52 protein-coding genes and 2 pseudogenes (2 of these 54 running past the window's edge) are annotated in these 56,591 nt (G+C 71.4%); 39 read left to right on the top strand and 15 right to left on the bottom strand.

The window, feature by feature from the left end; genetic code table 11:
• From FHX82_RS18620 to FHX82_RS18645, 7 genes and pseudogenes are all read left to right on the top strand, one after another.
• A pseudogene (locus FHX82_RS18620) lies at positions 1 to 689 on the top strand (manganese catalase) (its annotated part extends 118 nt beyond the left edge of the window); the annotation flags it as partial.
• Positions 690 to 701: 12 nt separating this feature from the next.
• Positions 702 to 908, top strand: a complete 207-nt coding sequence (locus FHX82_RS37040; protein WP_229880704.1) for a DUF2188 domain-containing protein — start codon at positions 702 to 704, stop codon at positions 906 to 908.
• Positions 909 to 1,458: 550 nt separating this feature from the next.
• Positions 1,459 to 2,901, top strand: coding sequence for an amidohydrolase family protein (locus FHX82_RS18625; RefSeq protein WP_145939105.1), 1,443 nt, complete (start codon positions 1,459 to 1,461; stop codon positions 2,899 to 2,901).
• The gene (locus FHX82_RS18630; RefSeq protein WP_145939104.1) at positions 2,894 to 4,036 is read left to right on the top strand and encodes a CaiB/BaiF CoA transferase family protein; all 1,143 of its coding nucleotides are present in this window, start codon (positions 2,894 to 2,896) and stop codon (positions 4,034 to 4,036) included. The genes FHX82_RS18625 and FHX82_RS18630 overlap by 8 nt, the downstream gene beginning before the upstream one ends.
• On the top strand, positions 4,029 to 4,811 hold the full coding sequence (locus FHX82_RS18635; RefSeq protein WP_145939103.1) for a citryl-CoA lyase: 783 nt from the start codon (positions 4,029 to 4,031) through the stop codon (positions 4,809 to 4,811). The genes FHX82_RS18630 and FHX82_RS18635 overlap by 8 nt, the downstream gene beginning before the upstream one ends.
• A complete protein-coding gene (locus FHX82_RS18640) occupies positions 4,804 to 5,664 on the top strand; it encodes a DODA-type extradiol aromatic ring-opening family dioxygenase (RefSeq protein WP_145939102.1) in 861 nt (286 codons plus the stop codon). Before FHX82_RS18635 ends, FHX82_RS18640 begins: the two co-directional genes overlap by 8 nt.
• On the top strand, positions 5,661 to 6,020 hold the full coding sequence (locus FHX82_RS18645) for a hypothetical protein (RefSeq protein ID WP_145939101.1): 360 nt from the start codon (positions 5,661 to 5,663) through the stop codon (positions 6,018 to 6,020). The genes FHX82_RS18640 and FHX82_RS18645 overlap by 4 nt, the downstream gene beginning before the upstream one ends.
• A gap of 39 nt (positions 6,021 to 6,059) precedes the next feature.
• On the opposite strand, the gene FHX82_RS18650 is transcribed toward FHX82_RS18645, so the two are convergent.
• Positions 6,060 to 6,308 (bottom strand): dihydrofolate reductase family protein, encoded by a 249-nt coding sequence (locus tag FHX82_RS18650; RefSeq protein ID WP_229880584.1) that lies wholly within the window; start codon positions 6,306 to 6,308, stop codon positions 6,060 to 6,062.
• A 29-nt stretch (positions 6,309 to 6,337) separates the two neighbouring features.
• Positions 6,338 to 6,871, bottom strand: coding sequence for a CGNR zinc finger domain-containing protein (locus FHX82_RS18655; RefSeq protein WP_145939100.1), 534 nt, complete (start codon positions 6,869 to 6,871; stop codon positions 6,338 to 6,340).
• Between the two features lie 60 nt (positions 6,872 to 6,931).
• On the opposite strand from FHX82_RS18655, the gene FHX82_RS18660 reads away from it, so the two are divergent.
• Entirely contained in the window at positions 6,932 to 7,111 is a 180-nt protein-coding gene (locus tag FHX82_RS18660) for a hypothetical protein (RefSeq protein WP_145939099.1), read from the top strand.
• Here FHX82_RS18660 and FHX82_RS36570 read toward each other — a convergent pair.
• The 5 genes from FHX82_RS36570 to FHX82_RS18685 form a co-directional block, all read right to left on the bottom strand.
• Positions 7,066 to 7,839: a helix-turn-helix domain-containing protein gene (locus tag FHX82_RS36570; RefSeq protein ID WP_145939098.1), complete on the bottom strand. Its 774-nt coding sequence runs from the start codon at positions 7,837 to 7,839 to the stop codon at positions 7,066 to 7,068. The genes FHX82_RS18660 and FHX82_RS36570 overlap by 46 nt on opposite strands.
• A gap of 101 nt (positions 7,840 to 7,940) precedes the next feature.
• Positions 7,941 to 8,744: an IclR family transcriptional regulator domain-containing protein gene (locus FHX82_RS18670; RefSeq protein WP_145939097.1), complete on the bottom strand. Its 804-nt coding sequence runs from the start codon at positions 8,742 to 8,744 to the stop codon at positions 7,941 to 7,943.
• A gap of 24 nt (positions 8,745 to 8,768) precedes the next feature.
• Positions 8,769 to 9,941 carry a cytochrome P450 gene (locus FHX82_RS18675; RefSeq protein ID WP_145939109.1) on the bottom strand — a complete coding sequence of 391 codons (1,173 nt, stop codon included), beginning with the start codon at positions 9,939 to 9,941 and terminating at the stop codon, positions 8,769 to 8,771.
• Between the two features lie 155 nt (positions 9,942 to 10,096).
• Complete coding sequence (locus FHX82_RS18680) at positions 10,097 to 10,708, bottom strand: TetR/AcrR family transcriptional regulator (RefSeq protein WP_229880590.1); 612 nt, start codon at positions 10,706 to 10,708, stop codon at positions 10,097 to 10,099.
• A 10-nt stretch (positions 10,709 to 10,718) separates the two neighbouring features.
• Positions 10,719 to 11,306, bottom strand: coding sequence for a TetR family transcriptional regulator (locus FHX82_RS18685; RefSeq protein WP_145939096.1), 588 nt, complete (start codon positions 11,304 to 11,306; stop codon positions 10,719 to 10,721).
• Positions 11,307 to 11,423: 117 nt separating this feature from the next.
• Here FHX82_RS18685 and FHX82_RS18690 point away from each other — a divergent pair, with 117 nt between their 5' ends.
• Entirely contained in the window at positions 11,424 to 12,374 is a 951-nt protein-coding gene (locus FHX82_RS18690; protein ID WP_145939095.1) for an SDR family oxidoreductase, read from the top strand.
• A 7-nt stretch (positions 12,375 to 12,381) separates the two neighbouring features.
• On the opposite strand, the gene FHX82_RS18695 is transcribed toward FHX82_RS18690, so the two are convergent.
• Positions 12,382 to 13,038 carry a GntR family transcriptional regulator gene (locus FHX82_RS18695; protein WP_145939094.1) on the bottom strand — a complete coding sequence of 219 codons (657 nt, stop codon included), beginning with the start codon at positions 13,036 to 13,038 and terminating at the stop codon, positions 12,382 to 12,384.
• A gap of 208 nt (positions 13,039 to 13,246) precedes the next feature.
• Here FHX82_RS18695 and FHX82_RS18700 point away from each other — a divergent pair, with 208 nt between their 5' ends.
• The 13 genes and pseudogenes from FHX82_RS18700 (at position 13,247) to FHX82_RS18760 (ending at position 26,656) form a co-directional block, all read left to right on the top strand.
• Positions 13,247 to 14,482 (top strand): GAF domain-containing sensor histidine kinase, encoded by a 1,236-nt coding sequence (locus FHX82_RS18700; RefSeq protein WP_229880593.1) that lies wholly within the window; start codon positions 13,247 to 13,249, stop codon positions 14,480 to 14,482.
• A complete protein-coding gene (locus FHX82_RS18705; protein ID WP_145939106.1) occupies positions 14,482 to 15,159 on the top strand; it encodes a response regulator in 678 nt (225 codons plus the stop codon). The genes FHX82_RS18700 and FHX82_RS18705 overlap by 1 nt, the downstream gene beginning before the upstream one ends.
• Positions 15,160 to 15,777: 618 nt before the next feature.
• Complete coding sequence (locus tag FHX82_RS18710; protein WP_145934247.1) at positions 15,778 to 16,884, top strand: NDMA-dependent alcohol dehydrogenase; 1,107 nt, start codon at positions 15,778 to 15,780, stop codon at positions 16,882 to 16,884.
• 16 nt (positions 16,885 to 16,900) lie between these two features.
• Positions 16,901 to 18,019, top strand: coding sequence for an NDMA-dependent alcohol dehydrogenase (locus tag FHX82_RS18715; protein WP_145934246.1), 1,119 nt, complete (start codon positions 16,901 to 16,903; stop codon positions 18,017 to 18,019).
• Between the two features lie 4 nt (positions 18,020 to 18,023).
• Complete coding sequence (locus FHX82_RS18720) at positions 18,024 to 19,025, top strand: ABC transporter permease (RefSeq protein WP_145934245.1); 1,002 nt, start codon at positions 18,024 to 18,026, stop codon at positions 19,023 to 19,025.
• Positions 19,012 to 19,884, top strand: coding sequence for an ABC transporter permease (locus tag FHX82_RS18725; protein WP_145934244.1), 873 nt, complete (start codon positions 19,012 to 19,014; stop codon positions 19,882 to 19,884). Before FHX82_RS18720 ends, FHX82_RS18725 begins: the two co-directional genes overlap by 14 nt.
• Positions 19,881 to 20,906, top strand: a complete 1,026-nt coding sequence (locus FHX82_RS18730; RefSeq protein ID WP_145934243.1) for an ABC transporter ATP-binding protein — start codon at positions 19,881 to 19,883, stop codon at positions 20,904 to 20,906. Before FHX82_RS18725 ends, FHX82_RS18730 begins: the two co-directional genes overlap by 4 nt.
• A pseudogene (locus FHX82_RS18735) lies at positions 20,903 to 21,319 on the top strand (ATP-binding cassette domain-containing protein); the annotation flags it as partial. The gene FHX82_RS18730 and the pseudogene FHX82_RS18735, both read left to right, overlap by 4 nt.
• Positions 21,226 to 22,296 (top strand): aldehyde dehydrogenase family protein, encoded by a 1,071-nt coding sequence (locus FHX82_RS18740; protein WP_229880595.1) that lies wholly within the window; start codon positions 21,226 to 21,228, stop codon positions 22,294 to 22,296. The pseudogene FHX82_RS18735 and the gene FHX82_RS18740, both read left to right, overlap by 94 nt.
• Positions 22,283 to 23,227 carry an LLM class F420-dependent oxidoreductase gene (locus tag FHX82_RS18745; RefSeq protein ID WP_145934242.1) on the top strand — a complete coding sequence of 315 codons (945 nt, stop codon included), beginning with the start codon at positions 22,283 to 22,285 and terminating at the stop codon, positions 23,225 to 23,227. The genes FHX82_RS18740 and FHX82_RS18745 overlap by 14 nt, the downstream gene beginning before the upstream one ends.
• Before the next feature lie 11 nt (positions 23,228 to 23,238).
• A complete protein-coding gene (locus FHX82_RS18750) occupies positions 23,239 to 24,528 on the top strand; it encodes a phenylacetate--CoA ligase family protein (RefSeq protein WP_145934241.1) in 1,290 nt (429 codons plus the stop codon).
• A gap of 14 nt (positions 24,529 to 24,542) precedes the next feature.
• Positions 24,543 to 25,640, top strand: a complete 1,098-nt coding sequence (locus tag FHX82_RS18755) for a zinc-dependent alcohol dehydrogenase (RefSeq protein ID WP_145934240.1) — start codon at positions 24,543 to 24,545, stop codon at positions 25,638 to 25,640.
• Positions 25,641 to 25,648: 8 nt separating this feature from the next.
• On the top strand, positions 25,649 to 26,656 hold the full coding sequence (locus tag FHX82_RS18760) for an amidohydrolase family protein (RefSeq protein WP_145934239.1): 1,008 nt from the start codon (positions 25,649 to 25,651) through the stop codon (positions 26,654 to 26,656).
• Between the two features lie 17 nt (positions 26,657 to 26,673).
• Here the strand turns inward: FHX82_RS18760 and ligM are convergent, their stop codons facing one another.
• A complete protein-coding gene (ligM, locus tag FHX82_RS18765; protein WP_145934238.1) occupies positions 26,674 to 28,077 on the bottom strand; it encodes a vanillate/3-O-methylgallate O-demethylase in 1,404 nt (467 codons plus the stop codon).
• Between the two features lie 212 nt (positions 28,078 to 28,289).
• Between ligM and pabB the strand changes: the two genes are divergently transcribed.
• The 4 genes from pabB to purU are packed head-to-tail and all read left to right on the top strand — an operon-like array spanning position 28,290 to position 32,610.
• A complete protein-coding gene (pabB, locus tag FHX82_RS18770; RefSeq protein ID WP_221216160.1) occupies positions 28,290 to 29,477 on the top strand; it encodes an aminodeoxychorismate synthase component I in 1,188 nt (395 codons plus the stop codon).
• A gap of 30 nt (positions 29,478 to 29,507) precedes the next feature.
• The gene (locus tag FHX82_RS18775) at positions 29,508 to 30,878 is read left to right on the top strand and encodes an aminomethyl transferase family protein (RefSeq protein ID WP_145934236.1); all 1,371 of its coding nucleotides are present in this window, start codon (positions 29,508 to 29,510) and stop codon (positions 30,876 to 30,878) included.
• Entirely contained in the window at positions 30,875 to 31,750 is an 876-nt protein-coding gene (locus FHX82_RS18780; protein WP_145934235.1) for a methylenetetrahydrofolate reductase, read from the top strand. Before FHX82_RS18775 ends, FHX82_RS18780 begins: the two co-directional genes overlap by 4 nt.
• Entirely contained in the window at positions 31,747 to 32,610 is an 864-nt protein-coding gene (gene purU, locus FHX82_RS18785) for a formyltetrahydrofolate deformylase (protein WP_145934234.1), read from the top strand. Before FHX82_RS18780 ends, purU begins: the two co-directional genes overlap by 4 nt.
• 115 nt (positions 32,611 to 32,725) lie before the next feature.
• Here the strand turns inward: purU and FHX82_RS18790 are convergent, their stop codons facing one another.
• Positions 32,726 to 33,631, bottom strand: a complete 906-nt coding sequence (locus FHX82_RS18790) for a LysR family transcriptional regulator (RefSeq protein ID WP_145934233.1) — start codon at positions 33,629 to 33,631, stop codon at positions 32,726 to 32,728.
• Between the two features lie 96 nt (positions 33,632 to 33,727).
• On the opposite strand from FHX82_RS18790, the gene mdlC reads away from it, so the two are divergent.
• Together mdlC and FHX82_RS18800 are read left to right on the top strand one after the other, a co-directional pair.
• Positions 33,728 to 35,305, top strand: coding sequence for a benzoylformate decarboxylase (mdlC, locus tag FHX82_RS18795; RefSeq protein WP_145934232.1), 1,578 nt, complete (start codon positions 33,728 to 33,730; stop codon positions 35,303 to 35,305).
• Positions 35,306 to 35,327: 22 nt separating this feature from the next.
• Entirely contained in the window at positions 35,328 to 36,557 is a 1,230-nt protein-coding gene (locus tag FHX82_RS18800; RefSeq protein ID WP_145934231.1) for an MFS transporter, read from the top strand.
• An 18-nt stretch (positions 36,558 to 36,575) separates the two neighbouring features.
• On the opposite strand, the gene FHX82_RS18805 is transcribed toward FHX82_RS18800, so the two are convergent.
• Positions 36,576 to 36,779: a hypothetical protein gene (locus tag FHX82_RS18805; RefSeq protein ID WP_145934230.1), complete on the bottom strand. Its 204-nt coding sequence runs from the start codon at positions 36,777 to 36,779 to the stop codon at positions 36,576 to 36,578.
• Between the two features lie 59 nt (positions 36,780 to 36,838).
• Positions 36,839 to 37,792: a LysR family transcriptional regulator gene (locus FHX82_RS18810; protein WP_145934229.1), complete on the bottom strand. Its 954-nt coding sequence runs from the start codon at positions 37,790 to 37,792 to the stop codon at positions 36,839 to 36,841.
• A 78-nt stretch (positions 37,793 to 37,870) separates the two neighbouring features.
• On the opposite strand from FHX82_RS18810, the gene FHX82_RS18815 reads away from it, so the two are divergent.
• From FHX82_RS18815 to FHX82_RS18825, 3 genes are read left to right on the top strand one after another with little or no spacing between them, the layout of a single operon-like run.
• The gene (locus tag FHX82_RS18815; RefSeq protein ID WP_145934228.1) at positions 37,871 to 38,941 is read left to right on the top strand and encodes a PrpF domain-containing protein; all 1,071 of its coding nucleotides are present in this window, start codon (positions 37,871 to 37,873) and stop codon (positions 38,939 to 38,941) included.
• A gap of 11 nt (positions 38,942 to 38,952) precedes the next feature.
• A complete protein-coding gene (gene tcuA, locus FHX82_RS18820; protein WP_145934227.1) occupies positions 38,953 to 40,407 on the top strand; it encodes an FAD-dependent tricarballylate dehydrogenase TcuA in 1,455 nt (484 codons plus the stop codon).
• Between the two features lie 31 nt (positions 40,408 to 40,438).
• Positions 40,439 to 41,812 (top strand): MFS transporter, encoded by a 1,374-nt coding sequence (locus FHX82_RS18825; protein ID WP_145934226.1) that lies wholly within the window; start codon positions 40,439 to 40,441, stop codon positions 41,810 to 41,812.
• 14 nt (positions 41,813 to 41,826) lie between these two features.
• Here FHX82_RS18825 and FHX82_RS18830 read toward each other — a convergent pair whose 3' ends face one another.
• Genes FHX82_RS18830 through FHX82_RS18840 form a run of 3 tightly spaced genes read right to left on the bottom strand, consistent with a single transcriptional unit; the run spans position 41,827 to position 43,890 of the window.
• A complete protein-coding gene (locus FHX82_RS18830) occupies positions 41,827 to 42,222 on the bottom strand; it encodes a hypothetical protein (protein WP_145934225.1) in 396 nt (131 codons plus the stop codon).
• Positions 42,223 to 42,278: 56 nt separating this feature from the next.
• Entirely contained in the window at positions 42,279 to 42,884 is a 606-nt protein-coding gene (locus tag FHX82_RS18835; RefSeq protein ID WP_145934224.1) for a TMEM175 family protein, read from the bottom strand.
• Between the two features lie 49 nt (positions 42,885 to 42,933).
• Positions 42,934 to 43,890 carry an SEFIR domain-containing protein gene (locus tag FHX82_RS18840; RefSeq protein ID WP_145934223.1) on the bottom strand — a complete coding sequence of 319 codons (957 nt, stop codon included), beginning with the start codon at positions 43,888 to 43,890 and terminating at the stop codon, positions 42,934 to 42,936.
• Between the two features lie 9 nt (positions 43,891 to 43,899).
• On the opposite strand from FHX82_RS18840, the gene FHX82_RS18845 reads away from it, so the two are divergent.
• The 8 genes from FHX82_RS18845 to FHX82_RS18880 all read left to right on the top strand — a co-directional run.
• Positions 43,900 to 44,589: a TIR domain-containing protein gene (locus FHX82_RS18845; RefSeq protein ID WP_229880602.1), complete on the top strand. Its 690-nt coding sequence runs from the start codon at positions 43,900 to 43,902 to the stop codon at positions 44,587 to 44,589.
• Complete coding sequence (locus FHX82_RS18850; protein ID WP_145934222.1) at positions 44,589 to 46,211, top strand: CATRA system-associated protein; 1,623 nt, start codon at positions 44,589 to 44,591, stop codon at positions 46,209 to 46,211. Before FHX82_RS18845 ends, FHX82_RS18850 begins: the two co-directional genes overlap by 1 nt.
• Complete coding sequence (locus FHX82_RS18855; RefSeq protein WP_145934221.1) at positions 46,208 to 46,837, top strand: hypothetical protein; 630 nt, start codon at positions 46,208 to 46,210, stop codon at positions 46,835 to 46,837. Before FHX82_RS18850 ends, FHX82_RS18855 begins: the two co-directional genes overlap by 4 nt.
• The gene (locus FHX82_RS18860) at positions 46,837 to 49,890 is read left to right on the top strand and encodes an ATP-binding protein (RefSeq protein ID WP_145934220.1); all 3,054 of its coding nucleotides are present in this window, start codon (positions 46,837 to 46,839) and stop codon (positions 49,888 to 49,890) included. Before FHX82_RS18855 ends, FHX82_RS18860 begins: the two co-directional genes overlap by 1 nt.
• 135 nt (positions 49,891 to 50,025) lie before the next feature.
• Positions 50,026 to 51,405, top strand: coding sequence for an MFS transporter (locus FHX82_RS18865; protein WP_221216161.1), 1,380 nt, complete (start codon positions 50,026 to 50,028; stop codon positions 51,403 to 51,405).
• The gene (locus FHX82_RS18870; protein WP_145934219.1) at positions 51,402 to 52,661 is read left to right on the top strand and encodes an alpha-hydroxy acid oxidase; all 1,260 of its coding nucleotides are present in this window, start codon (positions 51,402 to 51,404) and stop codon (positions 52,659 to 52,661) included. Before FHX82_RS18865 ends, FHX82_RS18870 begins: the two co-directional genes overlap by 4 nt.
• A gap of 29 nt (positions 52,662 to 52,690) precedes the next feature.
• Positions 52,691 to 53,200 (top strand): nitroreductase family protein, encoded by a 510-nt coding sequence (locus FHX82_RS18875; protein ID WP_145934218.1) that lies wholly within the window; start codon positions 52,691 to 52,693, stop codon positions 53,198 to 53,200.
• A gap of 103 nt (positions 53,201 to 53,303) precedes the next feature.
• On the top strand, positions 53,304 to 56,591 hold the 5' portion of the coding sequence (locus FHX82_RS18880) for a discoidin domain-containing protein (protein WP_145934217.1). It continues 291 nt past the right edge of the window; the window shows 3,288 of its 3,579 coding nt (coding positions 1-3,288); it begins with the start codon at positions 53,304 to 53,306; its stop codon lies beyond the right edge, outside the window.

Consider the following 56,591-nt stretch of genomic DNA (forward strand, 5'->3'; position numbering starts at 1 on the left):
GGCAGTACCTGTTCCAGGGCTGGAACTGCCGGATCGAGGGCAAGTACAAGGACCTGATCCTGGACACCGCCGCCGAGGAGATCGGGCACGTCGAGATGCTCGCGACGATGGTGGCGCGGTTGCTGGAGGGAGCCCCGGCCACCGAGGTCGCGGAGGCGGTCAAGGACCCGGTGACGGCGGCGGTGCTGGGCGGAATGGATCCGCAGCAGGCCATCGTCGGCGGTGGGGGCGCGCTGCCCGCGGACTCCAACGGCGACCCCTGGAACGGGAAGTACATCGTGGCGAGCGGGAACCTGCTGGCGGACTTCCGGGCGAACGCGGCGGCGGAGGCGCAGGGGCGGCTGCAGACCGCGCGGTTGTACAACATGACCGACGACCCGGGTGTGAAGGAGATGCTGAAGTTCATCCTCGCCCGTGACACCGTGCACCAGAAGCAGTGGCTGCGGGCGATCGAGGAGCTGCGGGCCGACGGACTGGAGGACGAGGTGGCCCCGAGCGCGCTGTTCGACGAGGAGAACCAGGAACACAACTCCACGATCTGGCACCTGTCGGACGGCGCGGACGGCCCGAAGGGCGGCTGGACGCGCGACCTGGAGTACCTCATGGAGCCCCAGGCACTGGGCGGTCCCGCCACGGCGCCTCCGCCGGATCCGGCGCTGTTCTCGACGTTCGCCCCGGCGGCTTCGGCTGCGGAGCCGGAGCTGGCGGAGGGTGATGTCCAGACCTTCTACAGCGAGCGCGACGGCAAGTGGAAGAACCAGGTCGAGGGCCGGAAGCGGGCGTCGAGCACGAGTGACACCAAGGCCGAGGCCCAGCAGGCCGGGCGTGAGCTGGCGAAGAACCGCGGAGTGACGCACGTGGTGCGGAAGAAGGACGGCGAAATCGCCGAAACGCACGACTATTCGTGAGTGAGGGCCGTAAGGCCCGAAGGAAACTCCAGAGTTGGGTGGTCATCCCGTCGCCTGAAACCGGTTCGATCACTTTGGCTCAGGGCCGCAACATGCGCCGGAACCGGCGGGTGTCATGCCAAGCTTGCGGGCCTGAGCCAAAGTGATATTCACAACCGCAGGCGGCGGGATGACGCGCTTTCGCGCTTGGCGCGTCCGAAAGCCGCGCTTCGCGCGAAAAACCGTGGTTGCGTTGGGCGCCCCGATTTTTGATTGTTTAACGGTTGGCTCACCGCGTCAAGGGCGCCTTCGGCGTCGCTGCGCGATCGCTGCGCGACCCTTGACACGGTGAGCCAACCGCTAATGACGGCTTTGTATCGGGGATGGGGGAGGACCGGGCGGGAGGGGGGTGTGCTCGCGTTCGCGTCGCGGGGTGCACGTGTGTGTGATGGGGTGCGGACGGGTGTCCGCTGTGCGGACTTGGGCCTTGACTTTCCCTGTGGGTGGGGCCAATGTGGGCGCCAGGCTCCTGTCCAGTGTCGGACGGGTGTACGGACATGGGAGTGGCGTGATGAGCCAATTCGAGCAGGGGCGGCCCGTGGTCCTCCGGGGCGGGACGGTGCTGACGCTCGACGACACGCGCCGGGTGTGGGACCGGGCTGACGTGCTCGTCGAGGGGGACCGGATTTCCGCTGTGGGGCCGGACATCGAGGTGCCCGCCGACGCGGTGGTGATCGACGCCAGTGGGGGCATCGTGATGCCCGGCATGATCGACACCCACCGGCACATGTGGCAGACCGCCATGCGCGGATACGGCGCCGACTGGACGCTCACCCAGTATTTTGTCTGGTACTACCTGGAAAGCGGCAAGCTCTTCCGGCCCCAGGACATCCACGCGGGCAACGTGCTTGCCGCCGTCGAGGCGCTGGAGTCCGGGGTGACCACGGTGGTCGACTGGTCGCACGGGTTGCGAACCGTGGAGCACGCGGACGCCGCTGTGGACGCGTTGCAGTCCGTGCCCGGGCGGTTCGTGCTCGCCTACGGCAACATCCAGGCCCCGCCGGCCGAGTGGACCGGCGCGCCCGAGTTCCGCGACTTCGTGCGGCGGCGGATCACCGGCGACGACCTGCTCGGGTTCCAGATCGCGTTCGACGTCACCGGGGATCCCTCGTTCCCCGAGAAGCCCGCGTTCGAGGTGGCCCGCGAGCTCGGGGTGCCCGTCACCACACATGCCGGGGTGTGGGGCGCCACCAACGACGACGGCGTGAAACTCATGCACGACAACGGGTTCATGACACCCGAGACGATTTACGTGCACGCCGCCTCGTTGTCCGCCGACTCCTACCACCGGATCGCGGCCACCGGCGGGTCGATCTCCGTTTCGACCGAGAGCGAGCAGAGCGCGGGCCAAGGATACCCGCCCACCTGGGCCATCCGGGCCCACGGTATTCCCGTCTCGCTGTCCATGGACACCTCGGTCTGGTGGAGCGGCGACCTGTTCTCGGCCATGCGGACCACACTCGGCGCGGACCGGTCCCGCGAGCACCTCGAAGCGCACGCGCAGGGCGACACCGTCACGCACGCCAGTCTGCGCGCCGAGCACGTCGTCGAGTGGGCCACGCGGGGCGGTGCGCACGCACTGGGCCGCGACGATCTCGGCAGCCTCGAACCGGGCAAGAAGGCCGACGTCGTGCTGATCAAGAACGACAACTCGTCCGTCTCGTTCCCGCTGCTCAACCCGTACGGGCACGTCGCGTTCCAGGTGCAGCGCGGCGACGTCCACACCGTGCTCGTCAACGGCCGGGTGGTCAAGCACGAGCACCGGCTGGTGGGCATCGACCTGGACGCCGTGCGCCGCGAGGTCGACGAGACGGTGACGTACCTGCGTTCGCAGCTGGGCGAAGAGGCGTGGCAGAAGGGGATGAACCCCGACATCCCGCCGACGAAGATCCTCGACAACCCGTACACGTACACGGACTACGCCAGTTCCTCGACCCACACCCGCCGTGCCTGAGCAGACCGGCCCGCTCGCCGGGCTGCTCGTCGCGGACTTCTCCCGGATCCTCGCCGGCCCGTACGCCACGATGCTGCTCGCGGACATGGGCGCTGACGTGATCAAAGTGGAGGGTCCGCGCGGGGACGACACGCGCACGTGGATGCCACCGGTGCGCGACGGCGTCGCGACGTACTACCTGGGCGTGAACCGCGGAAAGCGCTCCATCGCGCTGGACCTGCGCGATCCCGCCGACGCCGAGGTGGCGCGGGAGCTCGCGCGACGAGCCGACGTGCTGATCGAGAACTTCAAGCCCGGCGGGCTCGCCAAGTACGGCCTGGACTTCGACACCGTGCGCGAGGCCAACCCCGGCGTCATCTACTCGTCGATCAGCGGGTTCGGTTCGGGCGCGGGTCGGCACGTGCCCGGCTACGACCTCATGGTGCAGGCCATTTCCGGGCTGATGAGCCTGACCGGCGACCCCGACGGGCCGCCGTACCGGGCTGGCATCTCGGTGTTCGACGTGATGGCGGGAAACCATGCCGCGATCGGCATCCTCGCCGCGCTGCGCCACCGCGACGCCACCGGACAGGGCCAGCACGTGGAGGTCAACCTGTTGTCCTCGGCGCTGACCGGGCTGGTCAACCACAGCTCGGCGTATGTGGCAGGCGGCACCGTGCCCTACCGCATGGGCAACGCGCACCCGAGCGTGTTCCCCTACGAGCCGCTGCCCACCGCGGACAACGACCTGATCATCACTGCCGCGAACGACGGCCAGTTCCGCAAGCTGTGCGAGGTGCTCGGCATTCCGGAGATCGCCGACGACCCGCGGTTCGCCCGCAACGCCGACCGCACGGAGCGGCGCGAGGAGCTGCGCCCGATTCTCGCCGAGCAGCTGCGCAAACGGGGCGCGCTGGAGTGGTTCGACCTGCTCGTCGAGGCCGGGGTGCCCAGCGGCCCGATCAACACGATCGACCAGGGTTTCGCGATGGCGGAACGGTTCGAGCTGGATCCGGTGGTGGAGGTCGGGGGCGTGCCGACCACGCGCCACCCGATCCGGTTCTCCGAGACGCCGGTGAGCTACCGGCTGCCGCCGCCCGAGCTGGACGAGCACGGGGCGGAACTGCGCAAGTGGCTGGAGGACAAGGGTGACTGAGTATCCCACGGCGCTCGGCGCGTCGTCGCTGGAGAAGATCACGCTCCTCGGCCAGGACCTCGCGCAGGACGTGATGGGCAAGGTTTCCTTCGGGGAACTGGCTTTCTGGCTCGCGACCCAGCGTCGTCCGGCGCCGGGGGAGACACGGGTGTTCGAGGCCGTGCTGGCCGCGCTGGCCGATCACGGGTTCACGCCCACCGCGATCGTCACGCGGCTGACGTACCTGTCCGCGCCGGACTCGGTGCAGGGCGCGCTCGCCGCCGGACTGCTCGGCGGCGGCTCACGGTTCCTCGGCGTCACCGAGGACTGCGGCCGGTTCCTGCACGAAGCGGTGTCCACTGTGGAGGAACCAGCGAACTGGGACGAGGTGGCGCTGGAAACCGTGCAGGCCCGGCGCGCGGCCGGGAAGTTCGTCCCCGGCCTGGGACACCACGTGCACAAGAACGGCGATCCCCGCACCGCGCGGCTGTTCGAGATCGCCCGCGAGGAGCAGCAGTTCGGCCCGCACCTGGCGTTGTTCGAGGCCATCGGCCGCGTGCACCCGCAGGTGCTGGGTAAAACCCTGCCGCTCAACGGCGCGGGGGCCTGCGGCGCGGCACTGGCCGATCTCGGGCTCCCGCTGGAGTTGCTGCGCGGCTTCGCGTTGCTCGCCCGCACGGCGGGGCTCATCGGGCAGCTCGCCGAAGAACTGCGCAACCCCGTCGCGAACGACATCTTCCTGTCCGTAGACCTCAACAACCGGCCCGTTCCCCCGGCAGGAGGCAGCCATGGCTGAACTGGTCGCGGTGATCGCGTCCACCCACCACCCGTTCTACTACCGCGCCAGCACCGCCACCGGCGAGGACCGCCCGGACTTCGCCGACGAGTGGGTGCGCAAGGTGGCGGCGTTCCGCGAGACGCTGACCAGGGCCCGCCCGGACGTGCTGGTGATGGTCGGCTCGGACCACTTCCACCAGCTGTGGCTGGACAACATGCCGCAGTTCCTCGTCGGCAAGGCACCGGTCTACGACGCCAACTGGTACAACGAGGAACGCGAGTTCGGGCTGCCACGGATGGTCCTCAAAGGACAGGAGGACCTGTCGGCGCACGTGCTGCGCGAGGGCCTGGACGCGGGTTTCGACCTGGCGTTCTCCAACGAGCTGCGGATCGACCACTCCATCACGTGCCCGATCATCACCCTGCGCTCGCAGAACGACCTGCCGATCGTGCCGGTCTACACCAACATCTTCGCGCCACCGCTCCCGCAGCCGAAGCGCTTCGTCCAGCTGGGACGGACCATCCGGCAGCTGGTCGAGTCCTGGCCGTCGGACCAGCGGGTGGCGGTGATCGGCACCGGGCACCTGTCGCTGGAGCTGGGCGGCCCGCGGCAGTTCGGGCCGCACGGGCCGGATCCGGAGTTCGACCGCAAGGCCGTGGACTGGATCAGATGCGGGGACATCGAGAAGTGCCTCGGCGAGGTGACACTGGAAAGCCTGCACCTGCCGGGAAACGCCACGCACGGGTTCATGGACTTCATGCTCATGATGGGCGTGGCGGGGGAGGGGCAGCGGGTGGACTACGTCGACACCTACGACCTGTTCCACACCATGGAGGCGTACTTCACGTGGTATCCGGGAGGTGCCCGGTGAGCAGGTACCTGCTGAACAAGTTCCTCTACACCGTCGACCGCGACCCGGAGCTCGTCGAGCGCTACCGCGAGGACCCGGCGGGCACGGTCGCGTGGTGGGAGGCCGAGCGCGCGAACGCGATTCTCAACTGCCACAGCGGGGAACGCTCGTCGTGGCTGGAATTCGAGGACGCCGAACGCCAGGCACTGTCCACTCACGACTACCCGAAGCTGTTCGAGCTGGGCGCGCACCCGTTCCTGACGCTGACGTTGTTCATCGCGCTGTTCGAACGGGACCACGAACCACTGGGCTTCCAGCGCGAGTACGCCCGGCGCCTGGCGCACTTCTCGTTGCCGTATCCGGACATCGCGACCTAGCGGGCCGGCCGGTAGCGCAGGTCCACCGCCTCCGCGGGGTCACCGTCGTGGACGCGGGCCCACCGGACCGGCTCGATGCCGGGGCAGTCGAACAACCGCACGTGCGTCCTCGGGGTGGTGCGTCAGCACGAACACCGGGCCGCGCCAGGCACCGCCGTACGGCTGCTCGCCCGCCTTCCCGGGGTGGCGCTCGGCGACCGCGTCGTAGCCGCGGCGGCCGCCCAGCACGGCCCCCAGACCGGCGATCGACTCCTGGTGGCTGTCCGGGTTCACCTCGACCCCCGACATCCAGTCCATCGAATGGCCGGCACCGGAACTTATCGGGGGACGCCGCTCTTCCGGCGCTGCCGGTGCGCCGCGACGTGGGAGCGGTTCGCGCACTCCGGGGAGCAGAACCGGCGGCGGCCGTTGCGTGAGGTGTCCACGTACACCGTGTCGCAGCCCGGGCGCCGGCAGCAGCCGATCCGCTTCGGGTCCTCGCACAGGACGTGCGCCAGGCCCATGATCGTGTAGGCCGTGAGGCGCCGCACGGTCGGCTCGTCCGCGTGGGCGTAGTGGAAGTGCGGCGGGCGGCCGTGGTGCTGGGAGATGTGTGGCGGCGCGGCGACCACGGCGAGCAGCTCGTTGGCCAGGTCGACGCGCGGTTGCAGCCCGGGCTCCTGGAACAGCGGCCGCAGGCGCCGCGCCCACGCGGTCAGCTCCGCCGCCTCCCGGGCGGACACCGGGGCGGTGCCGCGGTAGTCGTAGGTCTCGATGACCTGCTCGTAGGTCTCCGCGGTGGCGCCGGGCGCCACGTTGACGAGCGTGGCGGCCAGCTGCGCTGCGATCCCGCCGTAAGGGGTGAACTGCACGGGACCATCAGATCAGGTAAGCATTGAACTGCACAATGGCCTTACCGGATGCTGGGGCCCATGCTCAGCGAGAACGACTTCTGCCCCGTGGGCGCCCGCGTGCGGGTGCTCTCCCGCCACCGGACCTCCGAGGGAGAGGTCCGGTACCTGCGGTGCGACTGCGGGGTGATCCGGCTCGTCGTGGTCCCGCCCGGTCACCAGAACTCGGTGCACACGTTGCGCGTGGTGCCGGGGCGGTAGTGGACCACGTCGGCGCACGCGCGGAACTCCAGCCGCGGGTCGAGGGCGTGCGCGCGGGTGACCGCGGACGGGCCGGTGACGAGGAAGGGCCCGCACTGGTTCCACGTCGCGCCGTCGTCGGCGGTGACGTCCAGCCACACGCGGTCGCCGTACGCGGCGCCGGTCAGGTGCGCGAACACCATCCACACTCCGCCGACCATCGCCTGCTCCAGCGCCACCACCGGCTGGTGGTCCACGGCGTTGGGCCGGGCCGGTGCCTCGACCTCCTGGCCGGGACCGTCCGGCCAGGGCCAGTCCGCGCACACCTTGTCCTGCGTGGCCGCGGGGGCGACGACGACCCGCGGGAACAGCTCCGCCCCGGCCACCAGCCCGGCGGCGGCGAACACCACCGCCGTCGCGGCGACCACCGCGGCCAGGAACCACGCGGGATGCCGGGCGCGCCAGGGCTTCCGCTCCGGCGCGTCCGGGGTGGGCTCGGGAGCCTCACCCGCCGCCTGCTCCCACAGCGGGCGTAGCGCCGCGGTGTCCTCGTCCGCCTCCCGGCACAGCTGTTCGACGACCGGCCAAGGCGGCACCGTGGCGCCGGAAAGGTAACGCGACAGCGAGGAATCGCTGGCGTGCACGGTCTTTTCGAGCTGTTTGAGGCTTTTGCCGGAGCGGGTGCGGAGCCTGCGCAGCTGTTCCCCCAGCTGCTCGCGTGCCGGGACGACGGACCGTTCGCGAGTCACCTCGAACCCCCTTTCGAGCCGATCCCACTGTCGACCCGGGCGGCCCGGCGCGAAACCGCCATCCGGGCGCCCCGGGACGCGCGCCAGGGGGTGCCGGAGGCTCAGCCCTCCGCGACCGTCTCCAATGGACGGTCGTGCCACGCCGCCCAGTCCGAGCCGATGGCGCTCGCCGCGCGCAGCAGCAGCGGGAGGTGGTGGTCGACGAGCGTGTCCAGCGACGTCTCGGCCGCGTGGGCGTTGACGTTCACCGCCGCCACCGTGCGGCCCTCGCCGTCGCGGATGGGGGCGGCCACGGAGCGGATGCCGAGCGCCAGCTGCTCGTCCGTGACGGCCCAGCCGCGGGCACGTACCTCCCGCAGCGCCGCGTCGATCTCGTCGCGCTCCGGCTGCCAGCGCGCCGTCACCCCGGCCCGGCTCGGTTCGGCGAGCACGCGGTCCAGCTCTTCCGGTTCGAGCGCGGCGAGCAGCACCTTGCCCAGCGACGTGGCCACCGCCGGGAACCGGGTGCCGATGGTGACCGCGAGCGTGACCAGCTTCGGCACGGCGACGCGCGCCACGTACACGATGTCCGGCCCGTCGAGCTGCGCGATCGAGCAGGACTCACCGGTCTGCCGCACCAGCTCCCGCAGGTGCGGCCGGGCCAGCTCCCACAGCCCGGCCGACCCGATGTAGGCCATGCCCAGCTCCAGCACCCGCGGGGTGAGCGAGAACGCGCCGCCGTCGTTGCGGACGTAACCCAGCTGCTCCAACGTGATCAGGATCCGGCGGGCGGTGGGTCGCGCCAGCTCGGTGGCGGCCGCGACCTCGCTCAGCGACATCGCGGCCCGGCCCGGCTCGAAGCAGCGCAGCACATCGAGCCCTCGGGCCAGCGCCTCGATGAACTCCGGGTTCCCGTCTCGCCGCATACGAGCAGGTTAGCTGCCCGGTCGTCACCAGGTGACGGGCAGTTCGTGCAGCCCGTAGACGACCATGTCGTGCTTGAACGGCAGCTGTTCGACGGGCACGGCGAGCGCGAGCGTGGGAATCCGGCGGTACAGCGTGCCGTAGACGACCTGCAGCTCCAGCCGCGCGAGCGACTGGCCGAGGCACTGGTGCACCCCGAACCCGAACGCGACGTGGTTGCGGCCCTTGCGGTGCAGGTCGAGCCGGTCCGGGTCGGCGAACACGCGCTCGTCGCGGTTGGCGGCGTCGCTCGCGAGGATCAGCCCTTCGCCCTCGCGGACCAGCTGCCCGCCCACCTCCAGGTCCTCGGTCGCCACCCGGCGCCGTCCGAAGTGGACGATCGTGAGGTAGCGCAGCAGCTCCTCGACCGCGGTCGACACGAGCCCCGGGTCGCCGTCGCGCAGCTCCGCGAGCTGGTCGGGGTGTTCGAGCAGCGCGACGGTGCCGAGCGCGATCATGTTGGCCGTGGTCTCGTGCCCGGCGACGAGCAGCAGCTGCCCCATCGACGCGATCTCCCGCCGCGTCATCTTCCCGGTGCGGTAGTGCTCGACGGCCAGCCTGCTGAAGACGTCGTCGCCGGGGTCGGCGGCCTTCTTGTCGACGAGGTCGCCCAGGTAGGCCAGCAGTTCCTCCAGCGCCTCGACCGATTGCTCCGGGGTGGCGTCACGGGAGACGAGCGTCTTGCTGACGCGGTGGAAGAACGTGCGGTCGGCGTACGGGACACCGAGCAGTTCGCAGATCACCAGCGACGGCACCGGGAGCGCGAGCGTCTCGACGAGGTCGGCCGGTTTCGGCCCGGCGAGCAGGTCGTCGACCAGCTCGTCGACGATGCGCTGCACGCGCGGGCGCAGGGTCTCGATCCGCCGGATGGTGAACTCGCCCGTGAGCAGCCGCCTGCCCGCGGCGTGCTCGGGATCGTCCTGGCTGATGAACGCCTTGGCGCGGCTGCGGCGCGCGGCGATGCCGGGAGTGGTGTGGGGATAGCCGGGCCGGTCGCTGTCGGCGCTGACGCGGGGGTCGCGCAGCATCGCGCGGACGTCCTCGTAGCGGGTCACCAGCCAGGGCGTGCTGCCGTCCCACAGGCGGACCCGCGTGACCGGCGCGTCGGCGCGGAGCCGGGCGAGCTCGGGTGGCGGATCCAGCGGGCAGCGGCGGGTCATGGGGAAGGCCGGGGCTTCGGTCACGGGAAGTTCCCAAACGTTCGTTCGGATACTTGCTGAACAGATGTTAGGCAGCCTGGTGGGGAATTGTCGAAGGATCGGGAAGGCGATCACCCGGGTGGCTCAATCGGGCTGGGGCACAACGGAACTTTCGCTCAGGCGAAGACCAGGCCCACCAGTTCGTCGACGAAGTCGGGCACGCCCTGCGCGCTCCGTTCGCTGGGGTTGCTGTGCAGGAGGGCGACCCGGCCGTGGGCGCCGACGAAGACGATGACCGCCGCACGGTCGGCGGGCAGGCGCAGGGCGTGCCCGGCGTCGGCGCAGCGTTCGAACGCCTCGGTGAGCATCGCGATGACGTCCATCAGCGGACCGCGGGGCGCGGCGGGGTCGCGGTGGGCCAGCATGAGCCGGTAGTGGCCGGGGTTGCCCACGGCGAAGGTGCAGTAGGCGTGCAGCTGCTCCCGAACGCGGGCGACGACATCGTGCTCGGGTGGGCGGGCGTCGGCGTCACACATGAGCGTCCGCAGCCGGGCGAACTCGTGCTCGCGCAGCCCGCGGACGAGGGCCGCCCGGTCGGCGAAGTGCTGGTAGATGCTGGCGGGAGCGATGCCGGCGGCCCGCGCGACCCCGCGGATGGTGAGCCCGTCCTCCCCGCCGAGCCCCGACAGCAGCGTGCTCGCGGCGGCGAGGATCTCCCCGCGCAGCCGCTCACCCTCACCCCAGCGGTTCCGGGTGCGGGCGGGTGCGGTGCTCACCTCGTCGGTCACCAGGCCATTCTCACCCGCCGGGCGGGCGGCGGCGGGTTGGGGCCGTGGCGAGGGCGCGCAGCTCGTCGAACGCCCGCTGCAGGTGTGCCTCCGGGCTCTGCGCGGGATCGTCGACCCACGCTTGGACCGCGTGCTGGTAGGCGGCCCAGCCGGTGCGGGCGGCCAGGCGCGCCACGCCGTCGGGGATCCCGCGCTGCCGCAGCGCCTCCGCCACGGCGTCGATGAGCAGCGCGTGCTTGGCCAGTTCGCGTTCGCGCAGCGCCGGGGTCGCCGCGATGACCCGCCACCGGGGCTGGGAGTACGGGCGGTTGTGCTCCAGGTTCCGCGCGGACGTGCGGAACGCGGACAGCAGCACCTCGAACGGTTCCAGCCCCTCGGGTGCTTCGGCCACCGCTCGCATGAGCGCGGCACGCAGGTCCGCCTCACCGTCGAAGAGCACCTCCCGCTTGTCGGGGAAGTGCCGGAAGAACGTGCGCTCGTTGACGCCGGCCCTGGCGGCGATCTCCGCCGCCGTGGTCCGGTCGAACCCTCGTTCCAGGTACAGCTCCAGCGCCGCCTCCCGGAGGCGGCGGCGAGCCTCTGCTCCACTCCGCGGCACTCGTCGAGGTTAGGCCAGTGACTGGCCTCACGTTGCGCCAGTCCCTGGCACTACGCGTAAGGTCAGCGACTGGCGTTACTTAGTGCCAGTCGCTGGCGTAAAAACTGGGAGAGTTCCATGCATGTCTTCGTCACCGGCGGAACCGGCCAGACCGGCCCCGCCGTCGTCGCCGAGCTCGTCGCGGCCGGGCACACCGTCACCGGCCTGGCCCGGTCGGACACCGCCGCCGCCCGGCTGGAGTCGCTGGGCGCCACGCCACACCGCGGTTCCCTCGACGACCTCGACAGCCTCCGTCGCGGCGCCGAAGCCGCCGACGGCGTCCTGCACATGGCTTACGGCGGCGACTACGCGGATCCCGAGGACCTCGTCCGCCGCGACCGCGCGGCGATCGAAGCGCTGGGGCAGCCGCTGGCCGGGACCGGCAAGCCGCTCGTCAGCACGTCGGGCACTTTGGTGATGAAGCCGGGCCGGGTCAGCACCGAGCGGGACGAGCCGGACCCCGGCTCCGTCGCCGCCTTCCGCATCGCGGGGGAGCGGGCCTGTCTGGGCTTCGCCGGGCGAGGAGTCCGGGCCTGCGTCGTGCGGCTCGCTCCGACCGTGCACGGCCCGGCGGACCACGGGTTCATCCCCGCGCTGGTCGCGGCCGCACGCAGGGCGGGCGTCTCGGCCCATGTCGGCGACGGCACGAACCGGTGGCCCGCCGTCCACCGCGCCGACGCCGCCCGCCTTTTCCGGCTGGCGCTGGAAAAGGCTCCCGCCGGCAGCGTGCTGCACGGTGTCGGCGAGAGCGCCGTCACGATCAGGAGCATCGCGGAGCGGATCGCGCGGCAGCTGGGCGTCGCCAGCACCTCGCTGACCCTCGAACAGGCCGCCGAGCACCTCGGGAACCCGTTCCTGGCGCGGTTCTTCTCCCTCGACGTGCCCGTCTCCAGCGAGCACACGCAGGCACTGCTGGGCTGGTCGCCGCGGCACCCGACCTTGCTGGAGGACCTGGAGACCGGCGACTACTTCACTTCGGAGGCCACCGAACGCGCCGAGCGGATCTGGTCACCGCGTCACCGGAGCTGAGGCACGCTCAGGAGGACCGGCCGGTCGCCAGCCGGCGCAGGGTTCCGGCGACACCGTCCCAGTGTTCGCGGGTCGCCTGCTCCGCCTGCCGCCGGTCGTGGGTGCACACGGCGTCGATGATCCGCAGGTGGTTCCGCGTGCCCTGGGCCGCCTGGCCGGGCAGCAGCGCGACCTGGAGCTCGTACCGCACGCTCTGGTACCGCAACCGCTCCAGGATCTCCGCGGCGGTGGTCTGCCGCGAAAACTCCCGCAGCCGCACGTGCAACTGCTGGCTCAGCCTGGTGTACACCACCGCGTCTCCCGCTGCCTCACGCAGTTTCCGCTCGACGAGCCGCAGTTGCCTGCGCTCCGGTGCGGTCGCGGCGTGCGCGGCCTTGGCCGCGCACAAGGCTTCCAGCACCGCGCGGACCTCCGTGATCTCGACGGCTTCCGGCAGCTGGACCGGGCGGACGCGGGCGCCCCTGTTCCGCTCGCGCGCCACGAGTCCTTCGTTGCTCAGCAACACGATCGCCTCGCGGACGGCGCCGCGCGACGTGCCGTGCCGCCTCGCCAGCTCCGCCTCCACCAGCCGCTGCCCGGGGGACAACTCGCCGTGGTAGATCGCCGTCCGGAGGTGCTCCAGCAGGGTGGTCGCCGCCGGCGGGCGGGGCTCGGGCGGCGGCATGGCGTCGATTCTGGGACACCGGCGTGAGGGCGGGAACCCCGTGCCACGCAATGCCCCGGCCGTTCCGCGACATTCGTCGTACGTGGTCCGCGACGGGGTGCGCGGTGATCGGCAGAAACACCCGCGCGCCCCCTTGCGGGGGGCCGGACCACCTGCACAGACTGGGGCCGCGCAACTCGCGTGACGACGCTGCACGAAGGGGTCCGGCGTGACGGAAGTGGTGCCCGACGCGGCCGTGGTCTGTCCGGGCTGCGGCCGGCCACCGGGTGACGTGGGCGGGTTCGACGACGCTCGCCGCCGCCAGCGCAGGCTCGCGGCCATCGCGCGGGCGGCCTCCAGCGTCGCCGATGCCGCGTCGCTGAGCGTGACCCTCGACGTCGTCGCGCGGGAGGTCCTGCAGGCGAGCCACCTCGCGGCCGTGCAGATCCTGCGTGTCGAACACGGCGCGATGCGCGTGGTCGGCAAGGCCGGGTTCACCGACGCCGACGACTTCGCCGAACGGCTGGAGGAGTGCCGCAAGCTGGGCGCGCGCCTGAGGTTCGTCGAGGCCTTCGAGTCGCGGGAACGTGTCGTCGTGCCGCACCGCAAGGCCGGGGTGCTCGCCGACCCGCACTGGGCGCCCCTGCACGCGATCATGGGCGCGCCGGACTGGGACACGTTCGTCGCCGTCCCGCTCGTCGTGCGCGGGCGCGCGGTCGGGGTGCTCAACGCGTTCTACTCCGCGGGCGAGGACCCGAACCAGGAGACGCTGGAGTTCCTCGACGCGATGGCCGACCAGGCCGCGATGGCCGTCGACTCCGCCGAGCTGCTCGCGCGCTCCCGGCACGAGGCGCGGCTGGCCGAACGCGCCCGGCTCGCCCGGGAGCTGCACGATTCCGTGGTGCAGCAGGTGTTCTCCATGCGGATGCACGCGAAAGCCCTGCGCGCGCAGGTCGGCAGCGCCACGCCGGACCAGGTGCGCGGCGTCGCCGACGAGCTGCTCGGCCTCGCCCAGAACGCGCTCGCCGACCTGCGTGGGCTCGTCCTGCAGCTGCACCCGCTGGAGCTGGCCGGGCGCGGGCTCGCCGCCGCCGTGCGCACGCACGCCGAGTCGCTGCAGGCCGCGTCCGGGGTGCGGATCCGGATCGTTGCCGACGAGCTGCCGGACCTGCCGACCGGGTTGCAGGACGACGCGTACCGGATCGTCCAGGAGGCGCTGCACAACGTGGTCAAGCACGCGCAGGCCACGTCCGCCGTCGTGTCCATCGGCGTGGCGGGCGGGACGTTGACGCTGGAGGTGCGCGACGACGGCGTGGGGCTGGCCGGCGAGCCGCGGCCGCACGCGCTCGGGCTGGTGTCGATGCGGGAGCGGGCACAACAGTGGGGTGGGAGCATGGAGATCGGGAACACCGCGGGCGGTTGCCGGGTGCTGGTGCGCATGGCCGTGCCGGAGGGGCGGTCGTGATCGTGGCGGGCCGGGACCAGATCGGCGTGCTGGTGGTGGACGACCACGCCGTGGTGCGGCGCGGGCTGGCTGCGTACCTGGAGAGCGCCGAGGGCATCGAGGTGGTCGCGGAGGCCACCGACGGTCAGGACGCGCTGGCGGTGCTCGCCCGCCTGGCGGCGCAGGGCCGGTTGCCGCGCGTGGTGCTGATGGACGTGCTCATGCCGCGCCTGGACGGCATTTCGGCGCTGGCGGCGGTGGTGGCGAAGTACCCCGACGTGCGCGTGGTGGTGCTGACGAGCTTCGGCGAGACCGAACGCGTCCACGCGGCACTCCAGGCCGGGGCGGCGGGCTACCTGCTGAAGGACGCCGACCCGGACGAGGTCGCGGCCGCCATCCGCGCCGCGGCGCGCGGTGAGGTGCACCTGGATCCGGCCGTGGCAGGAAGGCTGACCCGGCAACTGGTGTCGCCGCCGATGGGGCTGGCGGCGCTGACGGCGAGGGAACGCACGATTCTGACGCTTGTGGCGCGAGGATTGTCGAACCGGCAGATCGCGAACGAACTGTCGATCAGCGAGCGTACTGCCCGGACCCACGTCAGCCACGTGCTGACAAAGCTGCAGTTGCCATCCCGCACACAGGCCGCGTTGTTCGCCATCAGGGAGGGACTGATAGACGCCCCCAACGGCCAGGGTTGAAAACCCCAGAGTTGGGTGGTCATCCCGTCGCCTGATTCAGGACGATCACTTTGAGCCAGGCCCGCAACCTTTTTCGAGACCGCAGCTGGCCATGCCAAGCTTGCGGGTCTGGCTCAAAGTGATATGCACAAACCGCAGGCGACGGGATGATCACTCAACTCGACCACCCACCCGAGGTGAGGTGGAGGGCTTTCCCCATCATCCTGGAGCCTGCCCGCCGGCGAGGCATTCTTTTCATCTTTTGTCTTTCGTCCCAGCGTGGTCACCAGCGGTGGGCCGGGCGCGGGCGCCCTCCAATGCCCGGCCACCCCCGCCCCATCCCCTTGATCGTTTAACGGTTGACTCACCGCGTCAAGGGCGCCTGCGGCGTCGCTGCGCGATCGCTGCGCGACCCTTGACCCGGCGAGCCAACCGCCAATGAGGCTGGGGATCGGGGACGGGGGAGGCCTGGGCGTGTGCCGGGCGGCTTTCGTCGGCGGGTGGCGGTGGCGAAGGTGGGGGTGGCTGTTGGTGGTGGGGCGATCCTGCCTTTCGCGGGGTGGAATGGGGGTGGTCGCTGTCTTTCCTTCGGGCGATGGTGGAGCCACTGCCGCAACGGGGCCGTGGGAGGAGAGCCGGATGATCACTACGCGCGCTGCGGTTTGCCGGGAGCCTCGGCGGGCCTGGGAGATCGTCGATCTCGAGTTGGACGAGCCCGGGGACGACGAGGTGCTGGTCCGGTTCCACGCCGCCGGGCTTTGTCACTCCGACGATCACATTCAGAAGGGCGACGCCCCGATGCGCTTTCCCGTGGTCGGCGGGCACGAGGGCGCCGGGGTGGTGGAGGCGGTGGGCGGCGACGTCACGCGGGTGGCGGTCGGGGACCACGTCGTGTGCTCGTTCATTCCCGCCTGCGGGCAGTGCCGCTACTGTTCCACCGGGCATCAGAACATGTGCGACGCCGGGAAGAACGCGTCCACCGGCGAGTTCCCCGACGGCACGTTCCGCTTCCACCGCGACGGCGAGGACTACGGCGGCCTGTGCGTGCTGGGCACCTTTTCCCAGTATGCGGTGCTTTCCGAGTACTCGTGCATCAAGATCCCCGACGATATCCCGTTCGACGTGGCCTCGCTCGTCAGCTGCGGGGTGCCGACGGGCTGGGGGACCGCGGTGTACGCGGGCGGTGTGCGGCCGGGTGACACCGTGGTCGTCTACGGCTCGGGTGGCGTCGGGAGCAACGCCGTGCAAGGGGCGAGGTACGCCGGGGCGAAGAACGTCGTCGTGGTGGACCCGGTGGAGTTCAAGCGGGACATGGCGAAGGTCTTCGGGGCCACGCATACGTTTGCGACCGCCCAGGAGGCGCACGACTTCGTGGTCGAGACCACGTGGGGGCAGCTCGCCGACCACGCGCTGATCACCGTGGGCGTCCTGTCCGACGAGGTGATCGCCAACGCCGTCAACGTGATCGGCAAGTCCGGCAAGGTCACCATCACCGCAGTCGGTCCTGGCCGGCTGGACCTTCCGGCCGGGGCGCTGATCGGCTACCAGCGACGGGTGCAGGGCGCGGTGTTCGGCGCCTGCAACCCACTGTACGACGTGCCGCGCCTGCTCGGGCTGTACCGCTCCGGCGACGTGAAGCTCGACGAGCTGATCACCCGCCGCTACCGGCTCGAAGAAGTCAACCAGGGCTACGAGGACATGCTCAGCGGCAAGAACATCCGCGGCGTCATCATCCACGAACACTGAAGGGAGGCGACCGAAGATGCCCATCACGACGCGCGCCGCGATCACGCGGAAGGTCAACACTCCCTGGGAGCTCGTCGAACTCCAGCTGGACGAGCCGAAGGCGCACGAGGTCCGCGTGAAGTTCGCCGCCTCCGGGCTGTGCCACTCCGACGACCACATCACGCGCGGGGACGCGCCCGTGCGGCTGCCCGTCGTCGGCGGGCACGAGGGTGCCGGGATCGTCGAGTCCGTCGGGCCGCACGTGCGGCGCGTGAAACCCGGCGACCGCGTCGTGTGCTCGTACATCCCGGCGTGCGGGGCGTGCCGCCCGTGCTCGACCGGGCACCAGAACATGTGCGAGAAGGGACTCAACGCCTCCACCGGCATGTTCCTCGACGGGACCTTCCGCTTCCACCTCGACGGCGAGGACCTGGGCGGGTTCTGCACGCTCGGCACGTTCTCCCAGTACGCCGTGGTGTCGGAGTGGGCGTGCCTCCCGCTGGCCGGCGACATCCCGTTCGAAATCGCCGCGCTCGTCGGCTGCGGCGTACCGACCGGCTGGGGCTCGGCCGTGTACGCCGCGGGAGTCCGCGCCGGGCAGACCGTGGTGATCTACGGGGCGGGCGGCGTGGGCAGCAACGCCGTGCAGGGCGCGCGCTACGCGGGAGCGAAGAACGTCGTCGTGGTGGACCCGGTGGAGTTCAAACGGGACATGGCGAAGGTTTTCGGCGCCACGCATACGTTTGCGACCGCCCAGGAAGCCCACGACTTCGTGGTCGAGACCACCTGGGGCCAGCTCGCCGACCACGCCATCTGCACCCCGGGCGTGCTCACCGAGGACGTCGTGAACTCGGCGATCGCGGTCACCGGCAAGACCGGCAAGGTCACCGTCACCGCCGTCGGGAAGATCGACGAGCGGGCGATCCACTTCCCCGGCGGGATGCTGATCGGCTACCAGCGGCAGATCCGCGGCGCCCTGTTCGGCGCCTGCAACCCGCTCTACGACGTGCCGCGCCTGCTCGGGCTCTACCGCTCCGGCGACGTGAAGCTCGACGAGCTGATCACCCGCCGCTACCGGCTCGAAGAAGTCAACCAGGGCTACGAGGACATGCTCGGCGGCAAGAACATCCGCGGCGTCATCGTCCACGAGAACTGAAACCATGGCGCACCCAGCGACGGTTCCCCTGCCGGGACTCCTGCGGTCGCCGAGCCTGCGGCTCGTCGTGCGGCGGCTGCTGATGGCCATCCCGATCGTGCTCGGCGTCAGCATCCTCACGTTCGTGGTGCTCAGCCTGATCCCGGGCAACGCGGCACAACTGCTGCTGGGTCCCGAGGCGAGCCCGGACCAGGTGGCGGCGCTGAACCACCAGATGGGCCTCGACCAGCCCGCGGTCGAGCGCTACCTGAACTGGCTGGCCGGCGCGGTGCACGGCAACTTCGGCGACTCCCTCGTCAGCGGGCAGCCGGTGTCGGTCGAGCTGACCTCACGGCTCGGCGTCAGCGGTGAGCTCGTCGGGCTCGCGTTCGTCGTCTCGCTCGGGCTCGCGATCCCGGTCGCGCTGCTCGCCGCACACCGGCCGAACAAGCTGCTGGACCGCGTGAGCATGCTGGTCAGCATCACGGGGCTGTCCGTCGCGAACTACGTGTTCGCGTTGCTGCTGGTGCTGGTGTTCGCGGTGCAGCTGGCGGTGTTCCCGGCGATCGGGTTCGTGCCGGTCAGCGACGGGCTGGGGGAGAACCTGCGCTCGCTGTTCCTGCCCGCCGTGGCGATCGCGTTCCCGCTGTTCTGCTTCTACACCCGGTTCCTGCGCGGCGACCTGGTGGACCAGCTGCAGGGCGAGGACTACATCACCACCGCGCGGGCGAAGGGCATCGGGCCGTGGCAGGTGCTGCTGCGCCACGCCTTCCGCAACTCCTCCTTCGGCCTGCTCACCGTGGTCGGGCTCAACCTCGGCACCCTGATCGGCGCGACCGTGATCATCGAGCAGATCTTCGCCCTGCCGGGCGTCGGCCAGCTGCTGCTGCAGGCGATCAACACGCGTGACTACCCGGTGGTGCAGGCGTGCGTGGTGGTGTTCGCGATCGTCGCGGTGCTGGCCAACCTCCTGACCGACCTGCTCTACGCCGTACTCGACCCGAGGATCCGCTATGGCGATCGTTGACGCGGGGGCCTCCGCCGTCCTGCTGGACGAGGACAGCGGGCTCGGCCGGGGCTGGCTGCGCCACGTCGAGCTGGTGATGCCGGTCGTGCTCCTGGTGCTGGTGGTCGGCGCGTGCTTCGTGTGGCCGCTGATCGGCCCGGTGCCGGGCCCGACGGGCGGGGACGTGCTGTCGTCGAACCTGCCGTCGTTCTCGCCGGGGCACCTGCTGGGCACCGACCCGAACGGCAACGACGTGTGGGCGCGGCTGCTCTACGGCGGCCGGTCCTCGCTGATCGTCGGCCTTTCCGTGAACGCGCTGGGCCTCGTCGTCGGCGGGACACTCGGTGCGGTAAGCGCTTACACGGGCGGCATCCTCGACGCGGCCATCATGCGCGTGCTCGACGTGCTGATCGCGTTCCCGTCGCTCGTGCTGACCCTCGCGGTGGCGCAGAGCCTCGGGCCGAGCCGGCTCAACACGATTCTCGCGCTGGCGTTCTTCTCCGTGCCCGCGTTCGCGCGGATCTCCCGGGCGGCGACGCTGCGGCTGCGCGAGCAGCCGTTCATGGTCGCCGCGGACCTGTGCGGCACGCGGACGTCGCGGATGCTGTTCCGGCACATCGCGCCGAACATCCTGCCGCAGCTGGTCACGTTCGCCATGCTGGGCATGGGGATCGTGATCGTCATCGAGGGCGCGCTGAGCTTCCTCGGCCTCGGCATCCCCGCACCGGCGCCGAGCTGGGGCAACATGATCGCCCAGGGCCAGCAGAGCCTGTCGGCGACGCCGATGCTCGTGGTGTGGCCGTGCTTGATGCTCTTCCTGACCGTGCTGGCGTTCAACCTGCTGGGTGAGACGCTGCGCTCCCGCTGGAGTGGCCGATGAGTGTCGAAGAAGCCGCGCAGCCCACCGCCGTGTCCGTCCGAAGTGGACCATCACCGTTGCTGGAGGTCCGCGATCTGCGGGTGCGGTTCCGGACACGGGGGCGCCAGGTGCACGCGGTCAACGGGCTGTCCTACCGGCTCGCCGCGGGCCGCACGCTCGCCGTCATCGGCGAGTCCGGCTCCGGCAAGAGCGTCAGCTCCCGTGCGCTGATGGGCCTGCTGCCGCCGACGGCACAGGTCAGCGGCTCGGCCCGGTTCGACGGCACCGAGCTGGTGGGAAGGTCCGAAAAGGACCTGCGCCGGCTGCGCGGGGCGGAGCTCGCCATGGTGTTCCAGGACCCGTCCCGCTCGCTCAACCCGACCATGCAGATCGGCACGCAGATCACCGAAGCCGTGCGGGCACACGGAAAAGTGGACCGCGCCACCGCGCGCGAGCGTGCCGTGGAGCTGCTCGAACTGGTCCGGCTGCCCGCGGCCGCGCGGCGGTTCCACGAGTACCCGCACCAGCTGTCCGGCGGGATGCGGCAGCGCGTGCTGATCGCGATCGCGCTCGCCGGCAACCCTCGCCTGCTCATCGCGGACGAGGCGACCACCGCGCTCGACGTCACGACGCAGGCCCAGATCATGGACCTGCTGCTGGACCTGCAGCGCACGCTCGGCACGGCGATCATCCTGATCAGCCACGACCTGGGGCTGGCCGCGAGCTACGCCGACGACGTCGTGGTGATGTACGCGGGGCGGGCGGTCGAGTACGCGGCCGCGAGCACGCTGTTCGCGCGCGTCCGGATGCCCTACACCGAGGCGTTGCTGGGGGCGATCCCGCGGCTGGAACGCCCGCCGCACGCCGAGCTGCCGGTGATCCCGGGCCAGCCACCGGACCTCACGCGCCTGCCCGCGGGCTGCCCGTTCGCGCCGCGCTGCCCCCGCGCCACCGACGAGTGCCACACGCAGGTACCGCCGTTCACCGAGCACGAGCCGGGCCACTGGTGGGCCTGCTGGCACCCCTGTGGAGACCCGTCATGACCACGCCGCTGCTGAGCGTCCGCAACGTCGTACAGGAGTTCACCGCCCGCGGCCACGGCGGCGTCAAGGGTGGTGTAGTGCACGCGGTCTCGGACGTGTCGTTCGACCTCGCGGCGGGCGAAACCCTCGGCGTGGTCGGCGAAACGGGTTCGGGGAAGTCCACTTTGGCCCGTTCCATCCTGCAGGCGCCCCGGCCCAAGTCCGGCGAGGTGCACTTCCAGGGCCAGGACCTGGTGCGCCGTCGCAGGCGTGAGCTCACCGAGGCGCGGCGGCAGCTGCAGATGGTGTTCCAGGACCCGTACGGCTCGCTCAACCCGCGGTGGCGCGTGTCGGAGATCGTCGAGGAGCCGCTCGCCGGGTACCGCGTGGGCAACCGGCGGGCCCGCGTGCGGCAGCTGCTCGACCTGGTGGGGCTGGACCCCGGCACCCCGCGATCGCCGCCGGCAACACGATCGTCGTCAAGCCCGCCGAGGACGCCCCGCTCACCCCGCTCGCGCTGGCCCGGCTCGCCCTCGACGCGGGCATCCCGCCCGGCGTGCTCAACGTCGTCACCGGCTACGGACCCGAAGCGGGCGCCGCGATTCCCGCGCATCCCGGCATCCGCCGCATGAGCTTCACCGGCTCGCCCGAGACCGGGTCGCTCGTCATGGCCGCGTGCGCGAAGAACCTCACGCCGCTGCACCTTGAGCTCGGCGGCAAGTCCCCGCAGGTGATCTTCGCCGACGCCGACCTCGACGCCGCGGTGCCCGCCATCGCCACCGGGATCACGCTCAACACCGGGCAGATCTGCGCTGCCGGCTCCCGGGTCGTCGTCGAGGAGTCCGTGCACGCCGAGGTCGTGCAGCGGCTCGCCGAAGCGCTCGGCCGGGTGCGGATCGGGCCGTGGCACGAGCAGGTGCAGATGGGCCCGCTGATCAACGCGAAGCAGCACGACCGCGTGCTGAACTACGTGCGGCTGGGCCAGGAGGAGGGCGCCGAGCTCGTCGTCGGCGGCGGAGTGCCGCGGGGTGAGGACTACGCGCGCGGGTTCTTCGTCGAGGCCACGCTGTTCGACCGCGTCGACCCGGGAATGCGGATCGCGCGCGAGGAGATCTTCGGGCCGGTGCTGTCGGTGATCCCGGTGCACGGCGAGGCCGAGGCGATCGAGGTGGCCAACGGCACCGACTACGGCCTGGTCGCGTCGGTGTGGACGCGGGACGTCGGGCGCGCCGTGCGGATGTCAAAGGCGCTGCAGGCCGGGCAGGTCTCCGTGAACGCGGCGCTCGGCGGGGGCGTGATCGGCGCGCCCTTCGGCGGCTACAAGCGCAGCGGTTTCGGCCGCACCATGGGCGCGGACGCAGTGCTCGACTACACCCAGGTGAAGGCGGTGTCCCTGCGTGGCACGCACTGACTTCCGCCTGCGGGTGCTGGTGGAACCCCGCCACGGCGCGGGCTACGACCAGCTCCTCGCGCTGGCGCTCGCCGTGGAGGACGCCGGGTTCGAGGCGTTCTTCCGCTCCGACCACCTGCTCGGCGTCGACCCGGCCGACCGGACCTACCGGCCCACCGACTGCTGGACCACGCTCGGCGGCCTCGCCCGCGACACCCGCCGCATCCGGCTCGGCGCGCTCGTCGGGGCCGCGACCTTCCGCGCGCCCGGGCTGCTGGCCACCATCGTCGCGTCGGTGGACCAGATGAGCGGCGGCCGCGTCGAGCTGGGGCTGGGCACCGGCTGGTACGAACGCGAGCACGCCGCGTTCGGCATCCCCTTTCCCGGCACCGGCGAGCGGTTCGACCGGTTCGAGGAGACGCTGGCGATCGTCACCGGACTGTGGCGCACACCCGAGGGGGAGATATTCTCCTTCCAGGGCAAGCACTTCTCCCTCGATGAGAACGGCGCCCCGCCCCGGACGGTGCAGCGCCCGCATCCACCGGTGATCATCGGCGGCGCGGGTCCGAAAAGGACTCCGGCCATCGCCGCCCGTTTCGCCGACGAGTTCAACAGCGCGCTGGGCGTGGACCCGCGGGAGCGGTTCGCGATCTTCGGCCGTGCCTGCGAGGCGATCGGGCGTGACCCGGACGAGGCGCGGCGCTCGGTCGTGCTGCCGGTCGCGTGCGGCACGACTTCCGCCGACATCGAGCGCCGGGCGGCGGTCATGGGCTCGGACCTCATCCGCGACAACGCGGTGATCGGCACGCCCGCCGAGGTCACCGAACGCGTCGCGGGCCTGCGTGACGCCGGTGCCGACACCGTGTACCTGCACATCTACGACATCGACGATCTGGAGCACATCGCGTTGCTCGGCGCCGAGGTCGTGCCATCCGCCGTGTCCGGCGGCTGAAGGGATTTCCTGTGGTCACCTCCGGTTTCGTCGCACCCGAGGACCGAGACGCCGTCACGAGAGCCCTGCGTGCCCAGCTCGACGGGCTGCCCGCGCGGTCGCCGTTCTACACGGACCTGTTCGCCCAGCACGCGATCACCCCTGCGGCACTGTCCACACTCGACGATCTGGCCAAGTTCCCCTTCACCGAAAAGCAGATGCTGCGCGACTCGCAGGCCGAGTCGCCGCCGCTCGGGCGGCACGCCGGAGTCGGCCTCACCGAGGTCGTCCGCGTGCACGCCTCCACCGGCACGACCGGGAAGCCCAGCTGGGTCGGCGTCACCCGGCGCGACGCGGCCGCGTGGACCGAGATGGTCGCCCGCGCGTTCCGCACGATGGGCGCCACCCGCGAGGACATCGTGGTGCACGGCGCCGGGCTGACGCTGTTCGTCGGCGGGCTGCCCATCCGCGACGCGCTGGAGAGCATCGGCTCGACCCTCGTGCCGATCGGCACCGGCGCGTCGGAGAAAGCCGTGCTGGCCATGGAAACCCTCGGGGTCACCGCACTGCACTCCACTCCGTCCTACGTCCGCTACCTCGCCGAGTACGTGCGTGGGCTGGGCCGGGACCCGCGGGAGTTCGGGCTGCGCAAGGTGTTCGTCGGCGGGGAGCCCGGCGGGGGAGAGCCCGCGTTCCGCGAGTACGTCGAACGGGAGTGGGGCGCGCCGGTCACCGAAGGGCTCGGCAACGCCGACATGGCGCCGGTGCTGTTCGGGGAAGCGCCGGACAGCGGCGGAATGCGGTTCACCGGCGGCAGGCACGTGGTGGTGGAGCTGATCGACCCCGACAGCGGAGAGCCCGTCGAGGCCGAACCGGGCGCGTCCGGCGAACTGGTCTACACCTCCGTGGACCGCGAATGCTGTCCGCTGGTGCGGTTCCGCACCCGTGACCGCGTCGTGGTCACGGGCCGCGCGACGGACGGCGCCCCGCTGATCCGCTGCGTCGGGCGCACTGACGACATGCTGATCGTGCTGGGGGTCAACGTGTTCCCGTCCGCCGTGCGGGATCTCGTGCAGACGCGGCACCCGCGCACGACCGGCGCGGTGCAGATCGTCGTGCCGGGCACCGGGCCGCGCGTCGAGCCGCCGCTGCGAGTCGAGGCCGAATGGGGCGACGCGCCGGGCGACCGGGACCAGCTGCGCCACGAGCTGGAGGGGCTCATCCGGGCGCGGCTGTCCGTGCGCGCCGAGGTGACGCTGGTGCCGCCCGGCACCCTCGAACGGTCCGAGATGAAGTCCCGGCTGGTCCGGCTCGCCGGCTGACCCGAGGAGGAGCCATGGCAGAAACCGTCCGCGCCGCCGTGCAGACCGGGCCCCGCGGCATCGAGATCCGCGAGTTCCCGCGCCCGGAGATCGGGCCGGACGACGGGCTGCTGCGCGTGGAGGCCAACGGCATCTGCGGCAGCGACGTCGAAACGTACAAGGGACACCTGGGCTACGGCGACCGCGGGCCGTTCATCCCCGGGCACGAGCCGCTCGGCGTGATCGAGGAGATCGGTGAGCGGGCCGCGGCACGCTGGGGCGTCGAGCCGGGCGACCGCGTGGCGCTGGAGGTGATCGTGCCGTGCCACGCGTGCCAGCAGTGCCTCACCGGGCGCTACCAGTCCTGCCCGAACCGGAAGTACGGGCACGGGGTCACCGGCATCGACGTCGAACCCGCGATCTGGGGCGGGCTCGCCGAGTACCTGTACCTCTCGCCGGGCAGCGTGCTGCACCGGATCGAGCGCAGCGTGCCGGTCGAGGTCGCGGCGATGTTCAACCCCCTCGGCGCGGGTGTGCGCTGGGCGGCCGGGCTGGGCGGTGTCCGGCTCGGCGACACGGTGCTGGTGCTCGGGTGCGGGCAGCGGGGCCTCGCGTCCGTCATCGCCGCTCGCGCCGCGGGGGCGGGCACGATTATCGTGACGGGCCTGGAGTCCGATGAGCACAAGCTCGCACTGGCGCGTGAGTTCGGCGCCGACCACACGATCTTCGCCGACTCCGAGCACACCGTTGAGAAGGTCGCCGACCTCACCGGGGGCGCGATGGCGGACGTGACCCTCGAACTGACTCCGATGGCCGCCGCCCCGGTCGCCGACGCGCTGCTGGCCACGCGCCACGGCGGCCGCGTCGTGCTCGCGGGACTCAAGGGCGGCAAGGAGATTCCACTGAGGACGGACTTGATCGTCAACCGCGCGTTGCAGATCTTCGGCGCGTTCGGGGTGGACGCGACGGCGAACGAGCAGGCGATCGCGATCATCGAGTCCGGCCGGTTCCCGCTGGAGAAGCTGCACACCCATACCTTCGGGCTCGACGACACCGCGCTCGCGATCGAAACCCTCGCGGGCGAGGTGCCCGGCGAGCAGGCCGTGCACGTGTCCGTTCACCCGCACCTGTAGGAGGTTCCGTGCTCGCCGACGCCCACGCCCACCTGCTGCCGCGCGACTATCCCGCCGACGCGCCCGCCTGTTTCCCGCGGATGGAGCCGGTCGACGGCGAATCCGCGCGGCTGCTGCTGTTCGGCGCGATGCGGTTCAAGGCCCGCGACGCCTTCTTCGACGCCGAGCGGCGGATCGAGGAGATGGCCGCCTCCGGGGTCGACTTCGAGGTCCTCAGCCCGATGCCGCCGCTGCTGCGCTACGACCTGCCGGCCGGCGACGGGCTCACGCTGGCCCGGCACGTCAACGAGTTCACGGCCACGCTGTGCGCCAGTGACCCGGCCCGGTTCGCCGGGCTGGGCATGGTGCCGTTGCAGGACCCCGAGGTGGCGGCCGCGGAGCTGGCCGCCGTGCGCGACGCCGGGCTGCGGGGCGTGGAGATCGCGTCGAACGTGCTCGGGGTGTCCATTGGGGACGAACGGTTCCTGCCGTTCTTCGCCGAGGCGGAACGGCTGGGCCTGGCGGTGTTCGTGCACGCGATGCCGAGCCCGACCGACCGGCTCCCACCGTCCACAATGGGCACTTACGTCGTCGGTCTGGAGGGCGCGCTGGCGGCGGCGTCGCTCATCGCGGGCGGGACGGCGGCGAAGTGCCCGGACCTGCGGCTGTCGTTCAGCCACGCGGCGGGCGGTTTCGGCCTGATGGTGCCGCGCGCGCAGTACTTCTGGAGCGGCACCTGGAACGAGGAGCCGCCCGTCCCGGAGCGGGCGCTGGCCCACGACGACGGCCCGTCCCCGCTGGACTACGCGCGCCGGTTCTACTACGACTCCGCGGTGTTCGACGCCAGGGCGCTGCGGTACCTGGTGGACCTGATGGGCGCCGACCGCCTGCTCGTCGGCTCCGACTTCCCCGCGATGCCACGGGAGGAACCGGCGGGCCGCACACTGCGCACGATCGGCCTGCCGGAAGCCGAACTGAACGACATCCTGTGGGACAACGCCTTCCGGTTCCTGGGCATGGCGGCGCCGCGGCACTGACGGCGCCGCCGTGCACCTCAGGCCTTGACCGCTGTCCGCCAGCCGTGGTGGTAGTCCTCCCGGGCGATCTTCGAGTACGGCGCCGGGCTGACCACCGCGCGCACCGGGAGCTGCTCGTGCGGCTGGACGGTGGTCTTCCTGCTGCCGCCGCCCGGCTCGCCCCACATCACCGTCACCTCGGCGCCCAGCGGGACGTCCGGGTTCACCGTCGCCAGCGACAGCACCTGGTGCTCGTTCGTGCTGTAGCCGGTGAACAGCGACAGGCCCACGAGGGTGCCGTCCGCGTCCAGCACCGAGTCGAAGTTCGACGAGCCGTAGTTGGCGTTGGGCAGGTCGAAGAACTGGTACCGCGCGCCGCCCGGTTCGACGATCGTCGACAGGAGCTTCGCGACGTCCTCGGAGTTCCACGCCAGCGTCACCTTGCGGCGCTGGCTGTCCTTGTCCAGCGACTCCAGCGCGTCCCGGCCGACGAAGTCGTGGTCGAACTTCACGAACGAGCCGTAACCCAGCTCCCACGGGTTGAGGTAGTAGTCCCGGATGTCGTCGGACACGTAGCTGCCCGCCAGCGCGTTCGTCGCCTCGTAGCTGTCCGCGCCCAGCCACTCGCGGTACGGGCGCAGCTCCTCGCTGGTGTACACCGCGGGCAGCGGCGACGGGATCCAGCCCGACTCCAGCGTGTTGCACGAGTACGCCCGCGAACCACACGGCTCCAGCCCGAACTCCTGCCCCGCCTCCAGGATCGCGTCACGGATCTTGAAGTAGCTGTCGTACGGGCCCCAGATCTCCAGGCCCGGCGCGCCCGCCATGCCGTGGCGCAGCGTGCGCACACGCTCACCCGCGATGGTCAGGTAGTCCATGTGGAAGAACTTCACCGGTTCCACCTTGCCGCCGTTGATCTTTTCGATCACGTCCCAGGCGCGCGGGCCCTGGATCTGGAAGCGCCACAGGTCACGCCGCACGGGCAGGCCGTACGGGCGCGACGGCGAGCGCTGGTCGAGGCGGATGTCCAGGTCGTAGCCCCGGGAGCCCTTGAACGACAGCCAGTTGGCCACCGGCGCGCGCCCGACGAACACGAACTCCTCATCGGCGAGGTGGAAGAGGATGCCGTCGCCGATCACGCCGCCCTCGGGGGACACCGGGACGAACTGCTTCGCGGTGTTCACGGGGAACTTCGCGGTGCTGTTGATCCCGGTGTCGGTGAACAGCTTCAGCGCGTCCGGCCCGGAGACGAACAGGTTGACCATGTGGTGCGACTGGTCGAACAGCACCGCGGTCTCCCGCCACGCGATCGTTTCCCGGCGCCAGTTCGTGAACTCCGCCGGCACCACGGGATAGATGTAGGCCCCCAGCTGCGAGTTGCGCAGCAGCTCCACCGTGTTCCCCGCCCGGTCCAGCACTTCCTGCAGGTTCTTCGCGTTCATCTGCTACCCGTTCTCGTTCGGATCCGTCACTGGGAAAACTACGCACGAACGCCGCCGGAGGGCAGCGAGGAATGGTGGGAATGGAATGCTCCCGGTGGTGAGACGGCCCGCGACAATTGTCGCGCCCGGTGATCGCCATGCCGCCGTCCCGCCGGGCGGGGGTGCCGGTTAGCGTGATGCCCGACCCTTTCCCGGACCGCGGAGGTGGGCCTGTGCGGCCACAGGAGGCGTGGGCCCGCTTCGACGATCTGCGCGCGGGCACGGCGTGGGCCTTTCCCGGCATCGCCTACGACCTCGTGGCGACCCGCCCGCGCGAGGTGCCCGGGGTGCTCGCCGAACTGGACCGGGCGACCGCGGACGGCTGGTGGGCCTTCGGTTTCGTCGCCTACGAGGCCGCCGCGGGCCTCGACCCGGCGTTGCCGGTGCACGACCCCGTGCCCGGGCTGCCGCTCGCGTGGTTCGGCGTGTGCGCGGCTCCGGAGAGCGTGCCCGTGGTGACTCCCGGTGGCGAGTACAAGGTCGGCGACTGGGTGCCCGACTGGGGGCCGGCGCAGCACCGGCGGCGGGTCGAGGCCGTCCGGCGGCACATCGCCGCGGGGGAGACCTACCAGTGCAACCTGACCACCCGTCTCACCACGGAGTTCGCCGGGGACCCGCGTGCCCTGTACGCGGACCTGGCCCTGGCGCAGCAGGGCTCGTACCACGCGTGCCTCGACCTCGGCCGGTTCGTCGTCGCGAGCGCGAGCCCCGAGCTGTTCTTCGAGATCCGCGACCGCGACGTGCACCTGCGGCCGATGAAGGGCACCGCCCGCCGCGGCGGGACTCCCGCCGAGGACGCCGAACTGGTGACCCGGTTGCGGGCCAGCGCGAAGGAACGCGCCGAGAACATCATGATCGTCGACCTGATCCGCAACGACGTGGCGCGCGTCGCGGAGACCGGCAGCGTCCGCGTCACGTCCCTGTGCCACGCCGAGCGGTACGAAACCGTGCACCAGCTCACCTCGGGCGTCAGCGCGCGGCTGCGGCCGGACGCCGGGCTGCCCGAGGTGTTCCGCGCGTTGTTCCCGTGTGGTTCCGTCACCGGCGCGCCGAAGGCCCGCACGATGGAACTGATCCGCGACCTCGAAACGGGCCCGCGCGGTGTCTACTGCGGAGCCATCGGCATGCTCGCCCCGGCCGGGGCGCCGTTCCGCGCGCGGTTCTCCGTGGCCATCCGCACCGTGCTGGCCGACCGGGACACCGGCCTCGCCACGTACGGCACCGGCGGCGGTATCACGTGGGATTCCGACCCGGCGGCCGAATACGCCGAACTGCAAGCGAAAGCCGCCGTGCTCGGCGCCGGAAGTGAGGCGCGTCACGGACATTTGTCGCAGCAAGTTCGGACCCGTTGCCCGAGGTGAAGCGAACTCCCTTCGGCTGTACTGGAAAGCATGGGAGAGAGCCTCGAAGCCGCGATCCGCCGTGCGGGCTCGCCGGTCGCGCTGCTGCGTGACTCGGCGGCGCGCCCGCACACGTTCCCGGTCGCGCCCGAGTTCACGAACTGGCGCTCGGAGCAGCGCGCGTGGCGCACCGCGTGCGTGCTGTTCGACCAGTCCCACCACATGACGGACTTCTTCCTGCGGGGCAAGGACGCGCTGCGGCTGCTGAGCGACTTCGGCGTCAACTCGTTCGAGAACTTCAAGCCGGGCAAGGCGAAGCAGTACGTCGCGACGAGTGAGAGCGGTCACCTGATCGGCGACGCGATCCTGTTCCATCTCGACGACGGGGAGTTCGACCTCGTCGGGCATCCGACGGTCGCGAACTGGTTGCGGTACCACGCCGAAACCGGCGGCTACGACGTGACGACCGAGCGCGACGACAACTCCTTCGACCGGCCCTCCGGGCCGCCGAAGCTGTACCGGTACGAGCTGCAGGGCCCCACCGCGGGACCGCTCGTGGAGAAGCTGACCGGCGGCCCGCTGCCGGACGTGAAGTTCTTCACCATGACGGAGTTCGCCATCGCGGGACACCGCGTGCGCGCGCTGCGCCACGGCATGGCGGGCCAGCCCGGGTTCGAGCTGTTCGGCCCCTGGGCCGAGGGCGAGGACGTGCTCGGCGCGATCCTCGAAGCGGGCGAGCACACCGGACTCGTCCGGGCCGGGGCGAAGGCGTACTCGACGGCGAACCTGGAGTCCGGCTGGATTCCCACCGCCGTTCCGGCGATCTTCGGCCCCGAGGCACGCGGCTACCGCGAGTGGCTGAGCGCGGACGCGCTCGGCTCGCTGGGCGGCAGCATGGACTCCGCCGACATCACCGACTACTGCGTCACCCCGTACGACTTCGGCTACGGCCGCACCGTGCGGTTCGACCACGACTTCCTCGGCCGAGCGGCGCTGGAACGGCTCCGCCCGCACCGGCGCAAGGTGACGCTCGTGTGGCACGCCGACGACGTCGCGGCCGTGGTGCGGTCGCTGCTCGAACCCGGCACCCCGGCGAAGTACCTGGAAATGCCGAAGGCCCGTTACGCGTTCTTCCAGGTGGACAAGGTGCTGCGGGACGGCGCGCCCGTCGGCCTGTCGCTCGACGCGGGTTACCTCACCAACGAACAGTCCTTCGTGTCGCTGGCCACCGTGGATGCGGACGTGCCGGAGGGTGCCGAGGTGACGGTGCTGTGGGGCGAGGAACCCAACTCCGCCAAGCCGTCCGTGGAACGGCACCGGCAGGTGCCCGTCCGCGCGACGGTGGCGCCCGCGCCGTTCGTCCGGGAGGTCCGCGACTCCTACCGCACGTCCCCGCAGACAGGAATGAGGAACCACCGATGACCCTCTCCCAGGAGACGCCCCGCGCCCGCCGCGCCGGCCTCGCCGAGCTCGTGCGCACCATGAGCTACGAGGTGATGCCGTTCAAGAACACCGAGCGCGACGTCCTCGAGTACGTGCCGACGTCGGTGCCGCTGACGGTCACGGTCACCGAGGCCAAGGGGATCGGCACCACGCTCGACCTCACCGAGCGGCTGCTGCGCCACGGCTACACCGTCGCCCCGCACCTGCCGGCCCGGCAGTTCACCGACGAAGCCCATGTCGCCGACGTCGTGGCGCGCCTGACCGAGGCCGGGGTGCGGTCGGTGTTCGTCGTGGGCGGCGACGCGCCGGAGCCCGCGGGCCGGTTCGACGACGCGTACTCGCTGCTGCGGGCGATGGCGGAGATCGGCCACCCGTTCGACGAGGTCGGCATCGGCGGCTATCCCGAGGGACACCCGAAGATCCCGCGGGAGACGCTCGACCTGGCGCTCAAGCAGAAGGCCCCGCTCGCCACGCGCCTCCTCACGCAGATCTGCTTCGACGCGAACACCACGGCGGACTGGGCCGCGGGTCTCGCCGCGGACGGCCTGACGCTGCCCGTGTACGTCGGCATGCCCGGGCCGGTGAACCGGCAGAAGCTGATGCGGATCTCGGCGGGGATCGGGCTCGGGCAGTCCGCGCGGTTCCTGCAGAAGCAGCAAAGCCTGCTCTGGCGTTTCCTGCTGCCCGGCGGCTACGACCCGACGAAGCTCGCGCGCCGCCTCGGCGCCGCGGCGGCCCGGTCGGACGGCAACATCCGGGGCCTGCACATCTTCACCTTCAACGAGCTGCGGGGCACCGAGGAGTGGCGGCAGCGCCTGCTGGCCGCACTGGCGGGGAAGGACCGGTCATGACCGAGCCCGCCGACTACGGCCGCCTGATCGTGCAGGGCGCCGACCGGCCCGGCATCGTCGCGACCGTGTCCGGCGCGCTCACCGAGCACGGGGCGAACATCGTGGCGCTGGACCAGTCGTCGAGCGACCCGTCGGGCGGCCGGTTCTTCCAGCGCACCGTGTTCCACCTGCCCGGGCTGTCGGAGAAGCTCGACGCGCTGCACGGGGCGCTCGACGCGAAGCTCGGCGACGAGCTGGGTCTCGACTTCCGGCTCGTGGAGGCCCGCAGGCGCAAGCGCGTGGCGATCTTCGTGTCCAAAATGGACCACTGCCTGCTGGACCTGCTGTGGCGCCAGCGGCGGGGCGAGATCCCGATGACGGTGCCGATGGTCGTGTCGAACCACCCCGACCTCGGCGACGACGTGCGGCAGTTCGGCATCCCGTTCTTCCACGTGCCGGTGGAGCGCGGGAAGAAGGCGGTGGCGGAGAAGGAGCAGCTGAACCTGCTCAAGGGCAACGTCGATCTGCTCGTGCTGGCGCGGTACATGCAGATCCTGTCGGGGGAGTTCCTGGACGAGCTCGGCGTGCCGGTGATCAACATCCACCACTCGTTCCTGCCCGCGTTCATGGGCGCGGGCCCGTACCAGCGGGCGAAGGAGCGGGGCGTGAAGCTGGTGGGCGCCACCGCGCACTACGTGACCGAGGACCTCGACGAGGGCCCGATCATCGAGCAGGACGTGATCCGCGTCTCGCACCACGAGTCCGTGCGGGACCTGCAGCGCAAGGGTGCCGACGTGGAACGCCTGGTGCTCTCCCGAGCGGTCGGCTGGCACTGTGAGGACCGCGTGCTGCGCGACGGCAACAGCACGGTGGTGTTCTAGGCTCTTCCAAAAGTGGCTTGACGGCCGGTGCGGGTAGCGGAGCCGGTTGACGGCCCACGGCAAGGTGGCCGCGCCACCTGAAAACGTTACTAGGGGCGATTTTTTTCCCAGGACTTCACCCCCTGGGCTCCGCCAGCACCTCGTGCATGAAGTCCACCAGCCACTGCTGCGCCGGGGTTCGCGCGTGGCGGTGGCGGGCGTACACGGACACCTGCGCGGGCTCGACCGGCATCGGCAGCTCCAGCAGCCGCACCCGGTGCTGGGCCCCGAAGACCTCGCCCACCAGCCGCGGCACGATCGCGACCAGTTCGCTGTCCTGCACCAGGTACAGCAGCGTCGCGAAGCGCGTCATCTCCAGCACGACCCGGTCGAGCAACCCCTGCGCCTCCAGCGCCCGCCGCGGGCCGTCGTGGCCCGCGGGGCCGAACACGGCGATGTGCCGCTCCGCCGCGAGCGCCCGCAGGTCCGCCTCCTTGCCCCGCAGCCTCGGGTGGTTCGCCGCCACCATGCCCACGTAGCCCTCGGTGAACAGCGGGACCCGCGCGACGCGTTGCGAGCTGAGCAGCGGGGACGCGATGAACGCGTCGATCTCGCCGCGGCCGAGCTGGTCCACCGCGTTGACCACGTCGAGCGGGCGGACGGTCAGCGTGACGCCGGGCGCGCGCGACGGCAGGGTCGCCATGAGCCGCGGCAGCAGGCACACCTCCCCGAGATCCGACAGGCACAGCGTGAACGTCGTCCGCGCCGAGGCCGGGTCGAACGACCGCGCCCCGCTGACCGCCGCCTCGATCTCCGCCAGCGCGCCGTGCAGCGGCGGGTACAGCGCCTTCGCGGTGGTGGTCGGCACGAGCCCGTTGCCGCTGCGGCGGAACAGCTCGTCGGAGAAGCGGCGGCGCAGCTTCTGCAGCCCGTAGCTGACCGTCGGCTGGGTCACGTGCAGCGACTCCGCCGTGGCGGTCACGCTGCGGGTCTCGTAGAGGAGCACGAACGTGCGCACGAGGTTCAGGTCGAAGTCCCGCATCATCGATCTCCTCTATAACGGCAGTTCGGAACATTGATTGGAGCACAGCCGGAAGCGCGCCCTACCCTCGGGAAACCCAGTCGAGGAGGACACCGCATGCCGACCGCCCGCCGGATCGCTCACGAGTTCCTGGAACGCCGGGGGCTGACCACGATCTTCGGCAACCCCGGCTCGAACGAGCTGGCGTTCCTCGCCGGGCTGCCGGACACCTTCCGCTATGTGCTCGGCCTGCACGAGGGCGTCGTGGTGGGGATGGCCGACGGCTACGCCCAGGCGACCGGGCGCCCGGTGCTGGTGAACCTGCACGCCGCCGCGGGCTCGGGCAACGCGATGGGCGTGCTCACCAACGCCGTCCACTCCCGCACGCCGCTCGTGCTCACCGCGGGCCAGCAGGTGCGCCCGGCGATCGGCCTGGAGGTGATGCTCGCCAACGCCGACGCCACGCAGCTGATGCGCCCGCTGGTCGGCTGGGCGGGGGAGCCGAGTTGCGCCGCCGACGTGCCGCGCTCGCTCGCGCAGGCGGTGTTCGAGGCCGAGCTGCAGCGCCGTCCCACGTACCTTTCGGTGCCCTACGACGACTGGTCGGCCGAGCTGGACGAGAACGCCGCCGCGACGCTGGAGCGCACCGTGCAGCGGGCGCTCGTGCCCAGCGAGGCGCAGCTGACCGGACTCGCGGAAACCCTTGCGGGCGCGGAAAACCCGGCGCTCGTGCTCGGCGGCGACCTGGACACCCCGGAGCTGTTCGAGCGGGTGGTCGCCTTCGCCGAGCACCGGCAGCTGCCGGTGTGGCTCGCGCCGTCGCCGCACCGGCTGCCGTTCCCCAACCGCCACCCGCTGTTCCGCGGGGTGCTGGCGGCGGGCATCGCCGGGGTGTCGGACGCGCTGGCGGGTTCCGACCTCGTGCTGGTGCTGGGCGCGCCGGTGTTCCGGTACCACCAGCACGTGCCCGGCGCGTACCTGCCCGAGGGCACGCGGCTGGTCCAGATCACCGACGACGCCGGGGCCGCCGCCCGCGCGCCGGTGGGCGAGGCGCTCGTCGCGGATCCCGGGCCGGTGCTGGCGGAACTGCACGCCCGCCTGCCCGCGCGGCCACGGGGAGAAAGCGCTTTCACGCCGAACCCGCCCCCGGCGACGGCGGAGGGCGTGCTGCACCCCGAGCAGGTTTTCGCGGCGCTGCGCGAAACCCAGCCCGCCGACACGCGGTACGTGGTCGAGTCCACCTCGACGCACGGGTCCTGGTGGCGGCAGGCGGATCTGCGCCACCCGGGTTCGTACTTCTTCCCCGCTGCGGGCGGGCTCGGTTTCGGCCTGCCCGCCGCCGTCGGCGTGGGGCTGGCCGACGCGGACCGCCCGGTGGTCTGCGTCGTCGGGGACGGTTCGGCGAACTACGGCATCACGGCGTTGTGGAGCGCGGCGCAGTACGGGGTGCCGGTCACGTTCGTGGTGCTGCGCAACGGAAGCTACGGCGCGCTGCGCTGGTTCGGGGACCTGCAGGGCATTCCGGACGTGCCGGGCACGCGGATCCCCGGACTGGACTTCACCGCGATCGCCACCGGGTACGGCGTGCCCGCCATCGCGGTCACCGCCCTCGACGACCTGCGCGCCCAGCTGAAGACCGCGCCCGCGGGCCCGCGCCTGATCCAGGTCGACACCGCACCGACCTCCCTCGACTGACCCCCTCCCAAGGAGTACGGCAATGACGACGTCTCCCACCACCCGCTCGGCCGCCACCGCGCTGCTGTGCTGGCTCACCGTGCTGCTGGAGGGCTACGACCTCGTGGCTCTCGGCGCGACCATCCCGACCCTGCTCAAGACGCACCACCTCGGCTTCACCGCCGCCGGGGCGACGGCGGTGGCCACCGTGTCGCTGGTCGGCGTCGCGGTGGGCGCGGCGGGGCTGGGACCGCTCACCGACCGGTTCGGCAGGCGCGGCATGCTGATCGGCTCGGTGCTGCTGTTCTCGCTGTTCACCCTCGTCACGCCCGTCGCGCCCAGCGTCGCGGTGTTCGGCGTGTTCCGGTTCGTCGCCGGGCTCGGGCTGGGCGCGTGCATGCCGGTCGCGCTGACCGTCATGTCGGAGAACCTGCCGGCGCGGCGGCGCGCGAGCGCGAGCACGTTCACGATGACCGGCTACCACGTCGGTGCGGTGCTCACGTCGATACTCGCGCTGGTGGTGGGGGAGAACTGGCACGTGCTGTTCTACGGCGGCGGCGCGGTCGGGCTGCTCGTGGTGCCGCTGATGTGGTGGCGGCTGCCCGAGTCGGCGGCCTACCTCGCGGCGCGGGAACAGCCCGAGAGCGAGCGGCTGCGGCTGCGCGACCTGCTGGGCCCGCGCTTCCGGCGGATCAGCATCGCGGTCTGGACCGGCTCGTTCATGGGGCTGCTGCTGGTGTACGGGCTGAACACGTGGCTGCCGCAGCTGATGCGCAGCGCCGGCTACCCGATCTCGACGTCGATCGCGCTGCTGCTCGTGCTCAACGTCGGCGCGGTCCTCGGTCTCGTGCTCGCCGGCCTGGTCGCCGACCGCAGGGGGATCGCGCCGATCGCGCGGATCTGGTTCGGTGCGGGCGCGGTCCTGCTGGCGGTGCTGAGCTTCCACATCGGCAACAGCGTCCTGCTCAACGCGCTGGTGCTCCTCACCGGCGTGTTCGTGTTCTCGGCGCAGGTGCTGATCTACGGCTACGTCGCGCACGCCTTCCCGGCGCGGGCGCGCGGCACCGCGCTGGGGCTGACGTCCGCGGTCGGCAGGCTCGGCTCCATCGTGGGCCCGTTCGTCACGGGCGCGCTCGTCACCGCGGGTGTCGCGTACCCGTGGGGCTTCTGGTTCTTCGCCGTCGTCGCCGCGCTGGGCCTGGCCGCGGTGGTGTTCCTGCGCGGCCGCTCACCCGCGGCCGCGCCGAGCGAAACCCCCGCGCTGCAGGGCTGAATCCGTTTTCCGGGGTCCTCAGAGGACGCCGGGGGCCTCGATGTCGGCGGCACCGAGCTGGCGCAGCCGGCGCCAGGCCAGGCGGTAGGGGTCGCGGGCCAGCACCCGTCCCGTCCGCACGTCGAACCGCGCCCTGGCCAGGGCGAGCTCGGCGGTGGGAGTCGCGACGTGGTGCTTCTTGCAGCGGGCCCAGAAGACTCGGAGAGCTTGTGCCTCATCCACACGGCAAGCGTGCAGCCTCCCGCCGCCCGCGGCCAGTGCACCCGGGGTGTTTCAACGGGTCAGGTGACACGGGCGGCCCGCCGGACGGCTTGGTCGAGGTCCTCCCGGCTGCCCCGCAGCAGCGCCGCCGTCCTGGTGAACACCTCGCGCAGGGCCGCGGCGGCGGGAGTCAGGCGGTGCTGGCGCGGCCGCGCCAGCAGGATGCGGCGGGCCGGGGCCGACGGGCCGAGCCCCACCGTGGTGACGTCGTCCCGCAGCCCGGCCAGCGCCAGGCGGGGCGCGAGCGCGATGCCCAGCCCGACGGCGGCCATCGCCTGGGCCTCCTGGTAGTCGTGCGCCCGGTAGGCGATCGCCGGCTCGAAGCCCGCCGCGTGGCAGCTGCGCGTCAGCACCTCGGCCACCGGGTGGTCGTCGCGGACGATCCACTGCTCGCCGGCGAGCTCGGCGAACTTCGCGGACCTCCGCCCGGCCAGCCGGTGCGCGGTGGACACCACCAGCGCGGTCGGATCGTCGAGCAGGTACTCGACCTCGATGCCCGGATCGGCCATCCGGCGCCATTCGTAGTCCCACAGCAGGGACAGCTCGACCTCGCGGCTGTCGAGCAGCTCCACCAGACCCGCGTTCCGTGCGCTGTGGACGGTCAGCTCCACCGCGGGGTGGCGGGCGCGGAACTCCCGCACGACGAGCGGCAGGAACGACGCCGCGACGGTGGGGAACGTGCCGACCCGCAGTGACCCGGCGCGCAACCCGGCCAGCTCGTCCAGCTCCGTCCTGGCGGCGCGCAGCTCCCTGTCGATGCGTTCGGCGCGTGCGAGCAGCGCCTGCCCGGCCTCGGTGAGCGTGATGCCGCGCGCGTGCCGTTCCAGCAACGGCTGGCCCGCCTCGGTTTCCAGCCTGCTGATCTGCTGGGACACCGCGGACGGCGTGTAGCTCAGCGCGGCCGCGGCGCCGGTGATCGAACCCTGGCGGGCGACCTCGGCGAGCAACAGCAGGCGCCGGACGTCGAAGGTCATCGCAGCCTTAACTTCCGCTAAAGGGGGCTCAACTTTTCCGAGATTGTACTCAAGGCCGTGGTGGCGCATGGTCGAGGCATGCGATACCTGCGTGGGACGTGGATGCGAGGCGGTACCAGCAAATGCTGGCTGTTCGACGACGAGGCGCTGGCCGGTGCGGACGCGGACACCCTGTTGGCGGCGGCGTTCGGGGCGGGTGACCCGCGGCAGCTCGACGGCGTCGGCGGAGCGACCTCGACCACCTCGAAGGCCGCGATCGTGCGCCGCTCGGACCGGCCCGGCGTCGACGTGGACTACGACTTCGCGCAGGTCGGCATCGGGGCGCGCCGGGTGGAGTGGGGCAGCAACTGCGGCAACTGTGCGACGGCGATCGGCCTGTACGCCCTGCTCACGGGCCTCGTGCCGGCTCAGCCCGGGCGCACCACGGTCCGGCTGCGCAACACCAACACCGGCACGTTGCTCGCGGCGACCGTGGCGACGCCGGACGGCACGGTGCCCGAGTCCGGCGACGTGCTCGTGCCCGGCGCCGCCGTCGGCGGGGTCGGCGTCGAGCTGGCCTTCCTCGATCCCGCGGGCGGCACGACCGGCTCGCTGCTGCCGACCGGGCGTGCGGTGGACCGTTTTCCCTTACCCGCCACGCTGATCGACGCCGGAGCGCCCGCGGCGCTGTTCCCGGTGAGCGCTTTCGGAAACGCGCCGTTCGAGGACCTGGTGCCCGAGCTGATCCGGCTGCGCCGGGAAGCCGCGCTGCGCATGGGGCTGGCGACCCCGGACGGCCCGGTGGACCACGCCGTGCCCAAGACCGGGGTGGTCGGGCCGCCCGTGGACTACCGCACTGCCGACGGCGTCCCGGTCGCCGCCGGGGAGTACGACGTTGCGGTGCGGATGCTGTCGATGCTCGCCCCGCATCCGGCGGTGGGGCTCACCTCGGCGGTCGCGCTCGCGGCCGCAGCCACCGTGCCCGGCAGCGTCGTTTCCCCGTACCACCAAGGAAATGTCCTGCGGCTCGGCACGCCCGCCGGAGTGGTCACGGTCGGCATCGACCGCGGCCCCGGCGGCGCGCTCGCGGCCGTCCGGATGCGGCGCGCGGCACGCAGGATCGCCGTCGCCGAGATCTCCGTGCCCGAACCGGCCCTCGCGCCGGCGTGAAAGGAAAACAGATGCACAACAGTTGGGACGTCGTCGTCGTGGGCGGCGGCAACGCGGGCTTCTCCGCCGCCCAGTCGGCACGGGAGCACGGCGCCCGCGTGCTGCTGCTGGAGAAGGCGCCGCGGGAATGGGCCGGTGGCAACAGTTATTTCACCGCTGGTGCCATGCGGACAGTCCACAAGGGACTCGATGACGTCGCGGAGTTCATCGAGCCGCCTCACACCGACCGGATCGACCTCGACCCGTACCCCGCGGAGGAGTTCCTCGGCGACCTGCGCCGCGTCACCGGCGGCCGCTGCGACCCGCGGCTCGCCGAGATCCTCGTCGGCGAGTCCCGGGAAACCCTGGGCTGGCTGCACGAACTGGGGCTGCGCTTCGAGCTGATGTTCCACCGCCAGGCGTACGAGGTGGACGGCCGGTTCCGGTTCTGGGGCGGGCTCGCGGTGGGTGCCGTCGGCGGCGGCAAGGGCATGATCGCCGACCACCTCGCCGCGGCGGAGCGGCGCGGGACCACCGTGCGCTTCGGCGCGCACGTGACCGGGCTGCTGACCGACGACGGCGGCGCCGTCCACGGCGTGCGGCTGTCCGGCGGCGAAACCGTCGAGGCGACGAGCGTGGTGCTGACCAGCGGCGGGTTCGAGGCGAACCCGGCGATGCGCTCGGCGTACCTCGGCCCGGGCTGGGACCTCGCGCTCGTGCGCGGCACGCCCTACAACACCGGCGACGGCATCACGATGGCGCTCGCCGCGGGAGCGCAGCCCTACGGCCACTTCAGCGGCTGCCACTCGGTGGCGTGGGACGCCGGGGCCGACCCGACGGGCGACCGGGACCTGACCAACCAGCTGACCCGCGGCGGCTACCCGTTCGGGATCATCGTCAACGCCGAAGGCCGGCGGTTCGTCGACGAGGGCGCGGACTTCCGCAACTACACCTACGCCAAGTACGGCGCGGAGATCCTCCGGCAGCCGGGCAGCCGGGCGGTGCAGGTGTTCGACGCGAAGGTGCTGGGCCTGTTGCGACCCGAGGAGTACGAGGCGCCGGGCGTGTCCAAGGTCCAGTCGGACACCCTCGAAGGGCTCGCCAAGGAGCTGGGTATCGACGAAACCGCGCTGGTGTCCACTGTGGAGGGCTTCAACCGGGCGGTCACGGGTGAGCGGTTCGACCCGACCGTCAAGGACGGCAAGCACACCGAGGGCATCAGCCCCGCGAAGTCGAACTGGGCGCAGCCCCTCGACACCCCGCCGTACCTGGCCTTTCCCGTGACGTGCGGGATCACCTTCACCTTCGGTGGCCTGCGCATCGCCGAGAACGGCGCGGTGCTCGACACCGCCGGGCAGCCGATGCCCGGGCTGTTCGCCGCGGGCGAGCTCGTCGGCGGGCTCTTCTTCTTCAACTACCCCGGCGGTTCCGGGCTGACGGCCGGTTCGGTCTTCGGCCGCCGGGCGGGCCGCGCCGCGGCCGTCTGAAAACGCTTCCCCACCCGTCAAGGAGGACGGTATGACCTCTGCCCAGCTGGCGGCCCGGCTCGACCGGCTGCCGATCGGCCGGTTCCACCGCCGGGTGCTCTACGCGCTCGCCGTGGCCTTCGTCTTCGAGTTCGGCGACCTCAACACCTTCGCCTACGCCGCGCCCGCGCTGAAGGAGCACCTGCACCTCACGGTCGACGACATCGCGTTCGTGACCTCGGCGTCCTTCCTGGGGATGTTCGCGGGCGCGGTGCTCGGCGGCCGGTTCGCCGACCGGATCGGCCGGCGGCGGGCACTGCTGGTCTCGGTGGCGGTGTTCTCGGTGTGCTCGCTGCTGAACGCGGTGGCCTCGACCGTGCCGACGCTGGCGGTCGCGCGGCTGCTGACCGGAGTCGGCCTGTCGGCGATGACCGTCGCGGCGACGACGTACATCTCCGAAACCATGCCCGCCGCGCACCGCGGGCGCATGCAGGCGGGCGTGATGGCGATCGGCCTGCTCGGGATCCCGGTGATGTCGTTCAGCGCGCGGGGCGTGATCCCGTTGAGCGCGGGCAGCTGGCGGCTGGTGTTCGTGTTCGGCGCGCTAGGACTGCTCGCGTTGCCACTGGTCGCGCGGCTGCCGGAAAGCCCGCGGTGGCTGTTGCGGCACGGGCACGAGGAGCGGGCGGACGCGGTGGTGACGGCGGTCGAGCGGGAGCACGGCCCGCTCCCGGAACTGGTGGTGCGCGAGGAACCGGACCCGGCGAAGGTGTCGTACCGGGCGCTGCTGACCGGGAAACTGGGGCGGCGCACGTTGATGCTGGCCGTGGCGTGGGTGTTCCAGACGCTCGGGTTCTACGGTTTCGTGTCGTGGGTGCCGACGCTGCTGGCCGAGCACGGGTTCGGCCTGGTGCACAGCCTGACGTTCTCGGCGCTGACGACACTCGGCGCGGTGCCGGGCGCGTTGCTGGCGTGGGCGATCTCGGACCGGTTCGGCCGCAAGACGCCGATCGTGGTCGTGGCGCTCGCGGTGGCGGTGTGCGGAGTCGCCTATGGACTGACGTTCAACGCGGTCGCGATCGTGGCGTTCGGGTTCTGCGTCAACGCGCTGATCCAGACCTTCGCGGCGATGCTGTACGCGTACACGCCGGAGCTGTACCCGACGGAGCTGCGCAACTCGGGCAACGGCCTCGTGTACGGCCTGGGGCGGCTGAGCAACATCGCGGGCCCGCTGATCGTCGCCGCGATCTTCGGGGCGTTCGGCTACCAGCCGGTGTTCGTCTACATCGGAGCGTGCTGGCTCGTGGTCGCCGCGACGATCGGGTTCTTCGGCCCCCGCACGGGCATGCGGAACCTGGAACACCTGACGGGAGAAGCTGCCTCAGCCCTTGACGACGTCGTGGACCAGGTGCGTCGCCCGGGGTGACCCCGGTGGCCGCGCTAGTTGGCGAAACCGGTCGTGCCGATCTCCGAACCCGGCGGCCCGGACAGGATCTGCGTCGTGGCGGCGGTGGGCTCGTCGTTCAGGTCGCCCGGCACCACGACCCGCGGCCCAGGTGCGCGGTCGCCAGCTCCCGCACGGTGGCGGCCTCCGCCGCCCGCCGGGCTGAACCGGCCGTCGGGAAAGGTCAGGAGCTTCGACTTGAGGTGGCAGGTGACGACGGTGAGCGGCCGGTCCAGCTCCACCACGACCCAGAGCACGCCGCGGCTCAGCGTGTGCTGCGGCTCGGCGGGCTCGTCGGCGGTCTGGATCGGCCGCAGGCCCGCGGGCAGCTCGTTCGTGTCGGCGAGGACCGTGAGGGGATGGCGGGACAGGACGGCCACCCGGATGACCATGGCGGTCTCCCCTCGACGCGGTCGCTCCCCGGAACTCGGAGCACGCGGCGCAGAAGTTACGCCTCACTCAACCGGCGCAACCGGGCCACCTGCGGCGGGACGAGCAGCAGGAGCAGCACGTAGTACTGGACGCCGGGCACGAAAGCGGCCAGCACGAACGCGACCACCAGCACGCCCACGCTGCCGACCGAGTTGATCAGCGAGCGGCGGGAGATGCGGGACGGGTCGTGGGCCAGCTTTTCGTTGCCGTGCACGAGGATCGTCATCGCGGACAGGCACAGCGTGTTGGCGAGGATCGTGCCGATGTAGAACAGCACCGTGAACCGGTCGCGGCCGTACGCGCCGGTGACCTCGGAGGTGAGCGGCACCACGGCGACGGTGAACAACCACGCGAAGTTCAGCCACACCAGCACGCTGTTGTAGGACTTGACCTGCTCGAACAGGCGGTGGTGGCCGACCCACTGCCGCGCGATCACGACGAAGCTGAGTGCGAAACCGCCGATCTGCCAGCCGTTCCCGGTGATCACCTCGACGGCGGGCCGGTGCTCGGCCACCAGCTCCGGCACCGAGTCGGCGAGCGGCAGCACCAGCAGCGTCAGTGCGATCGCCACCACGGCGTCGGAGAAGAAGACGAGACGTTCGGGCGTTTTCGGGCGGTCCATCGGCTTTCCCCCGGTTCGGTGATCGACACGGGAAATCTACCGGCGGCCGTCACGCCAGCGTCGGGTCACCCCAGGCGAGCTCGGGTGGCCGCGACCGGCCGCGCACCGGCGCCCCTGGCGCGACCGGTGCGCCGGGCCTCGCCATCTCCAGCCGCAGCTTCCGCACGCCGCTGACGTTCACCTCGACGGTCCTCGGGTTGCCCTGCGCGGCCCGCACCACCGGCTGCGGCCGCCCGTCGAGCACGACCCGGAAGTCCCCGACCTGGAACGGTTCCGCGGCGTCGTCCGGCACGCCCACCACCGCGGTCAGCCGCGCGTACGCGCCGCAGAGGTCCAGTTCGACGAAGCTCCACGGCTGGGCCGGCACGGACTTCGGGCGCAGCACGATGCTGTCGCCGTAGTGCCCGCCGCCGATCCACGCCTCGCCCGCCCGGACCCCGGAGCTGTGCGCGAGCCAGGGCAGGTCCTTCGCGGCCGTCGGGTGTTCGCCCCCGCCGCCCCGCCAGATCCCGCGCTCGGGCATCGGGTACTGCCCGTGCCCGGTGATCGCGGCCAGCAGCGGTTCGACCGCTTCGGGGGAGATCTCGGAAATTTCGTACCTCGTGGTGGAGTACGCGTTGAGGAACGTCGGGATGTCGTCCACCGAGCAGCCCGGCAGTACGACGGGCAGCACCCGTTCCGTCTCGCGGCTCAGGTTGCGCGTGAGGTTGTTGCGGATGATCGCCGACTCGAACTGCGAGCCGCGTCCTTCGTCCGGCGGCGCGGTCCCGTCGGCGCGGCTGCGGTAGTCGGGCGAGGCGACCACGACGATGAAGTCGGCCTCGTTGAGCTGCTCGATCGCCCACAGCGACCAGTCCCGGCGCCGGTGGTCGTCCCACTGGTCCAGGCGGACGTCGAGCCCGATCCGCGACCGCAGGAAGGTCGCGAACCGGAGTACCTGAGCCTTGTGTTCGGCGGAGTCGTGCGCATAGGTCACGAAGACCCTCGGCGCGTCGCGGTCGGCCATACCGGCATTGTGGCCGAGCCTGCCGCCGGCGGCGGGGTTGTCCGGTTTCTGTCCGCAATTCTGCCTGGTTTCCCGTCGTTTTCCGGCTCTAGCATCGTTTCCGTTCCGTGGGGAGAGCGAAGGAGCGATGAACGCGTGTACGAGTACGACGTGTTCATCAGCTACCGGCGCGGGGGTGGCACGTTGCCGGAATGGGTTCGCAACCACTTCCACCCCCGGTTGTCGGCTCTACTGGAGGATTATCTCGGGGAGTCGCGCGTCTTTCTCGACGACAAGGTGCCGACCGGTGCTTCCCTGCCGTCGGAGCAGCGCGATGCCCTGCTGCGGAGCCGGATTCTCGTGCCGGTGTGCTCGCCTCCGTACTTCCACGACGAGTGGTGCCTGTCCGAATGGGCTTCGATGGCCGAGCGAGAACGGCTGCTGGGTGCGGCACGGTTGATCTACCCGGTCGTCTTCTGCGATTCGGTGAACTTTCCCGAATGGGCGCACGAGCGGAAGCTGCGCCATTTCAACGAGCTGAACCAGCCCGACGTCCAGTTCCAGGCTTCACCCGCCTACGTCGACTTCCACCAGGAAATGAAGACCGTTGCGGTCGAACTGGTGGAGCTGATCGGCCAGGCGCCGGAATGGCAGTCCGGCTGGCCGGTCCTCAGTCCGCGGCCGGATCCGCCGCCGCAGTCCCGATTGCCGAGGTTCTGATGCCGGGCACCGTGCTCACCTTCTACTCCTACAAGGGCGGCGTCGGGCGCAGCTTCGCGCTGGCCAACATCGCGGTCCTGCTCGCGCGCTGGGGCCACCGCGTGCTGTGCCTGGACTGGGACCTGGAGGCGCCGGGCCTGCACCACTACTTCCGCCCGATGCTCGGCCAGCCCGTGCAGGGCGGCGTGGTCGACCTGGTGGAGGACTTCCGTTCCGGCAGGCTGCGGCCCGGGGCGCACGCCATCCGGGTGACCGACGCGGGTGCGCTCGACCTCATCCCGGCTGGAGCCGACGGTCCCGACTACGTCTCGCGGGTCCAGGGCCTCGACTGGGACGAGCTGTACGACGACGGTTTCGGCGAGTACCTCGAACAGTGCCGGGAACGCTGGATCGCCGACTACGACTACGTGCTGCTCGACAGCCGCACCGGCGTCTCGGACATCGGCGGCATCTGCACGGCGCACCTGCCGGACCGGCTGGTGGTCCTGTTCACCGCGAACGAGCAGAGCGTGCGGGGCGCGGTGGACATCGCCGAGCGCGCGAACGTCGCGCGGGACCGGCTGCCGTTCGACCGCCCGCAGCTGACCGTTCTGCCCGTGCTGTCGCGGTTCGACAGCCGGGAGGAGTACGACCGGGCCGAGGAGTGGCGCGGGCGCTGCTTCGAGCAGGCCAAGGGCTTGTTCCACAACTGGCTGCACCGCAGCGTGCCGGTGGAGACGATGGCGCGGCACCTGACGCTGCCGTACGTGTCGTACTGGAGCTTCGGCGAGCAGCTTCCCGTGCGGCAGGAGGAGAACCCGGCGTCGGACCAGATCAGCTTCGCGCTCGAGACGGTCGCGGCGGTGGTGGCGCGGCACTTCGACCGCACCGACCTGCTGGCGGAGAACCGGGACGCCTACGTGGCCGCCGTGCGGGACAGCAGGCGGGATTTCCCGGTCGACGTCAGGGTGAGCACGCCTAGGTCCACATTGGACGAAGCCGACGCGCTGATCGACTCGCTGAAGGAGCGGGGCGTGCGGGCGGAGCGGTCGCTGTCCGGCGATCCGTCCCTGCTCGCCCACGTGAACGACGACGCGCGGCACCTGTGCCTGATCGTGGACCGCGCGGTGAGCCGGTGGCAGTCCGCGGAGGCCGAGCTGTTCCTGCACCGGTCGTTCGGGCAGGACCGGAGGGTGATCCCGGTGCTCACGGCCGACGCCGACGCCCAGGCCTTGCCCGGTCCGGTGCGCAACCTGCGGTACCTGCGGCTCGGGCTGACGCGGGGTCCGGCGGAGGTGGCGCGGGAGATCGCCGGGCAGCTCGGCCGGACCTCGTTGACCGACAACGGCGACCTCGACCTCGTCGGCGCGCTGCGCCAGGCCGCCGGGGCCCGGCTGCGGCCGCTGCTGTGGGAGCTGGTGGACGAGACCGTGCGCGCGCTGGTCGCCGCGGTCGAGGCCGGGGACGACGCGCAGGCGCAGGACCTCGCCGCCGACCTCGCGCTGGCGCTGCGGCCCCGTGCGACGCCGGGGGAGGAGCACCTGCGGGTGCCCGCGCCGCGCGACACGGGGGAACAGATCGAACAGGGCCTGCGGCTGCTCTCCGGCCGCGGAAACCACCACAGTGGAAGGGATTTCCGATGACGGACCGGCTGGGACACAAGCAGACCGCCGCCATGTTCGCCCTGCTCGCGCTCGGCCGGGAGGTGTCGAACAACGAGCTGAAGGAGTTCGCGGGCTTCGCGCTCACCGGGGCCGAGCGCACGGAGCTGAACAGGCGCGAGTACGTCCAGAGCAACACGGAGAAGGCGCCCCACCGGCACAAGCTGACCGAGCGCGGCCGCGAGTGGTGCCTCGAAGAGCTGTCCCACGGCCGCCCGCCCGCGCCCAAACCCCGCACCGTGCTCGCCGCGCCGCTCTACGCCGTCCTGGGCGAGTTCGCGCGGTACCTCAAGCAGCAGAACGTGTCGCTGGACGAGGTCTTCGGGTCCGCGGAGCCGCTCACCGAGGAGGAAATCGAGCGCCGGATCCGGGAGAACTACCGGAAGCTGGTCCGGTCTCCGGACGGCTGGGTGGGGCTGGCCGACCTGCGTCCGCTGATCGGCGCCCCGGCCGAGGAGGTGGACGTGGTGCTGAAGAAGCTCAGCCGGGCCGGAAAGGCGCACCTCGTCCCCGAACCCAACCGCAAGGCGCTCACCGAGAAGGCGCGCCAGGCGGCCTTCCGCCTCGGCGGTGAGGACAACCACCTGGTCAGGATCGAGGCACTGTGATGGATCCACTCAGTGCGCTGACGATGCTGCGTTTCGACTGGGCGGACACCCCCGACCAGGTCTGGCGGGATTCGCCCTACCACGTCGAGGGTCTGCACTCCGACGTGTCGTCGGCGGTGGACGGGGCGGTCCGCGACGCCGCCACCAGCGACGGCCCGAGCCCCATCGGACTCGTGCTGCAGGGCCAGAAGGGCGTCGGCAAGACCCACCTGCTGGGCCTGGTCCGGCGGCAGACCCACCGAGCGGGCGGCTACTTCTTCCTCGACGACCTGACCGCACCCGACGCCTTCTGGGGGAACACGGCCGATGCGCTGCGCAGCGGCCTGGGCCGCACCGACGACTCGGGGAGTCCGCAGGCGCGCAGGTTCCTGCAACGGATCTGCCACCGGAGCGGGGTGGATCCGCGGGTGGCCGAGACGATCGTGACGGGACACCGCCTGGGCAAGAACGACGTCGACGCCTTCGTCCTGGGCCTGCGCGTGCTCGACCGGCAGCTGGCGACCGAAGCGGCCGATGTCGCGCGAGCGCTGGTGCTCTGTGGCAGCGAGGACGCCGAGCTGAACCGCCTGGGTGACGACTACCTCGGCGGGCGCGAGGAGTGGAAGAAGGGTGAGCGGCGGAAATGGGGAATCCGGCCCGAGCCGAAGCCGGAGCAGCAGCAGGTCCGCGACATCACCCGGCTGCTGGCGCTGACCGGTCCCGTCGTCATCGCCGTGGACCAGCTCGACACGCTCATGGCCCAGTCCGGGCTCGCGGCTCACGACACGGCCACGGACTCGGCGAAGTCACTGCTCGTGGCGCAGATCGCGGACGGGCTGATGCGCCTGCGGGAGCTCACGCGGCGGACCCTGACCGTGCTGGCCTGCCTGCCGGGAACCTGGGACCAGATCAAGGCGAACGCGACGGACTCGGTGCCGGACCGGTTCCGGGAGGCGCTGACCCTGGGGCGCATTCCGACCGCCGCCCTCGGCCGCGCGCTCGTCGAACGGCGGCTCGGGGTGGCCTACGAGGGCATGGGCTTCCGGCCCCCGCAGCCGACGTGGCCGGTGGCGCCGTCGGCCTTCGAGGGGGAGTGGGACCAGTACACGCCCCGTGAGCTGCTCAAGCGCATCGGGGCGCACATCGAGAACTGCCTGCGGGCCGGGCAGGTCCGGGAGCTGACCAGCTTCGACGGCGAGGCCCGGCCGGTGTCGCCGGTCCGCGTCGAGGAGCCGGATCGCTTCGCCGAGCTCGACACCCGGTTCGCGCAGCTGCGGGCACAGGCCGACGTGCGCATGCTGCTGAGCCAGAAGGCCGAGGACAAGGTGATGCCCTCGCTGCTGAACGCCGCGTTGCGGGGGTGGATCACCGAGGTCGGCAACGACAACATGGAGTGGGAGCCGCAGCCGCGCGAAGGCGGGGACGTGCACGCGTGGCTCACCCGGACCGTCGACGAGGCATCCGACCTCCAGGAGCACTGGGCGTTCCGGGTCATCTCGGCTTCGCACCACCTGGCGGTGCTGACCCGGCTGCGGAAGGCGACGTCGGCCGCCGGTCTGCGGCCTGGCGTCGGCAACCGGCACCTGATCGTCCTGCGGAACGCGAAGTGGTCCCCGGGTCCGAAGACCCAGCAGGAACTGGCCGCCTTTCGCGCGGCGGGCGGGAAAACACTGGCACTGTCCGAAGAGGACGTTCGTACTTTCTGGGCCCTGGAGCAGATGCTCGCGCAGGGCGGGACGGAGCTGCACGAGTGGCTGGTGGAGCGCAGGCCCGCCGGGAAGTCCGGGCTGCTGTCGGCGGTGCTGCCCGACGAGCCGCAGCAGGCTCCGGGCGTCGACGACGAGCTGACGCTCGGCACCGAGACCGGCTCCGGGGAGCCCGTGCGCATCGGCCTCGCGGCGTTGCGGCAGCACACCGTCGTGTTCGCCGGGTCCGGGTCGGGGAAAACAGTGCTGCTGCGGCGGATCGTGGAGGAGTGCGCGTTGCGCGGGGTGTCGGCCATCGTGCTCGACCCCAACAACGACCTGGCCCGGCTCGGGGACGCGTGGCCGCAACCGCCGTCCGCGTGGGGGCCCGGTGACGACCGGCTCGCGGCGCGGTACCTCGCCGGGACCGACGTCGTCGTGTGGACGCCGGGGCGGGCGAACGGCAGGCCGCTGACCTTCCAGCCGCTGCCGGACTTCGCGGGTGTCCTCGACGACGAGGACGAGTTCGCCGCGGCCGTGGAGGTGGCGGTGGCGACGCTCACCCCGCAGATCGGGCTCACCGGCAGCACCCAGAAGGCCAGCAGGGGCCTGGCGGTGCTGCGGCAGGCGGTGGTGCATCACGCCCGCACCGGGTCGCGGAGCCTGCCGGGGCTCATCGAGGTCCTGTCCGACCTGCCGGAGGACGCGAGCGACCTCAACGGCGCCGCGCGGATCGCCGCCGACCTGGCCGAGTCCCTCAAGGCGGCGATGGTGAACGACCCGTTGTTCGCGGGCAAAGGCGACCCGGTGGACCCGGGCAGGCTGCTCACGCCCGCGGTGGGCAAGCGGGCGCGGGTGAGCGTGATCAGCTTCGTGGGGTTGCCGGCGGACGAGCAGCGGCAGAACTTCGTCAACCAGCTGCAGATGGAGCTGTTCGCGTGGGCGAAGCGGAACCCGTCCGACCGGCCGCTGGGCGCGTTGTTCGTGATGGACGAGGCGCAGACGTTGGCCGCGTCGGGCACGTTGACGGCCAGCACCCGCAGCACGATTGTGCTCGCGTCGCAGGCGCGGAAGTACGGGCTGGGGTTGCTGTTCGCGACGCAGGCGCCGAAGGGGCTGCACAACCAGATCGTGGGCAACGCGATGACGCAGTTCTTCGGGCGCCTCAACAGCCCGGCCCAGATCGCGGCGGCGAACGAGATGGCAAGGGCGAAGGGCAGCCCGGTCGCCGACATCTCGCGGCTGGAGCGCGCGCAGTTCTACGTCTCGGGCGAGGCGTTCGGCTTCCGCCAGGTGACGACCCCGCTGTGCCTGACCCACCACCCCGCGAGCCCGCTCCGCCTGGAGGAGGTGCTGGACCGAGCCCGCAAACCCCTGGACGACGAGTGAGGCTCACCCCCCCCGAAACCTTTCGCTGACACCTCCGCCCCGTGAAAGTGAATTCCCCACCCCTGGACAGGCCTTCCCGCCGATGTGACACTTCCCGCTGCCAGGCGGGAACCTACGCGGCAAAGGAGCCGAGGAGTGGACCAGGCCGAACTGAGGGCACTGAGCGACCGCGCGGCCCGGCACGTGCTCAACCGCGAGGGCACCGGCGACGGGCGCAAGGCCGGCTGGCTCATGATCTCCACCATCCTCGTCGAGGCGTGGGACCTCTACGCCATCTCGTTCCTGCTCCTGTTCATCCGCGACGAGCTGCACCCCAGCCCCGCGATGCTCGGCCTCGCCTCGGGCGCCGTGCAGGCCGGGGCGCTGCTCGGCGCGGTCTTCGGCGGCTGGATCGCCGACCGGCTCGGTCGGCGCCGCGTGTTCCTCGCGACCATGATCCTGTTCATCGTGCTCGCGGTGGCGCAGGCGTTCGCCGCGAACATGTGGCAGCTGGTGCTCATCCGGCTGCTGCTGGGCTTCCCGCTCGGCAGCGACATCTCCACCGGCTACGCCTACATCATGGAGAGCATGCCCCGCGGCAAGCGCGAGGTGATGGGCAACCGCTGGCAGGCGATGTTCGGTCTCGGCGAGATCGTCGCCATCATCGTCGTGACGATCATGTACCTCTCCGGCGTCGACCACGGCCTGTTGTGGCGCATCGGGCTCGGCCTCGGCGCCGTGCCCGCGCTGGTTCTGCTCACCCTGCGCCTCGACGTGCCCGACACCGCGCTCGCGCTGATCCAGCGGGGCCGCTTCGCCCAGGCGAAACGGGTGTCGCGGCAGATGTTCGACGACGACCTGGACATGCTGCCCGACCGCGACTACCGCATCGAACGCCCACGCACCCGCGACTTCCTCGCCAACATCTGGGCCGATCCCGTGCGGCGCAAGGCGAGCGTCTTCGCCTGGATCTCCAACGCCATGCAGGGCGCGGAGTTCGCCGCCTTCGGCTTCTACCTGCCGACGATCCTCGTGCTCACCGGCGTCACCGGGGTGGCCGCGACGAACTTCGTCACCGCGGGGATCTACGTCATCGCCACCATCGGCGGGTTCACCGCCCCTCTCGCGACCCCGAAGATCGGCCACCGCGGCGTCGCGCGCGTCGGCTACGGCATGGCGTTCGTGTCGCTGCTGCTGGCCGCGCTGTTCCTGCGCGTGGACTGGAAACCCCTGGTGCCGCTCGCCGCGGCCGGGCTCATGTTCGGGCACTACTGGGACGCCTCGAACGGGATGACGATCGCCTCGATGGTGGCGCCCTCGCGGTACCGGGCGACCGCGTCCGGCTTCGGCTACGTCTTCGTGAAGCTGGCGTCGTTCGTGTCGATCTTCTTCTTCCCCATCCTGTTCTCCGGGCTCGGCGTGCCGCTCGCGACCGTGCTGGTCTCCCTGCTGTCCTTGACCGGCTTCCTCGCCGCGACCTACGTTCTTCCCGAGGTCTACGGCTACGTGGAGCAGGAACAGGAGGAGACAGCGTGAGCGACGCCGCCCCCGACGTCCCGGCGTTCGCCCGCCGAAGGCTGCCCCGGCCCGCGGAACTGCGGGAGCTGCTCCGGTTCCGGGCCCTGGAGCTGGATCCGGTGCGGCGGCGGCTCGACCGGGCGCTGACGATCGAGGACCTGCGGCGGATCGGCAGGCGCACCACGCCGCGGGCGGTCTTCGACTACGTGGACGGCGCCGCCGACGGCGAGGTGACCGCGGCCAGGAACCTCGACGCCTTCAAGGAAGCGGTCTTCGTGCCGGAATCCTTGAACCCGGTGCGGGATACAGACCTGTCGACCGTCCTGTTCGGACAGAGCATCGCGCTCCCGCTCGTGTTCGCGCCGACCGGGTACACCCGCATGATGCACCACCACGGCGAGATCGCCGTCGCACGAGTAGCCGCCCGGCACGGCATCCCGTATGCATTGTCCACAGTAGGCACCACGAACGCCGGGCAACTACGGCAGGCGGTACCGGACGGGGACAACTGGTTCCAGCTCTACCTGACCAACTCCCGCGAGCTGAACGAGGAGCTCGTGGACCGCGCGGGCCAGGCGGGCTTCTCCACCCTGCTGCTCACCATCGACACCGCGGTCGCGGGACGGCGGCTCAAGGACGTCCGGCACGGGCTGACCATCCCGCCGACCCTCACCCCGCGCACCGTGCTCGACATGGCGCGGTTCCCCTTGTGGTGCCTGAACAAGCTCACCACCCCGCCGATCGGGTTCGCGTCGCTGGAGAGCTTTCCCGGCTCGTCCGCGGACGTCGCCGCGATGATGTTCGACCCCGGGCTGAGCTACGACGACCTCCGGTGGCTGCGTGCGGTCTGGCCGGGCAGGCTGCTGGTCAAGGGCATCCTGCGGCCGTCGGACGCGAAAAGGGTGGTCGAACTCGGCGCCGACGGCGTGGTGGTGTCGAACCACGGCGGCCGCCAGCTCGACCGAACACCGTCCACTCTGGACGCGCTGCCCGCGGTGCGGAAGGCCGTCGGTCCGGATGTGACGGTGCTGCTGGACGGCGGTGTCCGCCACGGCCAGGACATCCTCGCCGCGGTCGCGCTGGGTGCCGACGTGGCCATGATCGGCCGGGCCTACCTCTACGGGCTGATGGCCGGCGGGGAGCGCGGCGTCGAGCGAGCGCTGGAGATCCTGCGGGACGAGTACCGCCGCGGCCTGCAGCTCCTCGGCCTCGACGCGACGCGGAAGATCTCGTCCCGGCATGTGCGCAAGGCGGTGCCCAGCCTGGAGGATTGAGCCCGCCCGGCGCGGGTACCTTGGGGTTCGTGGAGACCACGGATGCGCTCGCCTCGCGGCGGAACGTCAGGAAGTACGAAGATCGCCCGATTCCGGCGGCTGACCTCGACGAGATCCTCGACGCGGCGCGACGGTCGCCGTCGTCGCGCAACACCCAGCCGTGGGACTTCGTGGTGGTCACCGAGCGTGCGCACCTGGAGCGGCTGGCCACGGTGTGGCGGGGCGCCGGGCACGTGGCGTCCTCGGCCGCGACAGTCGCGTTCATCGCGCCCCGCGAACCCGCCGAGGGTATGCGGATCGAGTACGACCTCGGCCAGGCGACGATGTGCCTGATGCTCGCGGCCGCCGACCTCGGGGTGGGCACGGCGCACGCGGCGGTGGGCGACCAGGAGCTGGCACGCGAGCTGCTGGGCTTTCCCGAGGACCGGTACTGCGCCTACCTGATCGCGCTCGGGTATCCGGCCGACGGCCCGCTGCGTCCGGTTCGCAAGCTCGACCGCCGGGCGTTCGACGACGTCGTGCACCGCGAGCGCTGGTAGCCCCACATCTTGTCCGGATTCTTGTCCTGCCGGGCTTCTTGACCTTCACCGGGGTGAACGCAGAAGCTTCCTGTCAACGTTGTCAGCGTGGACGGGAGCTTCGATGGCGCACGACTCCAGCGGGATCTCACGGCGGAACGTGCTGTCCGCGGGCACCGGGCTGCTCGCCGGGTTCGGGGTGGCGGCGGCACTGCCCGCCGCGGCGTCCGCGGCGCCCGCGCAGGCTCCCGCGAAGACCGACCTCGCGTTGTTCCGCCCGGTCACGGTGTCCTCGACCGACTACGCCGCCACCCCGGCCGAGTTCGCGGTCGACGGGCTGGCGCAGGTCGGCGTGCGGGGGTCGGGCTGGCGGGCCGCGCAGGGCGACGGGCAGTGGATCGTCGTCGACCTGCAGGGCCGCTGCGAGATCAGCTCGGTGGTGCTGACGTTCGAGGCCCAGCCCGGCGATCCGGCGTTCGATGGGAGCGCTTCCCGCAGTCACACCACCGGGTTCGAGGTCCAGTCGAGCTACGCGGTGTCCTTCGACCTGGACGTCTCGCCCGACGGCCGGACCTGGCGCACCGTCCACCACACCGACTCCGGCACCGGGGGAGTGGTCACGATCCCGCTCGCGCCCGCGGTGTCCGCGCGCTGGGTGCGGCTGTCGGCCTCCCGCCGGTCGACGACGAACCCGTTGGGGCTCAACGGCTTCCAGGTGTACGGCACGAGCCAGGGGCCGCGTCCGGCCGTGCGCGGCTGGACCAGCTGGCCGGTGCGGCAGCGGGACGACGCGCCGGACCTCGCGGTCGCGGCCGACGGCACGGTGCCGCTCGAGTCCGGGTGGGTGCTCACGATGCAGGACTGGGCGCCGAGCACGGACGGCGCGGTGCTGTCGGGCACGCCGGTGGACACGCGCGGCTGGCTGCCCGCGACCGTGCCGGGAACGGTGCTGGCGTCGCTGGTCGAGCAGGGGCAGCTGCCGGATCCGGTGTCGGGGATGAACAACCTGCACGTGCCGGAAGCGCTTTCCCGGCACGCCTGGTGGTACCGGCGGTCCTTCCGGCTGCCGCGCGGGCTGGACACGTCGGCCGGACGGCACGTGTGGCTGGAGTTCGACGGGGTGAACCACGAAGCCGAGATCTGGCTCAACGGCGCGCGAGTGGGCGATCTGGCGCACCCGTTCGGGCGCGCGGCGCTCGACGTCACCGCGGCATTGCGGCGCGACGGGGACCAGGCCGTGGCCGTGCGGATCTCGCCGATGCCGCACCCCGGCAGCCCCGCCGACAAGGGCCCTTCGGGCAGTTCCTGGGTCGACGCCGGCGGCACGATGTTCGAGGACTCGCCGACGTACCTCGCGGTGTCCGGCTGGGACTGGATGCCGGCGGTGCGCGACCGGGCGTCGGGGATCTGGAACCACGTGCGGCTGCGCTCGACCGGCGCCGTCGTGTTCGGTGACGCCCGCGTGGACACCGTGCTGCCGAACCTGCCGGACACGAGCGTCGCCGAGGTCACCGTCACGGTGCCGGTGCGCAACGCGGGCACGGGCACCCAGCGGGTGAAGGTCACCGCGGCGTTCGCGGGTAAGGAGCTGAGCAGCACGGTCACGGTCGCCGCCGGGCAGGAGGCGCAGGCCGTGTTCTCGAAGGTCCGGATCGACAAGCCGGAACTGTGGTGGCCCAACGGGTACGGCGATCCCACGCTGCACGACCTGACGTTGACGGCGTCGCTCGGCAGGACGGTCAGCGACCGGCGGACGCTGCGGATCGGGCTGCGGCAGATCGGGTATCAGTACGACCTGCCCATCGTGGTCTCGGACGGCCGCGCGGACCAGACCGTCGACTTCCCCCGGCAGCAGGCCCGGTACGTCCGGATGCAGGGCGACCGGCGGGCGACCAGCTGGGGCTTCTCGCTCTGGACGATGTCCGTTGTGGACAGTGCGGCGCCGGGAACCGATCTGGCGCAGGGCAAGACAGCCACTTCGTCCTCTGTGGGCGACGGGAACCCGCCGGGCAACGCGGTGGACGGCAACCCGTCGACGCGGTGGTCCTCGGAGTACCAGGACGGCCAGTGGCTGCAGGTCGATCTCGGCGCGACCGCGGAGTTCGACCGCGTGGTGCTGACGTGGGAGACCGCGTACGCGCAGACGTACCGCATCCAGGTGTCGCAGGACGGGCAGACGTGGACGGACGTGGCGTCGGTGGACAACACGGCGAAACCGCTGACCATCCTCGTCAACGGTGTCAAGGTGTTCTGCCGCGGCGGGAGCTGGGGCTGGGACGAGCTGCTGCGCCGGATGCCGCCGGAGCGGGTGGACGCGGCCGTCGCGATGCACCGGGACATGAACTTCACGCTGATCCGCAACTGGATCGGCTCCTCCTACCGCGAGGAGCTGTTCGCCGCGTGCGACCGGTACGGGATCCTGCTGTGGAACGAGTTCTGGGACGGCTGGTCGACGGATCCGGCGAACCACGACGTGTTCCTGGCGCAGGCGAAGGACACCGTGCTGCGCTACCGGCACCACCCGTGCGCCACGGTCTGGTTCGGCTGCAACGAGGGCACGCCGCCCGCGGTGATCGACAACGCGCTGCGCGAGATCGTCACCGGCAACACGGACCTGCTGTACCAGGGCAACTCGGCGGGTGGGGTGATCACCGGGGACGGGCCGTACTTCTGGCTCGACCCCAAGCTGTACTTCACCGGGCAGGCGACGGGTGGGAAGTCCGGGTTCTGGAGCGAGATCGGGCTGCCGACGGTGTCGGTGGTGGAGAGCATGCGCAACCTCGTCGGCGAGGGTGAGCCGGGATGGCCGATCGGTGACGCGTGGTACCTGCACGACTGGTCGACGCAGGGAAACCAGGCGCCGCAGGGCTACCTGGCGGCGATCGACGCCCGGCTCGCGCCGTCGAGCAGTCTGGACGAGTTCTGCCGCAAGGCGCAGTTCGTCAACTACGAGAGCATGCGGGCGATCTTCGAGGCGTGGAACGCGAAGCTGTGGCAGGACGCGACAGGGGTGCTGCTGTGGATGTCGCATCCGGCGTGGCACAGCACGGTGTGGCAGACCTACGACTACGACCTGGACGTCAACGGGAGTTACTACGGGGCGCGGAAGGGTTGCGAGGCGCGGCATGTGCAGGCGGACCTGTCGACGTGGCAGGTGAAGGCGGTCAACCACACGCGCGACACCTTGAGTGGCGTGACGGTCTCGGCGCAGTTGTACGGTTTGGACGGTCGCGCTCTGGGTGCCCCGGTGCGGCAGGTTCTGGACGTGGCGCCGGTCTCGACGGCTTCCGCCTTCACGGTGCCGTTCGGGAGTGACCTGCCCGCGCTGCACCTGCTGCGCCTGACGCTGACCGACGGTCGCGGGACGGTGTTGTCGGAGAACACCTACTGGCGGTACACAGTGGACACCGCG

The sequence above is a fragment of the Amycolatopsis bartoniae genome (assembly GCF_014191255.1).
In the GTDB taxonomy this organism is placed as follows: domain Bacteria; phylum Actinomycetota; class Actinomycetes; order Mycobacteriales; family Pseudonocardiaceae; genus Amycolatopsis_E; species Amycolatopsis_E bartoniae.

Bases quoted from the DNA above. Each gene is read 5' to 3' on its own strand.
- mdlC (WP_145934232.1), top strand. From the start codon at position 33,728: ATGCCGACCGCCCGCCGGATCGCTCACGAGTTCCTGGAACGCCGGGGG.
- FHX82_RS18830 (WP_145934225.1), bottom strand. From the start codon at position 42,222: ATGGTCATCCGGGTGGCCGTCCTGTCCCGCCATCCCCTCACGGTCCTC.
- tcuA (WP_145934227.1), top strand. From the start codon at position 38,953: ATGCACAACAGTTGGGACGTCGTCGTCGTGGGCGGCGGCAACGCGGGC.
- FHX82_RS18725 (WP_145934244.1), top strand. From the start codon at position 19,012: ATGGCGATCGTTGACGCGGGGGCCTCCGCCGTCCTGCTGGACGAGGAC.
- FHX82_RS18695 (WP_145939094.1), bottom strand. From the start codon at position 13,038: ATGCCGCCGCCCGAGCCCCGCCCGCCGGCGGCGACCACCCTGCTGGAG.
- FHX82_RS18720 (WP_145934245.1), top strand. From the start codon at position 18,024: ATGGCGCACCCAGCGACGGTTCCCCTGCCGGGACTCCTGCGGTCGCCG.
- ligM (WP_145934238.1), bottom strand. From the start codon at position 28,077: ATGAACGCGAAGAACCTGCAGGAAGTGCTGGACCGGGCGGGGAACACG.
- FHX82_RS18780 (WP_145934235.1), top strand. From the start codon at position 30,875: ATGACCCTCTCCCAGGAGACGCCCCGCGCCCGCCGCGCCGGCCTCGCC.
- FHX82_RS18810 (WP_145934229.1), bottom strand. From the start codon at position 37,792: ATGACCTTCGACGTCCGGCGCCTGCTGTTGCTCGCCGAGGTCGCCCGC.
- FHX82_RS18650 (WP_229880584.1), bottom strand. From the start codon at position 6,308: ATGTCGGGGGTCGAGGTGAACCCGGACAGCCACCAGGAGTCGATCGCC.
- FHX82_RS18640 (WP_145939102.1), top strand. From the start codon at position 4,804: ATGGCTGAACTGGTCGCGGTGATCGCGTCCACCCACCACCCGTTCTAC.
- FHX82_RS18835 (WP_145934224.1), bottom strand. From the start codon at position 42,884: ATGGACCGCCCGAAAACGCCCGAACGTCTCGTCTTCTTCTCCGACGCC.
- FHX82_RS18625 (WP_145939105.1), top strand. From the start codon at position 1,459: ATGAGCCAATTCGAGCAGGGGCGGCCCGTGGTCCTCCGGGGCGGGACG.
- FHX82_RS18840 (WP_145934223.1), bottom strand. From the start codon at position 43,890: ATGGCCGACCGCGACGCGCCGAGGGTCTTCGTGACCTATGCGCACGAC.
- FHX82_RS18670 (WP_145939097.1), bottom strand. From the start codon at position 8,744: ATGCGGCGAGACGGGAACCCGGAGTTCATCGAGGCGCTGGCCCGAGGG.
- FHX82_RS18730 (WP_145934243.1), top strand. From the start codon at position 19,881: ATGAGTGTCGAAGAAGCCGCGCAGCCCACCGCCGTGTCCGTCCGAAGT.
- FHX82_RS18675 (WP_145939109.1), bottom strand. From the start codon at position 9,941: ATGACCCGCCGCTGCCCGCTGGATCCGCCACCCGAGCTCGCCCGGCTC.
- FHX82_RS18850 (WP_145934222.1), top strand. From the start codon at position 44,589: ATGCCGGGCACCGTGCTCACCTTCTACTCCTACAAGGGCGGCGTCGGG.
- purU (WP_145934234.1), top strand. From the start codon at position 31,747: ATGACCGAGCCCGCCGACTACGGCCGCCTGATCGTGCAGGGCGCCGAC.
- FHX82_RS18710 (WP_145934247.1), top strand. From the start codon at position 15,778: ATGATCACTACGCGCGCTGCGGTTTGCCGGGAGCCTCGGCGGGCCTGG.
- FHX82_RS18660 (WP_145939099.1), top strand. From the start codon at position 6,932: ATGCTCAGCGAGAACGACTTCTGCCCCGTGGGCGCCCGCGTGCGGGTG.
- FHX82_RS18815 (WP_145934228.1), top strand. From the start codon at position 37,871: ATGCGATACCTGCGTGGGACGTGGATGCGAGGCGGTACCAGCAAATGC.
- FHX82_RS18775 (WP_145934236.1), top strand. From the start codon at position 29,508: ATGGGAGAGAGCCTCGAAGCCGCGATCCGCCGTGCGGGCTCGCCGGTC.
- FHX82_RS18860 (WP_145934220.1), top strand. From the start codon at position 46,837: ATGGATCCACTCAGTGCGCTGACGATGCTGCGTTTCGACTGGGCGGAC.
- FHX82_RS18755 (WP_145934240.1), top strand. From the start codon at position 24,543: ATGGCAGAAACCGTCCGCGCCGCCGTGCAGACCGGGCCCCGCGGCATC.
- FHX82_RS18790 (WP_145934233.1), bottom strand. From the start codon at position 33,631: ATGCGGGACTTCGACCTGAACCTCGTGCGCACGTTCGTGCTCCTCTAC.
- FHX82_RS18855 (WP_145934221.1), top strand. From the start codon at position 46,208: ATGACGGACCGGCTGGGACACAAGCAGACCGCCGCCATGTTCGCCCTG.
- FHX82_RS18690 (WP_145939095.1), top strand. From the start codon at position 11,424: ATGCATGTCTTCGTCACCGGCGGAACCGGCCAGACCGGCCCCGCCGTC.
- FHX82_RS18800 (WP_145934231.1), top strand. From the start codon at position 35,328: ATGACGACGTCTCCCACCACCCGCTCGGCCGCCACCGCGCTGCTGTGC.
- FHX82_RS18825 (WP_145934226.1), top strand. From the start codon at position 40,439: ATGACCTCTGCCCAGCTGGCGGCCCGGCTCGACCGGCTGCCGATCGGC.
- FHX82_RS18715 (WP_145934246.1), top strand. From the start codon at position 16,901: ATGCCCATCACGACGCGCGCCGCGATCACGCGGAAGGTCAACACTCCC.